We start from the raw sequence: 56,102 nt of genomic DNA, 5'->3' as shown, positions 1-56,102 counted from the left end.
GTGGTGAGTTTCCTGCGCAGCGCGGGCGAGTGGGTGGAGGAGGGCGATGCGTTGTTTGAAGTGGTTGATCCGCTGCAGGACCGCGTGAGCACTGTGCGTGCAGGGACCAGTGGCGTGTTGTTCGCGATTGATCGCGGGCGTTACACCGAACCGGGAATCTGGCAGGCGAAAGTGGCGGGGCGGGTGCCGTTTCGTACGGGAAAACTGACTAACGACTGACGGATTTTCGTCGCATCTAAAGGCCTCATCGCGAGCAGGCTCATTCCTACAGGGGAACGCATTCCAAATGTAGGAGTGAGCCTGCTCGCGAAGGGGCCATCAACAACAACCAATTCATAGCCCTTCATTGGATTTGATGGCCTCATCGCTGGCAAGCCAGCTCCCACAGTGGTTGAGGGTGTTTACAACTATTGGATTTACACAAATTTATTGTGAGCTGACAGCCAGCTCCCACAGTGGTTGAGGGTGTTTACAACTATTGGATTTACACAAAATTTGTTGTGAGCTGACAGCCAGCTCCCACAGTGATTGGAGGTGTTCACACATATTGGATTCACACAAATCCTGTGGGAGCTGGCTTGCCAGCGATGGCGGTTTGGACAACGCCACAGAATTTGGATCCTTGACCCGGGATGTTAGGCTCCCCCCCGAACCCGACACTCTGTGAAAGGAAGGCTCTATGTTGAAGGTCTTTGCCCTGTTGACCCTCCTGGCGTCCAGCGCCGTCCATGCTCAAACCACCCTGCAATCCGATCTGCCACTCAAGTACATCGAACAGGTCCACGCCGACGCCGATCCGCGTCCGCTGGTGATTTTCCTGCATGGTTACGGCAGCAATGAGGCCGATCTGATCGGCATGAAATTCCAGTTGCCGGCGCAATACAACTACCTGTCGGTGCAGGCACCGTTGGCATTGGGCGAAGGGCGTTTCCAATGGTTTCGCAAGAAAGGCGAAGGTGCCTACAACGGCGAAACCGATGATCTGAAGGCCAGCGGCCAAAAGCTACGGGACTTTGTCGTGCAAGCGGCGAAGAAGTATCGCGCCGCACCGGACAAGGTGTACCTGATCGGCTTCAGCCAAGGCGCGATGATGACCTACGAGGTGGGGCTGCGGCCGCCCGTGGTCGTGGGCGGTATCGCGGCGTTGAGCGGGCGTTTATTGCCAGTGTTGAAAGCGGAACTGAAGACCGCGCAACCACCGCTGCCACTGAGCATCTTCATCGGTCACGGCACCGCCGATGATCGTGTGCCGTACCACGACGGCACAGCGGCCAACGAACTGTTGCAGAAACTCGCCTATAAACCGCAGTTTCACGCCTATCCCGGCGTCGGCCACAGCATCAGTGCGGCCGAACTGCGCGACTTGAACGCTTGGTTGCAGCAGCTCAATCCTTGAGGATGGTTTTCACCAGTGCGTCGTGACCTTTCTTGTCACTGACCCGGGAAATCACCTGGACCAGCGCCATACGCGTACCGGAGCCGGCCATCAACGTCGTGTTGAGCGTCTGCCCGCCGCCCTGAGTGGCGGTGCTGTCGACCTGACGCAGACCCAGGCCGGTGCCTTTCTGGGTCAGGCTTTTTTCGCTGAGCTTGTTGAAGTCCGGCAGCGCCTTGCGCTGGGCATCAATGAAATCAGCGACGGTGCCGTCGAGGAACTCACTGTCGTTGTCCTTGACGTTGTTGCCATCGGGAATCTGGTTTTCGGCGGCAATCACCACGGTTTTGGTCGCCTGGTTGGTGTACATCGTGCCCTTGGCGCCCGTCGAACTGGCCGGCAGCGGATCGGCAACGAAGCCTTTTGGCAGCGTGAAGGTGAATTTGCCATTGAGCATCGAGACCTTCTCGGTGGCGGCTTTTTCCTTGGCCTTGGCGGCTTGAGCGTTGATGGCGCCGAGGCCGGCGACTGCCGCCAGCAACAGGACGACGGCTTTTTTGCTCAACAATGTCATTCGAATCTCCGGGAAGTGGTCGTGCCAGGCGGGCGATCATCCCACGCAGCGCCTTGGCACTCCAGCCCGGCTCGTCCGGACTTATTGATAGAAGCGTTTCAGGCGTCAGACGTTCGCGTCGATCTCACCGGCGCCGGTTTGGCCAGCAACTTGCGCGTCACGCCAAGCATGGCCACCGATACGGCCACGCCAATGGCAAAGCCACTCAGACCCAGGCTCGGCAAGGTCAGCGCCGAGACCAGGCAAAATGCCGAAAACGAGTACATACCGGTCGCCGTCGCCCGTAACAATGCCGCAGTAAACGCTGGGCCGCGCGTCTGCTGGGAAAACACCGCCATGACACTGCCCAGCACCGGAAACACTGCCAACAGCCCGCTCCAGCGTTCGCCGACGGTGCTGGCCAGCATCGTCACCACAAGGGTCAACGCGGCGCCGGCGATCATCCGCCAGATCAGTTTGTCCGACTTCGGCGCCGGGCCGTTGAGCATCGGTTGCACCGTAGGAAACAGGTACGGCGATGCCAACAACGCAACCGCCGCCGCTGCCACTGAAAACGGTAGTGACGCCGGGATCAGCGACAACACCCAAGCAATCACGGCCCACACCGACAGCGACACCGTCAGCGCTAACGGCCAGTTCGCCCGTTGGGCGACCTGCGCGTAGGTGATGCAGAAGGCAATCATCGCGAACATCGCCGACAACGCAGCCACCGCTGAATGCGCGGCAAACTGCGGCCCTTGTTCAATGGCGAGGAAAAACAGAATCGGCCCGACCACCACCGGCAAGCCCGACAGCCACCCGGCCACGCTCGGCCCCCAACGCTTGCCGGCCAGCGAAATCAGCAGCAGAAAACCGGGAATCAGCAGCAGTTTGAGGATCAGCACGCAGGTGTCTCCGTCGGGTGAGAGTGGGCCACGTTAGCATTGGCGCTGATGGATTGCTGCATTGTTATACAGAAACTGTATACAAAGTTGCGTTGGCGATTCGTGGCTATGCTCTGATTATCAGGGTTTTGCCGGAGTCGATGCCGCGATGAACAGAACACCAAAGGTGTTGCGTGGATGCTGCGGCATCGGTTTGTGGGCTTTGCTGCTGACCCCGACCTGGGCCAATTGGCAGGACGCGGTGCCGGGCGCGCAGATTATTGGCACCGGCGACTTCAGCGTATGGGGTTTTGATGTGTACAACGCTCGCTTGTGGAGCGCCGCGCGACCGTTGGCGCCGGACCAACCGTTTGCTCTGGAACTGATCTACCGCCGCACCATCTCTCGCGACGACCTGGTGAAAGCCAGCGTCGATGAAATCAAACGTCTGGCTGGCAGCAACATCAGCGCCGCGCAACTTGCAGGCTGGCAGATGCAGATGCAGCAGTCGTTTGTCGATGTACAGGCCGGCACGCGCATTACCGGGGTTTATCTGCCGGGGCAGGGCGCGCGGTTTTTTGTCGGGCAGCAGTTGCAACATGAGATTGATGATCCGCAGTTTGCCCGGGCATTTTTTGATATCTGGCTGGATCCGCGAACGCGCAGCCCCGAGCTGCGTCAGCAGTTGCTGGGGATGACTCGGTAAATCGGTAGGAGCTGCCGAAGGCTGCGATCTTTTGCTCTTCATGGCGCAGCCCGAAACGTCTAAGCTGCGTCTTTCGACTTGTTTCTGGATGTGTGCGTGAAATTCAGTTTGCCCAAAATCGCCACCGCGCCGTTTTGCCCGCCGGAAGTGGCCGGCAGCGTCACGGTTGATCCCAATGCCGCGTTTTTCAAGCGGGTGCTGCGCTTCGCCGGCCCCGGTTTGCTGGTGTCGATCGGCTATATGGATCCGGGCAACTGGGCGACGGCCATCGAAGCCGGATCGCGCTTTGGCTACAGCCTGCTGTTCGTGGTGTTGCTGGCGAGTCTGGCGGGCATGGTCGTGCAGTGCCTGTGTTCGCGGCTGGGTATCGCCACCGGGCGCGATCTGGCGCAATTGTCCCGCGAGCGCTACAGCACGCCGACGGCGCGCCTGCAATGGGTGTTGGCGGAGATCTCGATCATCGCCACCGACCTCGCCGAAGTCCTCGGCTGCGCGCTGGCGTTTCATTTGCTGCTCGGTTGTTCGCTGACCTTCGGCATTGCCCTGACCGCGTTCGATACGCTGTTGGTCCTGGCCTTGCAGAACCGTGGATTCCGCCGACTGGAAGCGATCATGCTGGTGCTGGTCGCCACCATTGGTGTGTGTTTCTTCGTCGAGTTGGTGCTGATCAAACCGTACTGGCCGGACGTCGCCCAAGGTTTCAAACCGTCACTCGCGGCCATCAGCGATGCAGCGCCGTTGTATCTGGCGATCGGCATTCTCGGCGCCACGGTGATGCCGCATAACCTCTATCTGCATACCTCCATCGTGCAGACGCGGATGATCGGCAAGGATCTGGCGAGCAAACAGGACGCGGTAAAACTGGCACGCATCGACACGATTGGCTCGCTGGCGCTGGCGCTGCTGGTCAACGCGGCGATCCTGATTCTCGCCGCGGCGGCGTTTCACCAGTCCGGGCACACCGACGTGGTGGACATTCAGGATGCCTATCACTTGCTCGATCCGTTGGTTGGCGGCGCGCTCGCCAGTGTGTTGTTTGGCGTGGCGCTGCTCGCGTCCGGCCAGAGTTCGACCTTCACCGGCACCATTGCCGGGCAGGTGATCATGGAGGGCTATCTGAACCTGCGGATTCCCTGCTGGCAACGGCGTCTGATCACCCGAGGCCTGGCGTTGATCCCGGCGTTTATCGGTGTGTGGCTGATGGGCGATAACGCGGTGGGCAAGTTGCTGGTGATGAGCCAGGTGGTGTTGAGCCTGCAACTGCCGTTTGCCTTGTACCCCTTGATCCGCATGACCAATGACAAGCAGCTCATGGGGCCGTTTGTGAACCGCTGGCCGACCCGGGTGCTGGCGTGGGGGTTATTTGTGCTGATCAGCGGGGCCAATAGCTGGTTGATTCTGCAATTGGCGGTCTGACCGTCAATTGTGTGGTGACTGACCTTACGTCTTCGTGAGCAAGCCCACTCCCACTTCTGGAATGCAATGCCCAGCTTGCTCGCGCAGACGTCCGTTCAGGCGCCGACAGAACCGAACAATGGAATACGCCCATTGAGCGAAGGCCGGTAATGCCAGCTCAGGCGATCCAGTTCCACGCCATGATCGAGAATCTGCCTGAGCGTCGCACTGGCAATGCCCATCGCCAACGTTTGCCCCGGACACTGATGCCGACCGCTGCCAAAACTGAAACTGCGGCGGTTTGCTCGATCCGGCAGAAACAGGTCAGGGTTTTCGTTCAGCGCCGGATCGCGATTGGCCGAGGCCAACAGCACCAGAATCACAGCGCCAGCCTCCATGCGCACGCCATCGATTTCGCAGGATGCCGCGACAAAGCGCCGGGTGTTCTGTACTGAAGGGTCGAAGCGCTGGACTTCGCTCAGCAGGGCTTCGACGGGGTAAGTGCATAGCTGAGGATTGCGCCGCAACGCCACCAGCGCATTGCCGATCAGTCCGGCGGTGGCTTCAAACGTCTGCGAGCAGAGGCCGATCAGGTTGGCGATCAGGGTTTCTTCATCGCCATTGAAACGCTGCCGGATTCGCGCAAGCAAAGCGCTGTTCCCTTCAGATTCGGCCAGCAACTCGATGAAGTAACCCCGCAGCTGTTCCGCCGCGCGGTGGGCCGCCGCCAGTTGCAGGTCATTGCTCAACGGCGACAGACAGGCGGCGAAGTCGGCAGTCAGGTCACTGATTGCCCGACCCTGCGCCGGGCTGAAGCCGAGTAATGCCGCGACCACGCACACCGGGCCACGGAACATGGCTTTGTAGAGCCCGTCGGCGTCTGTGCTGATCAGGCGTGCGCTCACTCTTGCGCGGACCTCGTCGTGATCGATCCACTCCAAAGCAGGCTCGAAGGCCGAACGCGGGCAGCGCTGGCGTTCGCCGTCGTTCATCCGCATTAACTGGCCGAAGACATTGCCGGCCATGCCCTCGACGATCGCTTTGGGCACGGGTTCCAGCGCCGGACGCACCCGGCACTCGGCATGCGCCAGTACGGCGCAAACCGCGCGAGCGCTGCTGGCGACCCACAATTTCAGGCCAGGATGAAACGTCAGCCCACCTTCGGCGCGCAGTGAGGCGTAGTAGGGATAGGGATCGGCATGAGTCGCAGCGATGATCGGGTCCATGGTTCGCAGCCTTGTCGTGGGGAAAAGTGTTGCTACTATCTCCACTCCTTAACGGCGATGATTCGTCCGGGAGCGAACCATGCATGCAGAACATCAAGACATCGGCGTCTCGCAGGTGGCCGCCGCCATCGCCGAGCCGGCGCGCACGAAAATCCTCTGCTCGTTGATGGACGGCCACGCCCGCACTGCCACCGAGTTGGCGGCCATCGCTGAAGTTGGCGCGTCCACCGCCAGCGCACACTTGGCCAAACTCAAGGAGCTGGCGCTGGTGCGTCTGCATGTCCAGGGTCGCCACCGTTATTACAGCTTGGCCGACAAACGTGTCGCCCAAGCGCTGGAAGCGTTGATGGTGATCGGCCAGAACGCCACGCCGGCCTTCAAGCCGCACACGCCGGATCGCCTGCAATTTGCTCGCACCTGTTACGACCACATGGCCGGGACGCTGGCGGTGCTGCTGCATGACCGCTTTATTGACGCGGGGTGGCTGGTGGCAACCGATGAGCAGGCGTACCGCTTGAGCGCCAGTGGCATAGGGTTATTTGCCGGGTTGGGTATTGAGGTCGGCGACCTGTCGACGATGCGTCGCAAATTCGCCTGCCCATGTCTGGACTGGAGCATGCGCCGGCCGCATCTCGGGGGTTCGCTGGGGGCTGCGGTGTTGCAGATGGCGTTGAAGCGCAAATGGCTGACACAGGATCTGGACAGTCGGGCGTTGGCGCTGACGGCGGTGGGGCGCAGGGAAATCCGCACGCGATTCGGTGTCGAGTTGCCGGTCGAGGCGAAGATCAAAAGATCGCAACCTGCGGCAGCTGCTGCAGGGACTGCATATACCTGAATCGTGTAGGTGCTGCTGAAGGCTGTGATCTTTTGATCTGGTCTTGCACCTTGAACTCACTCATCAGACTCGATACTGTACGCATAACCAGTATTGAGTCGTAGCCATGCAAATCATCGACAAGCTCAGCATCCTCGCCGACGCCGCCAAGTACGACGCCTCCTGCGCGAGCAGCGGTGCGCCCAAGCGCAGTTCCGAAGGCAAGAGCGGCCTGGGCTCGACCGATGGCATGGGCATTTGCCACAGCTACACGCCGGACGGGCGCTGTGTCTCGCTGTTGAAAATTCTGCTGACCAATTTCTGTCTCTACGACTGCCAATACTGCGTCAATCGCCGTTCCAGCGATGTACCGCGTGCTCGCTTCACGCCCGAAGAAGTCGTGGCGCTGACCATGGATTTCTACCGGCGCAACTGCGTCAGCGGGCTGTTTCTCAGTTCCGGCATCATCCGCTCGGCGGACTACACCATGGAGCAGCTTGTCCGCGTGGCAAAGCTGCTGCGTGAAGAGCACGAATTTCGCGGGTACATTCATCTCAAGACCATTCCCGATGCCGACCCAGCGCTGATCGCCGAGGCCGGGCGCTACGCTGATCGGTTGAGCGTCAATATCGAATTGCCCACCGATGCCAGCCTGCAAACCCTGGCGCCGGAGAAAAACATCGGCTCGATCAAGCAGGCGATGCAAACCATCTACACCGGTGAGCAAACCGTGCTCAACGAACCTCGCGCGCCAAAATTTGCTCCGGCGGGGCAAAGCACGCAGTTGATTGTCGGCGCCGATGACACGGACGACAGCACAATTCTTCACGGCGCTCAGGCCCTATACGGCAACTTCCGGCTGCGCCGGGTTTATTACTCGGCGTTCAGTCCGATCCCCGACAGCCCGAAAAGCGTGCCGCTGGCCGCGCCGCCATTGATGCGCGAGCATCGCTTGTATCAGGCCGATTTTCTCTTGCGCAGCTATGGCTACAGCGCCGGGGAGTTGCTCGACGGGCCGGGTAATCTGGCGTTGGACATCGATCCGAAACTGGCGTGGGCGTTGCAGAACCGCGAGGTGTTCCCACTGGACCTGAACCGTGCCGAGCCTGCGTTGATCGCACGCATTCCCGGCATTGGCCTGCGCACCACCGAGCGGCTGGTGGAGTTGCGTCGCCAGCGGCGGATCCGCTACGAGGATGTGGCGCGAATGCGCTGTGTGCTGGCCAAGGCCAAGCCGTTCATGATCACCAGCGATTACCACCCGCAGCAGGGCGAGGTCACCAGTCACTTGCTCTATCAGCAATTGCGCGACCGGCCAATGCCGCAGCAGATGGGGTTGTGGGGATGATCAATCTCGATTGCGATGATCTGTTCGACACCTGGCGCCAGCAGGCGCGCTGGCTGCTCAGTCATGAAATCGATCCGAGCGTGGTGAGTTGGGCCTCGGAAGGCGTGGCCGATCTGTTTGCCAGTGATGATCACGTGCCTGAGGGCCAGGGGCCATTTCAGGCACGGATTCCGCGTACGCTGCTCGACACACTGGAACAGGCCGCGCAATACCGGGGCGATCAACGCTGGAGCCTGCTGTATGAAGTGCTATGGCGAGTCAGCCACGGTGATCGTACGGCAATGATGGCCGGTGACAAACTTGGTAGCGAGTTGCAGAGACGGATCAAGCAAGTGAGCCGTGAAGCCCATCATTTGCATGCGTTCGTGCGTTTCATCGAACGCCCGAAAGATTTACCAGGCCCACAATATGTCGCCTGGCACGAACCTGCTCACGACATTCTGCACAGCGCCAGTGCGCATTTCGTTGCACGTATGGGACGGCACCGCTGGCTGATTGCGACACCACGCGATGGCGTTTACTACGATGGCGAACAACTGATTCATCAGCGCCAATGCCCGGTTGAATGGCAGCAAATGGCGCAGAACGTCGACGATCCCCACGGCGAATTGTGGTTGACCTATTACAGCCACATCTTCAACCCGGCGCGGTTGAACCCGAAGGTCATGCAGGGGCATCTGCCGGTGCGGTTCTGGAAGAACCTGCCGGAGGGCGAGTTGATTCCCGGATTGATCACCCAGGCGCGGATGGGCAAGCAACAGAACGGGCAGGCCAGCGGAATCGCCTCGCGAGCGGGCAAGCGCATCGCATTGAAATAGCCTGGATGCAGTCGTCAGCTCAGCGAGTTGCCGAAGCCATCAGCAGACCAAAACCGGCAAAGGTCACGCCCGAGACTTTCGCCGCGAGCCACGATCCTTTCGGGCTCGACAGCCAACCTTTGGCGGCATTGGCAAGCAGGGCGTAGCTGCCATGCACCACAATCACCAGTACCGCGTAAGAAGTCACCAGTTTGAAGAATTGCGGGTAAAAGGCCTGTTCCGTGTCGATGAACTGCGGGAACACCGCCAGAAAGAAGAAGATGGCTTTGGGATTGAGAAACTGCAAAGACGCTGCTTCCAGAAAGCGGTAGCCCGCACGAGAAGGGCGAACCGCTTGCAGGGTACGGAAACGGTCCGAACGCCAGCTCTTGAAACCGAGGTACAACAGGTAAGCAGCCCCAGCGTATTTCAGCACACTGAAGGCCGTCGCCGAGGCGCTGAGGATCAGGCCGAGGCTGGTGGCACTGAGAGCAGCAACCACAAAAGCTCCCGAGGCGATCCCCAGAATCCCCGGCACTGCGCCGGTCCAGCCCAGGCGCACGGCATTGGAAAGCGTCAGGATCACACCCGGACCGGGGCTTAGGATGGTCAGGGTGGCGAACAGGACAAAGAGTCCGTAGCTGTGCATGGTGGTGCTCCGTCGAATCGCATGTCTGCGTGCAGGCAGATTGGCGTGACGACAAAATGCTGACAAACGCTTTAAATGCAGCCTACATGTAACTAAATTAGACGCATGAAAAATCCACTTCCCCCGCTAAACGCGGTTCGTGCCTTCGCTGTGGCCGCGCGTCACCAGAGCTTCAGTCTGGCGGCCGAAGAACTGCATGTCAGTCACAGTGCGGTCAGCCGCCACGTCAAACTGCTGGAAGAACACTTGGGTGTTCTGCTGTTTGAACGGCGTGTCAGGCAGTCGCTGCTGACGCCGGCCGGTCAGCTTTTTTATCAGCAAGTCAGCGCTGGTCTGGCGCAGATTGCTGACGCCGCTGCCGAATTGAAACAGCAGGCGGCGCGACCGACGATCAAGATCAATGTCCGGCCGTCCTTCGCGCTGTTATGGCTGACGCCTCGGTTGGCGGACTTCGCGGCGCAGCATCCGCATATCGACGCCCAGGTCGTCACGCAGACGCAATCGCCGGATCCGGCCCGCGATGATTTCGACATTGTCATCCGTCGTGGCCGCGACGACTGGGCGCCGGCGCTCGAGGCGCACGCATTGTTCGAGGATGAGTTGGTTCTGGTCGCGGCGCCTGGATTGATTGAGCGACTGCCGCTGGCGAACCTCGCAGGCCTCAGCGCACATACCTTGTTGACCGTCAGGGCGCGTCGCGAGGACTGGCACCACTGGGCCATGCACTTCGGGCAAAGTCAAAGCACCACGCAGGTGATCCGGCAATTCGATTACATGCACCGGGTGCTGGAGGCGGCGGTGGCGGGCGAGGGGCTGGCGCTGTGTCCGACCACATTGCTTGGCACGCATTTGTCGAGCGGTCGGTTGATCTGCCCGTTGCCGGACTTGCGCATGCCACTGCCGCGCTATTACTACGGTGTGGCGCCGCAAGCGTCTGCGTACAGCACCGTGTTCATCGAGTGGTTGCACAAACAGCGGCCATGAAAAAGCCCCCAGCGATCACTCGATGGGGGCTTTATGCATCAGCAGTCGTCAGATCAAACCTTGACGATCCAGCCCGCTGGCGCTTCGATGTCGCCGGTCTGCACGCCAGTCAGCTCTTTGTAGAGCTTCTGGGTAACAGGGCCGACTTCAGTTTCGCTGTGGAAAACGTGCAGGTGATCGTTGTAGCTGATACCGCCGATCGGGGTGATGACCGCAGCGGTACCGCAGGCGCCGGCTTCCTTGAAGTCCGACAGTTTGTCGATCAGCACGTCGCCTTCAACCACTTCCAGGCCCAGACGTGATTTCGCCAGTTCAATCAGCGACAGACGGGTGATACCCGGCAGTACCGACGGCGATTTCGGGGTGACGAACTTGTTGTCGTGGGTGATCCCGAAGAAGTTGGCCGAACCCACTTCCTCGATTTTGGTGTGGGTCATCGGATCGAGATAGATCGCGTCGGCGAAGTTGGCTTTTTTCGCTTTCGAGCCCGGCATCAGGCTGGCGGCGTAGTTGCCACCGACCTTGGCTGCGCCGGTGCCTTGTGGGGCCGCGCGGTCGTAGCTGGAAATCTGGAAGTTGTGCGGAGTCAGGCCACCCTTGAAGTAGGCGCCGACCGGAATGCAGAAGATCGAGAAGATGAACTCGGGAGCGGTGCGCACGCCGATGTTGTCACCCACGCCGATCACGAACGGACGCAGGTACAGCGCGCCGCCGGTGCCGTAGGGCGGAATGAAACGCTCGTTGGCACGAACCACGGCTTTACAGGCTTCGATGAACTGCTCGGTGTCGACCGTCGGCATCAGCAGACGCGCGCAGCTGCGCTGCATGCGCAGGGCGTTCTGGTCTGGGCGGAACAGGTTGATCGAGCCGTCCTTGCAACGATAGGCCTTCATGCCTTCGAAGCATTGCTGGCCATAGTGAAGGGCAGTCGAGCCTTCGCTGATGTGCAGCACGTTATCTTCGGTCAGGGTGCCTTTGTCCCACTCGCCATCGCGAAAGTACGACAGATAGCGTTTGTCGGTCTTGATGTAGTCAAAACCCAGCTTGTCCCAATTGATGCTTTCGTTACCCATGACACCCTCTATCACTGAACAACCGTCGAAACGGTTCAAGGCTTCTGACGTTTTTTGGATGGGCACAACAATACTTCATTCTTGCGCGGTTTCGCAGCCCGGACGATGGAGGGATTGGCAAAAATATTAGCTTGCTTACTAAATCCCCATCATTCCTGCATGCCCCAGCTCTTTTGTGGCGAGGGAGCTTGCTTCCGCTCCAGTGCGCAGCACTGGCAAAACCGGACACTGCGGTGCATCAGATGCACGGTGGTGGCGGGGTTTGGGGCCGCTTCGCAGCCCCGCGGGAGCAAGCTCCCTCGCCACAGGTTTTTGTGTCACAGGTGCAGCGCATGCCCCAAAGCACGCAGCGCCGCTTCCTGCACCGCCTCACCCAAAGTCGGGTGCGCATGAATGGTGCCGCCGATGTCTTCCAGTCGCGCACCCATTTCCAGGCTTTGCGCAAACGCCGTGGACAATTCCGAAACCCCAACGCCCACCGCTTGCCAGCCGACAACCAGATGATTGTCGCGACGAGCGACCACCCGCACGAAACCGCTTTTCGATTCCAGGGTCATCGCCCGACCGTTGGCGGCGAAGGGGAAACTGGAAACGATGCAGTCCACTCCGGCAGCCTTGGCCTCGTCCGGAGTCTTGCCGACCACCACCAGTTCCGGATCGGTGAAGCACACGGCGGCAATGGCGGTCGGATTGAATTCGCGGGTTTTGCCGCTGATCAACTCGGCAACCATTTCGCCTTGAGCCATTGCACGGTGAGCCAGCATCGGCTCGCCGGAGAGGTCGCCGATGGCGTAGACGTTGCGCATACTGGTCTGGCAGCGGCTGTCGATCTTGATTGCCGAGCCGTTCATCTCAAGATTCAGCGTTTCGAGGTTCCAGCCTTGAGTATTCGGTTTGCGCCCGACGGCCACCAGCACCTGATCGGTTTCCAGATTCAAAGTGTCGCCATTCGGATCGCGCACTTGCAACGTGCCGTCGAAGCCTAAAACGCTGTGCTTGAGATACAGCTTCACGCCCAGTTGCTTCAGCGCGTCATTCACCGGTTGTGTCAGTTCCGCGTCATAGGCCGGCAGGATGCGATCCTGGGCCTCGACCACACTGACCTCGGCACCCAGCTTGCGATAGGCAATGCCCAACTCCAGACCGATATAACCACCGCCGACCACCACCAGGCGTTTGGGTACCGACTTCGGTGCCAGTGCTTCGGTGGAGGAGATGATCGGCCCGCCAATCGGCAGGATCGGCAGGTTGACGCTGGTGGACCCGGTGGCCAGCACCAGATGCTCGCACTGGATGCGGGTGTCGCCGACTTCGACGGTTTTGCCATCGATAATTTTGGCCCAGCCATTGATGACCTGGACTTTGTTCTTTTTCAGCAGTGCGGCGACGCCAGTAGTCAGGCGATCAACAATGCCGTCCTTCCACTCGACACTTTTATTGATATCGAGGGTAGGGGCGGAAACACTGATACCCAGCGCCGAATGCTGGTTGTGGTGTTGAGTCTGGTGAAACTGCTCGGCCACATGAATCAGCGCTTTCGACGGAATGCAGCCGATGTTCAGGCAAGTGCCACCCAGCGATTGGCCTTCGACCAGAATCGTCGGAATGCCCAGTTGTCCGGCGCGAATAGCTGTGACGTAACCGCCGGGGCCGCCGCCGATAATCAGCAGCGTGGTGTTCAAGGATTGCATGGGTGCCTTACTCCACAAACAAAGTGGCGGGTTGTTCGAGCAAACCGCGAATGGCCTGAATGAACAGCGCCGCGTCCATGCCGTCGACCACCCTGTGATCGAAGGAGCTGGAGAGGTTCATCATCTTGCGAATCACCACCTGGCCTTTGACGACCATCGGGCGTTCGACGATTTTGTTCACGCCGACGATCGCCACTTCCGGCAGGTTCAACACCGGCGTGCTGACAATGCCGCCCAGTGCACCGAGGCTGGTAAGGGTGATGGTCGAGCCCGACAGTTCATCACGGCTGGCCTTGCCATTGCGTGCTGCATTGGCCAGACGCGAGATCTCCGCCGCGTTGTCCCACAGACTGCGCGCCTCGGCGTGACGCACTACCGGCACCATCAGGCCGACATCGCTTTGTGTAGCGACGCCAACATGCACCGCGCCGAGACGGGTGATGACCTGGGCTTCATCGTCGTAGCGAGCGTTCATTTGCGGGAAGTCACGCAGGGCAACGACCAATGCACGTACGAGGAACGGCAACAAGGTCAACTTGCCACGGCTGACGCCGTGTTTTTCGTTGAGGTGCGCGCGCAGTTCTTCGATCGCGGTGACGTCGATTTCTTCGACGTAGCTGAAGTGTGCTGCACGCTGGGTGGCGTCCTGCATGCGTTGGGCGATCTTGCGGCGCATGCCGATCACTTGGATCTGTTCTTCATCGTTGCGCTGGGCGTAAGCGGCAGATGCAGGTGCCGATGCATTCGACTGACCTTGCGCCAGATAGGCGTCGAGGTCTTCGTGCAGCACGCGACCGGCCGGGCCGGAACCACGGACCAGACGCAATTGGATACCCAGATCCAGCGCATGTTTGCGCACTGCCGGCGAGGCCAATGGGCGTTCGTCCGCTTCGCGAGCCACCATCGGACCTTGGCAAACAGCAGCCGGACGCGGTGCGGCGGCTGGAGCAGGTTTGTTCTCGACGACGGTTTCGACTTTCGGTGCAACAGGTTCTTTCGCCGCAACTGGAGCCGGTTTGTCGGACTCCTTCAGATTGCCCGCGCCTTCCACTTCAATACTGATCAGTACACTGCCGACCGCCATCACTTCGCCCGGCTGACCGCCGAGTGCAATGACTTTACCGTGCACGGGCGACGGAATATCGACCATCGCCTTGTCGGTCATCACGTCCGCCAATACCTGATCTTCCACGACCAGATCGCCAACCTTGACGTGCCACTGCGACAGTTCCACTTCTGCGATGCCTTCGCCGATGTCCGGCATCTTGATAACGTGCGTGCCCATTCAGACCTCCATGACCCGTTTCAACGCCGCGCCCACTCGGGACGGCCCAGGGAAATACGCCCACTCTTGCGCGTGCGGGTAGGGGGTGTCCCAACCGGTGACGCGTTCGATCGGCGCTTCCAGGTGATGGAAGCAATGCTCTTGCACCAGCGACACCAGTTCGGCGCCGAAACCGCAGGTGCGGGTGGCTTCGTGAACCACCACGCAACGGCCGGTTTTCTTCACCGATTTGACGATGGTTTCCAGATCCAGCGGCCACAGGCTGCGCAGGTCGATGACTTCGGCATCGACGCCGGACTCTTCGGCGGCAACTTGCGAGACGTACACGGTGGTGCCGTAAGTCAGCACGGTCACGTCTTTACCCGGACGAGTGATCGCCGCGACGTCCAGCGGCACGGTGTAGTAACCATCCGGAACCTGAGCTTGCGGGTGTTTCGACCACGGGGTTACCGGGCGATCGTGGTGGCCGTCGAACGGGCCGTTGTACAGGCGTTTTGGCTCAAGAAAGATCACCGGGTCATCGTTTTCGATGGAGGCGATCAGCAGGCCTTTGGCATCGTACGGGTTGGAGGGCATGACGGTGCGCAGGCCACAGACCTGAGTGAACATCGCCTCGATGCTCTGGCTGTGGGTCTGGCCACCGTAGATGCCGCCACCGCAGGGCATGCGCAGGGTCATCGGAGCGGTGAATTCGCCGGCCGAGCGATAACGCAGGCGGGCGGCTTCGGAAATGATCTGGTCGGAAGCAGGGTAGACGTAGTCGGCGAACTGGATTTCCGCTACCGGGCGCAGACCATAAGCGCCCATGCCGACGGCAACGCCGACGATGCCGCTCTCGGAGATCGGTGCGTCGAACACCCGCGAAGTGCCGTACTTGGTTTGCAGCCCTTCGGTGCAACGGAACACGCCGCCGAAGTAACCGACGTCCTGACCGAACACCACCACATTGTCGTCACGCTCAAGCATCACATCCATGGCCGAGCGCAGGGCCTGGATCATGGTCATGGTGGTCGTGGTCATGGCGGTTTCCAACTGAATATTGTTGTTGTGATCGTTCATGTCAGATCCCCAACTGCTGACGCTGGCGCTTCAAGTGCTCCGGCATCTCTTTGTAGACGTCTTCGAACATGGTCGCGGCGCTTGGAATCTGGCCGCCGGCGAGGGTGCCGTACTGTTCGGCCTGTTTCTGTGCAGCAATCACTTCGGCTTCGAGTTCGGCGCTGACGGCACTGTGCTCTTCTTCCGACCAGTGGCCGACCTTGATCAGGTGCTGCTTCAGGCGGGCGATCGGGTCGCCCAGAGGGAAGTGACTCCAGTCATCGGCGGGACGGTATTTGGATGGGTCGTCGGAGGTCGAATGCGGGCCGGCGCGGTAGGTGACCCATTCGATCATGGTCGGGCCGAGGTTGCGGCGGGCGCGTTCGGCAGCCCAGGCAGATGCCGCGTAAACAGCATAGAAGTCGTTGCCATCAACCCGCAGCGAGGCGATGCCGCAACCGACGCCGCGTCCGGCAAATGTGGTGGCTTCACCACCGGCAATCGCCTGGAACGTCGAAATCGCCCACTGGTTGTTGACCACGTTGAGGATGACCGGCGCACGGTAGACGTGAGCGAAGGTGAGGGCGGTGTGGAAGTCCGATTCGGCGGTGGCGCCGTCACCGATCCACGCCGAGGCGATTTTGGTGTCGCCCTTGATCGCCGAGGCCATGCCCCAACCGACGGCCTGGATGAACTGGGTCGCAAGGTTGCCGGAGATGGTGAAGAAACCGGCGTCCTTGACCGAGTACATGATCGGCAACTGGCGGCCCTTGAGCGGATCGCGCTCGTTGGACAGCAGTTGGCAGATCAGGTCGACCAGGGGCACATCGCGGGCCATCAGGATGCTTTGCTGACGGTAGGTCGGGAAGCACATGTCGTCGATGTTCAAGGCCAATGCCTGGGCGCTGCCGATGGCTTCTTCGCCAAGGCTCTGCATGTAGAACGACATTTTTTTCTGACGCTGGGCGACCACCATGCGGTTGTCGTAGATCCGCGTCTTGAGCATGGCGCGCATGCCTTTGCGGAGGATCTCGACCGGTACGTTTTCGGCCCATGGGCCGAGGGCATTGCCCTGATCGTCGAGCACACGGATCAGGCCACGGGCGAGGTCGGCAGTGTCGGCAGGTTCTACGTCGATGGGAGGTTTGCGCACCGTGCCGGCATCGGTCAGATGCAGGTAGGAGAAGTCGGTTTTGCAGCCTGGACGGCCCGATGGTTCGGGAACGTGCAGACGCAGCGGTTCATACGCTTGGGTCATGGCTTCTACGCTCGATCTTGTGAATTTCTTGTAGTGAGCTGGCAATCATTCTTGGGTGAAAGAAATCTTGTCCTACAACAATCATAGGCCCGGGCAAGAAGAATATTTCTCTCTGTTTCGTTGCGCTGAAGATCATTTGCAGATAGAAATTCTGCATAAACATAAAAAACAGGTGGTTTTGTCTCATGCGCAAACTGGACCGTACCGATATCGGCATTCTCAACAGCCTGCAGGAGAACGCTCGCATCACCAACGCCGACCTCGCCCGCTCGGTCAATCTGTCGCCGACACCGTGCTTCAATCGGGTCAAGGCCATGGAAGAATTAGGGTTGATTCGCGAACAGGTGACACTGCTGGATGCCGATCTGCTGGGCCTGCACGTGAACGTGTTCATTCACGTCAGTCTGGAGAAACAGGTCGAGGAAGCGTTGCAGCATTTCGAGGAAGCCATTTCCGATCGTCCCGAGGTGATGGAGTGCTATCTGATGGCCGGCGACCCGGACTATCTGATCCGGGTGCTGGTGCCGACCATTCAGTCTTTGGAGCGGTTCATGATGGACTTCCTGACCAAGGTGCCGGGCGTGGCGAATATCCGGTCAAGCTTTGCGCTGAAGCAGGTGCGCTACAAGACCGCGTTGCCGCTGCCGGTCAACGGTCTGATTCTGGGCGCCTGATTGCGGCGGCGTCATTGAAGTCATACCGATATTCAAGTGCCGCCGTGTCGATGACTTGTCCAGCCTTCCACATTCTTTGCCAAGGTGCAGGCTCGATGTCCGGATGAAAGATCAGGGTGGCATCGAGCATGTCCCGGGGGGCGTCATCGGCAAACGAGATCGCGGGTTCGGCCGGGTGCTGACGCTTCCACATTTCCCACAGGTAATCGAGGTGACAGTGGTGCAGAAAGAATATCGGGTCGTTCGGCGAGGCGGCGCTGGCCATGTTGCCGCCGACCCACGAATGCACTCTATTGTGCATCTGCTCCATCTGGTTTTCCCAACCTTCGGGTTCGGACCAGTAGGGTGTTCGGTTCATGGCCGACTCGATCTCTGGCGCGGTAGGCAGTGGCGAACCGGCTGCACCAAAGTTGCGCCTCAGCATCGGAATCCCTTCGTCACCATCCCAGATCCTGACGCCGAAGATGCCACTTTCGAAAGCAAATGGCCCGAGGGTTACACGCTGGTCTAACTGGGGATCGCCATCTCTGCCCATGAAGTCATCCATGAAGGGATTGTCTGCGCCGCTCATGCTCCAGTTCCAGTAAGGCAGGGTAATGCCGGGGTCATTGGCCACGACTTGCAGTTCCCACTCGAATTGGCGAATCAGGATCCGGTGCCAGGGAAAAAACAGGGGGCTGCGATGGGGATTGGGGGAAATCGGATTGCCCAGCCCCATGGAATTCTTGTGAATCTGTACAAAGTCATCATAGCGATACTGCTGGCCAGGTCGCAGGATGCTGGGGGTTTGATTCTTCAAAATCAGGATGGCGCTGATGAACGCGTCTTTCTGTGCCGCTGACATGTCACGGTGATTACGACGAATATCCATATTGCGAAAACTCCATTGAATGTTTGCCCAATGAAGTCTGGCTGCTGACAGGATTTTATCCAGTTCACCTCTATCGCCAGAGAGCGTAGGAAATATTTATTTTTCAGCGAGTTGAGCGACTTTTCCTATAAGGAGTTCAGAGGGATCTTCAGGTAGACCACGCCATTGTCCTCGGCCGCCGGAAAATTCCCCGCCCGCACATTCACCTGAATCGCCGGCAGCAACAGCGTCGGCATGCCCAGCCCGGCATCACGCTTGGTGCGCATCTCGACGAACGCCGCCTCATCAATCCCGTCATGCACATGGATGTTGCTCTTGCGCTGCTCACCGACAGTGGTCTGGCACTGCGATTGCCGACCTTCGGGCGGGTAGTCGTGACAGACATAGAGTTTCACGCCGGCAGGGAACGCCAACAGCTTGTGGATCGAGTTGAACAACTGATGCGCATTGCCACCGGGGAAGTCGCAGCGGGCGGTGCCGACGTCGGGCATGAACAGCGTGTCGCCGACCAGAATCTGCTCGCCGTCGATCAGGTAGGCCATGTCCGCTGGCGTGTGACCGGGCACGTGCAGGGCGGTAGCCTTGAGGTTGCCGATCAGGAACGACTCGTTGGGCGCGAACAGATGATCGAATTGCGAGCCGTCAACGCAGAAATCCGGCTCCAGATTGAACAGTGCCTTGAACACGTTCTGCACTTTGCTGATGGATTCGCCAATGGCGATCTTGCCGCCCAGTTCCCGGCGCAGGTACGGCGCGGCAGACAGGTGATCGGCGTGGGCGTGGGTCTCCAGCAGCCATTGCACCTGCAGGTTATGCGCGCGGACGAAGGTGATGATTTTGTCCGCCTGTGCGGTGCAGGTGCGGCCGGCGGCACCGTCATAATCGAGCACCGGATCGACGATTGCGCACTGCCCGCCATCGGCTTCGTAGACCACATAGGTGTAGGTCGAGGAGGCGGGGTCGAGGAAAGCTTGAATCAGCGCGGGCATGGACACGAACCTGTGCAAGAGGATGAAAAGTCAGTCATGGGTTGCAACACTTTATGTAAAAACATAATGTTCGCAGCTTAAGTGACGTTGAAGGCTTCCTGCAAATGCAATCCAGTCTGACCGAATGTGAAGTCGCCCAATTGCGCGCCTCGGCCTCCAAGGCCTGTGCGTTGCTCAAGGCGTTGGCCAATGAGGACCGTCTGCTGATCCTGTGCCAGTTGACCCAGGGCGAACGCAACGTCGGCGAGCTGGAAAAAATGACCGGCGTGCGCCAGCCGACGCTGTCTCAGCAACTGGGCATTCTGCGTGACGAAGGGTTGGTCGCGACCCGCCGTGAAGGCAAGTACATTTTTTACGGCCTCGCCAGCCCTGAAGTCATTCAGGTGATGAAAACCCTGTCCGGGCTCTACTGTGGAGCCGTAATGAAAAGCCTCGGCCACTCATAAATGTCAGCCAACAGCACATAAAATCTGTGGGAGCTGGCTTGCCAGCGATGAGGCCTTGTCAGCCGACATTGATGGCGACTGAAACTCCGCCATCGCTGGCAAGCCAACTCCCACAGGTTTTGTGTATGACTGATACTCCTTGCGTGCAGCAATAAGGAACAAGCAATGAACGATCAACACTGGGGCCCATCCATCAGTGCAGATATCGTGGTCATCGGCGGTGGTACGGCCGGCATCGGTTTCGTCGCCAGCCTGCTCAAGCGCGATCCGCAGTTGAACATCACCGTGATCGAGCCAAGTGCCCAGCATTACTACCAACCGGCGTGGACGCTGGTGGGCGGTGGCGCTTTCGACGTGAAAGACACCGTCCGACCAATGTCCAGGGTGATGCCGCGTCAGGCCACCTGGATTCAGGCGGCGGTGACGGCGATCGACCCCGAGCAGCGCCAACTCACCCTGAGCGACGAGCGCACGGTCAGCTATCAGAACCTGATCGTCTGCCCCGGCCTGCGTCTGGGCTGGGAAAAAATCGAAGGCTTGCAGCAAAGTCTTGGCCAGCACGGCGTGACATCCAACTACAGCTATCAGCACGCGCAATACACTTGGGATCAGGTGCAGAAACTGCGCGGTGGCAAGGCACTGTTCACGCAGCCGGCGATGCCGATCAAATGCGCCGGTGCGCCGCAAAAAGCGCTTTATCTGTCGTGCGATTACTGGCGCAAGCATGCCGTGCTGAACAAGATCGAAGTCGAATTCAATCTGGCCGGCGCCGCGCTGTTCGGCGTGGCGACGTTCGTGCCGCCACTGATGAAGTACATCGAAAAGTACAACGCGCAATTGGCTTTCAATTCAAACCTGGTCAAGGTCGACGGCCCGGCGAAAACGGCCTGGTTCGAGCGCAAGGACGTGGACGGCAACGTTGTCCGTGAGGCGAAAACCTTCGATCTGCTGCACGTCGTGCCGCCGCAGGTCGCGCCGGATTTCATCGCGCAAAGTCTGCTGGCAGACCCCGCTGGCTGGTGCGAAGTGAATCCGCACAGCCTGCAGCATCCGCGTTATCCCGAAGTGTTCGCGCTTGGCGACATCTGCGGCACGAGCAATGCGAAAACCGCTGCAGCGGTGCGCAAGCAAGTCGTGGTCGTGGCGGAAAACCTGCTAGCCCTGCGCAAACAACAACCGCTGCCACTGAAGTACGACGGCTATGGCTCCTGCCCGCTGACGGTGGAGAAGGGCAAAGTGATCCTCGCCGAGTTCGGTTATGCCGGGAAGTTGTTGCCGACCTTTGCGCTGGACCCCACCGTGCCGCGCCGCTCGGCATGGTTTCTCAAGGCGACGCTGCTGCCGTGGTTCTACTGGAACGGCATGCTCAAGGGGCGCGAGTGGCTGACGCGTCTGTCCAAAGTCGACTGAGAAATCACTATGTTGCTGGCAAGTCTGTTTGGCGTAGTGATGGGGCTGGTCCTCGGTCTGACCGGGGCGGGCGGCGGCATTCTCGCGGTGCCAGCGCTGGTGCTCGGGCTCGGCTGGACGATGACCCAGGCCGCGCCCGTGGCGTTGTTCGCGGTGGGCAGTGCGGCGGCGGTGGGAGCCATCGATGGTTTGCGTCATGGTCTGGTGCGGTATCGCGCGGCGTTGTTGATTGCGGCGCTCGGCGCGGTGTTTTCGCCGCTGGGGATCTACTTCGCGCACCAGTTGCCGGAGAAAATCCTGATGATTCTGTTCAGCCTGCTGATGGTCATGGTGGCCTGGCGCATGCTGCGCCGCGAGCGTCAGGAAGCAGGTCCGAGCGACCACGGCCACGGCAGTTGGGGGCAGAAAAACTGCATGCTCGATGAAGAAACCGGACGCTTCGACTGGACCGCCAAATGTACGGCGACCCTCGCAGCGCTGGGCGCGGTCACCGGGGTGGTTTCCGGATTGCTCGGTGTCGGTGGCGGCTTTCTGATCGTGCCGGCGTTCAAGCAACTGACCGACGTGCAGATGCGCGGCATCGTCGCCACATCGTTGATGGTGATCAGTCTGATCTCGGCGATTGGTGTGATCGGCGCGTTCCATGCCGGGGTACGCATCGACAGCCTCGGCGCGGCGTTCATCGTCGCCAGCATTATCGGCATGATCATCGGTCGCAGGCTCTGCGCACGGGTGCCGGCGCGGGCGTTGCAGGTGGGATTTGCCAGTGTCTGTCTGGTGGTCGCGGCTTACATGTTGCTGCGTGCCTGAGTCTTGATCTGTGGTGAGGGAGCAAACTCCCTCACCAATGGTGCTGCGTCCGATTACTGGTTGTAAGCCGCTTCACTGTTATCGATCAGCGGATTTTTCTCGGTCAGCACGATCTGCGCAATCCGATCCTTACGCATGAAACTCACCTTCGGGTGCGACTGGGCGTAACGGATGAACCGCTCCATCGCCTCGACCATCGCCGGCGTACCGCCGATGCGGTCGTGAAGACTCACCGACATCATCCGACGCTTTTTTGCACCTTCGGCATAGAGCCGGTCGAATTCCAGCACCAGTTGCTGATAGAACTGGTCGGCGGAAAAATGCCGGCCCTCGACCAAGACGATATCGTTGTTGCGCAGGGTGTATGGCACCACGGCGAACTTACGCCCGCGCACCATCGTCACGAAGGGCTCGTCGCGGCTGACGTCATCGATGTGATAAGTGAAGTTGAGATCCTGCAGCACCTTCAGCGTATTGGGGCTGCGCCGCAGCCAATTGGCGTTGTAGCCGACCGAACGCTGGCCGGTGAGTTTTTCCACCGCCGCCACTCCGTCGCCGATGAATTGTTTTTCCTGCGCGTAACTCATGTTGTAGGAGTCGGCCCAGCGCACACCGTGCGCTGCGAGTTCATGGCCGCGTTCGGCAATCGCCTTGGCCAGCTCCGGGTGTTTGAGCGCGGCTTCGCCGACCACGTGGGAGGTGACTTTGATCCCGGTGCGATCCCACAGATCGAGCATGCGCCACAAACCTTCCTTGTAACCGTAATCGAACCAGGTCTGCGCCGGCAGATCCGGGTAGCCTTTGGGTAAAGGGCTGCCGGAGAACGGACTTTCTGCACCGTCGGGTTGGCCACCGGTCTCGAACTGCATTGATACCGAGATCACCAGTTGTGAACCATCCGGCCATGGCCGTTCCTGGGCAAAGGCGAGGGCGGGCAGCAATAGCGCGGCGGCCAGCAGGTTTTTCAACAGGCGCGGGGAGCGTTGTCGGTGTGAAGTGGTCATATCGGTCACCTTGAGGTTTGAGAAGTGGCTCAAGGGTGGCACCCGCTACGCTGGGGAAAAATCCGCTGCGGACGAGATGACTTTTAAACAAATTTTACGAATCGGGCTTCACACAATTCCGGTGTAGGAGTGAGCCTGCTCGCGATAGCGATTTAACAATCCACAATCATAGTGACTGATATACCGCTATCGCGAGCAGGCTCACTCCTACAAGGGATATGGGTTTGCAGGACGATTTGCGGCAAACTTCAGCAACTTCCAGCACAAGGCCTCTGAATGGATCGATACGCCCCGCGCAACTGGCAGCCTCACGAGAAGCCCAGTCTGCCCGGTTCCCCATCGACACCGCTGCACTCCAACCCCAAGCGCCTGGCCTATGCGTTGGTCGGGTTGCTGGTGGCGTTGACTGGTGGTTTGGGCAATTCGCTGGTGGTCGCCAACCTGGTTTACCTGCAAGGTGCACTCGGCGCGACCACGGCGGAAATGGCCTGGTTGCCGGCGGCGTACGTGATGACCAACGTGTCGATGAACCTGCTGCTGGTGAAGTTTCGTCAGCAGTTCGGTTTGCGCGCGTTTACCGAGGTGTTTCTGGTGCTGTATGCGCTGGTGACCTTTGGTCATTTGTTCGTCAACGACCTGAATTCGGCAGTGGCGGTGCGCGCCGCCCACGGCATGGTCGGCGCCGCGCTGAGTTCCTTGGGCCTGTATTACATGGTGCAGGCATTCCCGGCAAAGTGGCGGATGAAGGCGCTGGTGCTGGGGCTCGGCACCTCGCAATTGGCGTTGCCGCTGGCGCGCCTGTTCTCCGAAGACTTGCTGCAGATTGCCGAATGGCGTGGCTTGTACCTGTTCGAATTGGGCATGGCGTTGCTATCGCTGGGCTGCGTGTTGATGCTCAAGTTGCCGCCGGGCGACCGCTTCAAGACTTTCGAAAAACTCGACTTCCTGACTTTCGCCATTCTTGCCAGCGGCGTGGCGTTGCTCTGTGCGGTACTGTCGCTGGGGCGGATTGACTGGTGGCTCGAAGCCGACTGGATCGGCGTCGCGCTCGCTGCCTCGATTGCGTTGATCCTCACGGGGCTGGCCATCGAGCACAATCGCAGCAACCCGATGCTGATGACCCGCTGGCTGGGCAGCGGGGTGATGATCCGGCTGGCGCTGGCGGTGATTCTGATCCGCATGGTGACGTCGGAGCAATCCACCGGCGCCGTCGGCTTCATGCAGTACCTGAACATGAGCAATCAGCAGTTACACAGCCTGTACGTGGTGATGCTGATCGGCAGCGTCGCCGGGCTGCTCACCAGTGCGCTGACCATTGACCCGAAACACTTGCTCATGCCGCTGATCATCTCGCTGGCGCTGATGGCGACGGGCTCGGTGATGGACAGCTATTCGAACAACCTGACGCGTCCCGAGAATCTATATTTCAGTCAGTTCCTGCTGGCGTTCGGCAGTACGTTTTTCCTCGGTCCGACCATGGTCCTCGGCACGCGTAACGTGTTGACCAATCCGCGCAATCTGGTGAGCTTTTCCGTGCTGTTCGGGATCTGCAATAACCTCGGCGGGCTGATCGGTGCGGCGTTGCTCGGCACCTTTCAGATCGTCCGGGAGAAGTTTCACTCCAGTCACATCGTCGAACACCTGGTGATGTCAGATCCATTAGTCGCCGCACGGGTGGCGAGCGGCGGATCGGCTTACGGCTCGCTGCTGGCCGATCCGAGCCTGCGCAATCTTGCCGGTATTCGCAGTCTGGCCAACGCCGCGACTCGCGAAGCCAACGTACTGGCCTATAACGATGTGTTCATGCTCATCGCGGTGATCGCGGTGCTGACCATGATCTGGATTTCCATTCGTGCGCTGTGGCTGATGAGCACCACCAAAAGCGTCGCTCCAGCGCCTTCCGTACCAACCAGCGGTGCCACTTCTTCATGACCGAACCGACCACCACAACCACCAATGCCATTGCCGCCACGCCTGAAGGTGTGGCGCCGCCGTCATCGCCGAACACCGAGCCGCGCTCGTTGCGGGTGCGGATCATCTCTTCGCTGGGCTTTGCCGCGATTGCCATCGTCGGCGTGTTGATCGTGCTGTATGCCTGGCAATTGCCACCGTTCAGCAGCGCTGTCGAGACCACCGAAAACGCGCTGATTCGCGGGCAGGTGACGATCATCGGCCCGCAGCTCGCCGGTTATGTCTATGAAGTGCCGGTGCAGGATTTCCAATATGTGAAGGCCGGCGATTTGCTGGTGCGTCTGGACGACCGCATCTACCAGCAACGCCTCGACCAGTCGCTGGCACAACTGGCCGTGCAGAAAGCCGCATTGGCTAACGTCGTGCAGCAACGCAACAGTGCCGAAGCGACGATCAAGCTGCGTCAGGCGGTGGTTGCTGACAGCGAAGCGCAGTTACGCAAGAGCGAAGCGGATTTGCGCCGCAACAGGGAGCTGGTGAGTGACGGCTCGGTGTCCAAGCGCGAGATGGACGTGGCCCTCGCGGCAAATGCACAGGGCATTGCGGCGGTGGCGCAGGCCAAGGCCAATCTGGAAATAGCCCGTCAGGATCTGCAAACGGTGATCGTCAATCGCGGCTCGCAAGAGGCGGCGGTGGCCAGTGCGGAAGCGGCGGTGCAACTGGCGCGCATCGACTTGTCGAACACGCGCATCGTCGCCCCGCGCGACGGCCAGCTCGGGCAGATCGGCGTGCGCCTCGGTGCCTACGTCAACTCCGGTGCGCAGTTGATGGCGTTGGTGCCGAACCAGAAGTGGGTGATCGCCAACATGAAGGAAACGCAGATGGACAATGTGCGGGTCGGGCAACCGGTACGGTTCACCGTCGATGCGTTGAACCACAAGAAATTCACCGGGCATGTGCAGCATATTTCGCCGGGCACCGGTTCTGAATTTGCCTTGCTGCAGGCTGACAACGCCACCGGCAACTTCGTCAAGATCGCCCAGCGCGTGCCGGTGCGCATCACCATTGATGAGGGGCAACAGGAAGAGGAACGGTTGCGGCCGGGGATGTCGGTGGTGGTGAGTATCGACACCGCTGCGGGCGATACCCAGCCGCACTGATCAACTCATAACCCTGTGGGAGCTGGCTTGCCAGCGATGATGTCGGCACATCCGAAATATCTGTTCCTGACACACCGTCATCGCTGGCAAGCCAGCTCCCACAGGGGAAGTGCGTTCAGGTTGAGATCATTGGGGGCAGGGTGCCGAGCAGTGAGACGGCGGCGACTGCGCCGATGCCGAGCAACCATTCCAGCATCACGCTGCGCTCGAGTGCGTCCATTCGCTGTTCGCAATCAGCAATGCGCAAGCGATTGAACAGCGCCAACCCCAACATCCCCAGCACGATCATTGCCTTGATCAGCAGAATCAGCGCGAAGCCTGTGAACAGCGGCGTCGGCCACCACTGACCGGTCAGCACGCGCACGTTGATCAATCCGCTGATCAGCAGCCCCGCCACCAGCGCATAACCGACACCGCTGAAACGCTGCAGAATCTGCTTCAGCGGCTCACTCGGCTGGCGCAGGATCAGCACCAGCACCAACAATCCGCCAAGCCACGCTGCCACGCAGGTCAGATGAATGATCTGGTTGAGAATCAGCAGTTGCCCGCTCAAGCCATCCAGCATTGCGCCGTGCCCGACCGGGGCTAGAGTCGCCAACAGTAAGCCGCTCAAGCCCAGCCGCAGCGGCATGCTTGAGCGCCACGGCGTGAACAGCAATGCCAGCAGCACAGCGTTGATCAGCAAATGCCAACGCCACACCTGACCAAAAAAGGTCTTGCCCAACACCAGCGCAAGCGTGTCGGGATCGAACGCGGCCGCTGTTGAACCGGCCATGCTCGCCGTGATCAGCAGCGCCCAGATCACGCCGCTGACCAGCGCAATCGCCGCCAGCCAACGCGCCAGCCGCGCCTGGTGCCGATCCACCACCAGCGCTTCACCCTTGAGCAACAAGGGCCTGAACAGCCAGGCCCCGAACAGCATCAACACCACGGTGAAATGCACAAAGCGACACAGCACCAGCGCTTCACTCATGAATTACTGGCCAACCTTGAACTGATAGGCGCCTTCGCTTTTGTGTGTGTCGACCGACACGGCGTGCCATTCGACTTTGTACTCACCCGCCGTCAGCGGTGCGGCCGGGGTGACGATCAGGGTTTTCTTGTCGCCTTCGGTGGTCAGTGCTTTGACCGCGACGGGGGCACCGTCCTTGGTCACCGTGACTTTGGTGAAGCTGGCCTCAACGCCTTCGGAAAAAGTCAGGCGCAGATCAGCCGGGGCGGCGACGGTGCTGTCGGCGGCCGGGGTCTGGCTTTTCAGGTGGGCGTGGGCGAATACCGACGAGGCGGCGAACAGCGAGGCGAGCAGGGCAGTGGTGGTCAGGATGTTCTTGAACAGCATCGCGGGTACCTCTGAGGCAGGATCGAAGAAGCCGTCAGTTTAGCCATCCGGCCACGTCTGTACGAAGTTTTGTTTTCAGCGGTCGCCCGCGCACCAGAGCGGATGCTAGTCTTGGGCAACGCTGTTGTCAGGGAGCCCTTATGGGCAATCACAAGATCGAGATCCGCCGCAGTAACGTCGAAAAAATCCTCCTGGCGGCGGAAAAAGTCTTCGCCGAAAAAGGCTTCGGCAGCACCGCCATGGCCGACATCGCTGCTGAGGTGCAGCTGCCGCGTTCCAACCTGCATTACTACTTTTCAACCAAAAGCGAACTGTACAGCGCCGTGCTGTTCGACCTGCTGGAAGTGTGGAAACAGGATGCGTTGTGCTTCGAGATGTTCGACGACCCGCGTGTGGTGCTCAGCAGCTACATCCGCGCCAAGATGAACCACTCACGCAGTCGGCCATACGGTTCGAAAGTCTGGGCCAACGAAATCATCCACGGTGCGCCGACGTTGGGCGAGGCGCTGGATGTCAGCCTATATGACTGGGCGAAAATGAAGGAAGCGAAGATCCGCCAGTGGGTAGAAGACAAGCGGATTCTGCCGGTGGAACCGTCGAGCCTGCTGTACATGATCTGGGCTTCGACCCAGCATTACGCCGACTTCGATCATCAGGTGAACATACTCAATGATCACCAGCCGCTATCGGACATGCAGTTCGAGCGGGCGGTGCAGACGGTGACCAGCGTGATCCTGCGCGGGATCGGGCTGGAGCCCTGAAGTGCAGGATCAAAAGCAAACCCTCACCCCAGCCCTCTCCCAGAGGGAGAGGGGGCCGACCGAGGTGTCCTGCGAGTTACACCGACCTGAAAGACCGGGTCGATTATGGATTCACAACAACACTTTCAGGTCGGCGGAGTTTGCCAGCATCCCCCAATCAGTCCCCTCTCCCTGTGGGAGAGGGTTAGGGTGAGGGGCTTTCAGGATCAGCCCCAGATTCAGACAGCAACGTGATACGGATTCCTCGGATCATGATTCCAGTCGAGAAACGGCTTGCCCGTTTCCATCGGCACCATCTCGATACAGTCCTGCACCGGGCAGGTGATCTGGCACAGATTGCAGCCCACGCACTCCTCATCGATCACTTCATATTTATGCGTCCCGTCCGCCTGCCGCAAACTGCCGATCGCCTGGTGTGAAGTGTCCTCGCAAGCAATGTGGCAGCGCCCGCAACCAATGCACGCCTCCTGGTCAATCTTCGCAATCACCTGATAGTTGATATCGAGATACTTCCAGTCGGTGGTATTGCCCACCGCGCGCCCGGAAAACTCGACGATGTTGGCGTAGCCCTGACTGTCCATCCACCGTGACAAGCCGTCCTTCATCTCCTCGACAATCCGAAACCCATGCAGCATCGCCGCCGTGCATACCTGTACCGCGCCGCTGCCCAGCGCCATGAATTCCGCCGCATCGCGCCAACTGCCGATGCCGCCAATCCCGCAGATCGGCAAACCCTGGGTCTGTGGGTCACGGGCAATCTCGGCGACCATGTTCAACGCAATCGGTTTGACCGCCGAACCGCAATAGCCGCCGTGGGTGCTCTTGCTGCCGACGGTGGGCAGGGCGACCATGTGTTCGAGGTCGACGCTGGTGATCGAGTTGATCGTATTGATCAGCGACACCGCATCGGCGCCACCACGATGCGCAGCACGGGCGGCGACGCGGATGTCGGTGATGTTCGGCGTCAGTTTGACAATCACCGGCAGCGAGCAGTAAGTCTTGCACCAACGCGTGACCTGCTCGACGTACTCCGGCACCTGGCCGACCGCCGCGCCCATGCCACGCTCGGGCATGCCGTGGGGGCAGCCGAAATTCAGTTCGATGCCGTCGGCACCTGTGGCTTCCACCAGTGGCAGGATGTGTTTCCACGACTCCTCGACGCACGGCACCATCAGCGAGACGATCAGCGCGCGGTCCGGCCAGTCTTTCTTGACCTGGGTGATCTCGCGCAGGTTGATCTCCAGCGAGCGGTCGGTGATCAGCTCGATGTTGTTGATGCCCAGCACTTCGCGGTTGTTGCCGTAATGCGCCGAGTAACGCGACGAGACGTTGACCGCTGCCGGGTCCTCACCGAGGGTTTTCCAGACCACACCACCCCAGCCAGCCTCGAAGGCGCGGACCACGTTGTAGGCCTTGTCGGTCGGCGGAGCGGACGCCAGCCAGAACGGATTAGGGGCTTTGATGCCGGCGAAGACTATCGAGAGATCGGCCATTTACGCAGCCTCCACGTTGAGCATCAGTTGAGCGTTGATCGCTTCGGCGGCACGTTTGCCGTGTTGCACCGCTTGTACGGTGAGGTCCTGATCGAGGCTGGTGCAGTCGCCACCGGCATACACACCGGGGATGCTGGTGCGCAGGTTTTCATCGACCTGGATACGCTCGCCCTGACGCTGGAGTTCGCGGGCCAGCGGGTCGGCGAGGGCGCTGCCGTCGAAGGCCTGGCCGATAGCCTTGAAGATTGCGTCGGCGGCCAGCTCGAAGGTTTCTCCGGTGGTTTGCAGACGGCCGTCGACCAGATCGGTGCGGGCGAAACGCATGCCACGCACGTGGCCCTGCTCGTCGAGCAGCACTTCTTCCGGTTGCGCCCAGGTCAGCAGGCGCACCTGATTGGCCTTGGCGATGTCCTGTTCGTGGCCGGTCGCGCCCATGTCGGCGGCGCCACGGCGATACACCAGATTGACATCGCGAGCACCGAGGCGGGCCATTTGCACGGCCATGTCGATGGCGGTGTTGCCCGCGCCGAGGACGATGCAGCGCTCGGCCAGCGGCAGTTGCGTGAGGTCATCAGCCTGGCGCAGTTCGCGGATGTAATCGGTGGCGGCGAGCAGGCCGGGAGCGTCCTCGTGGGCCAGGCCGAGCTGTTTGCTGGCGTTAAGGCCGAGGCCGAGGAACACCGCGTCGAACTGGTGATGCAGCTCGCTGAGGGTCAGGTTGTCGCCGAGTTTCTGCCCGTGACGGATCTCGATGCCGCCAATCTGCAGGAGGAAATCCAGCTCTTTCTGCGCGTAGTCATCGACCAGTTTGTACTTGGCGATCCCGTATTCGTTGAGGCCGCCAGCCTTCTCACGCGCTTCGAAAATCACCACGTCATGCCCGTGCATGGCGCTGCGATGCGCGCAGGAGAGACCCGCCGGCCCGGCACCGACCACGGCGATGCGCTTACCGGTGCTGGCGGCACGCTGGAATGGGTGCTCGGTGAAATGCGCGTTGTCCACGGCGTAACGTTGCAGCAGGCCGATCAATACCGGCGCGCATTCGTGGGCGTTGTTGCGCACGCAGGCCTGCTGGCAGAGGATTTCGGTCGGGCAGACCCGTGCGCAACTGCCGCCAAGGATGTTCGCCGAAAGGATTTTCTGCGCGGCACCGGGCACGTTGTCCTGATGGATATTGCGGATGAACGACGGAATGTCGATCTCGCTCGGGCACGCATTGACGCACGGCGCGTCGTAGCAATACAGGCAGCGTGAGGCCTCCAGATGCGCCTGGCGATCGTTGAGCGGCGGCGCCAGATCGCTGAAATGGCTGGCGAGGGCGGCCGCGCCTTCGTGCGGGTGCGGGAGATGGTTCAGGGTCTCGATCACGGTTTTGTGCCTCACGGTTATTTGAGGTTTTCTGCCTCTGATGGGCAGTGGGTTTTGCGTCGTTCGGGATGGCCTCATCGCTGGCAAGCCAGCTCCCACAGGCTTCTATGGCGTTCACAAAAACATTGTGGGAGCTGGCTTGCCAGCGATAGGCCGAAGGCCGCTTTCAGCGTTTCACGGCAACTGGCTTATGTTGCTCGGCCCGCTTGCTCAGCAAATCAAACACCGCCGGATACGCCGGCCGTTCGATGTACCGCCCGGCCCCCCGTTCGGCGCGCAGGTCGCCATCGGCCCAGACCACTTTGCCCTGGCTGACGGTGTGGCTCGGCACGCCGCGCACGGTCTTGCCTTCGAAGATGTTGAAGTCCACTTGCTGATGGTGGGTTTTGGCTGAGATGGTGCGCGTGCCTTGCGGGTCCCACAGCACCAGGTCGGCATCGGCGCCGACGCGGATCGCACCTTTTCGTGGATAGAGGTTGAAGATTTTTGCGGTGTTGGTGGAGGTGAGGGCGACGAAGTCCTGCATCGACAAACGTCCGCTGTTCACGCCTTCATCCCAAAGCACCGCCATGCGATCTTCTATGCCGGCGGTGCCATTGGGGATCTTGCTGAAATCGTCGCGTCCGACGGCTTTTTGTTCGGCACAGAAACAGCAATGGTCGGTGGCGGTGGTGTGCAGATTGCCGCTCTGCAAGCCATGCCACAGCGCTTCCTGATGCCCGCGCGGACGGAACGGCGGGCTCATCACGTAACCGGCGGCGGTCTGCCAGTCTGGGTGTTGGTAGACACTGTCATCGAGTAGCAGATGCCCGGCGAGCACCTCGCCGTAAACCGGTTGGCCTTTGCTGCGCGCATAGGTGATTTCGTCGAGGGCTTCCTTGGTCGAGACATGCACCAGATACAAGGGCGTGCCGATGGTTTCGGCAATGCGAATCGCCCGGCTCGCGGCTTCACCTTCGACCTGCGACGGACGCGACAGTGGGTGCGCTTCCGGCCCGGTGATGCCTTGGGCCATCAACTTGCGTTGCAGGTGATACACCAGCTCGCCGTTTTCCGCGTGCACGGTTGGCACCGCGCCGAGTTCCAGGCAGCGCTCGAAACTCGCCACCAAGGTGTCGTCGGCGGCCATGATCGCGTTCTTGTAGGCCATGAAATGCTTGAAGCTGTTGATCCCGTGATGGCTGACCAGTTCGGCCATTTCCTCGCGGACCTGTTCGCTCCACCAGGTGATCGCGACGTGGAAGCCATAGTCCGACGCCGACTTCTCGGCCCAGCCGCGCCACTGATGAAACGCTTCCATCAACGATTGCTGCGGATTGGGAATAACGAAGTCGATGATCGACGTGGTGCCGCCGGCCAGACCCGCTGCCGTGCCGCTGTAGAAGTCCTCACTGGCGACGGTGCCCATGAACGGTAGTTGCATGTGCGTGTGCGGGTCTATGCCGCCGGGCATCAGGTATTGGCCGCTGCCGTCGAGTACTTCGGCGCCGGCGGGAATATCAAGATTTTCACCAATGGCTTTGATCACGCCGTCAGCGCAATAGACGTCGGCGCGATAACTTTCATCATGGGTAATAACGGTGGCGCCACGGATCAACAGAGACATTCCGAGTTCCTCGCAGGCATGACCGACTTGTGTCGGTTCTAAATGTTTTATTGATGTACAGCGGTGAAGGGCGTATTCCTGTCAGTGCTGTCAGGAATAGAAGCTAGTCGCAGTTTTACAATAGATCAAGATTATTTTTTATAAGCTTATGACTGTTTTAAGTTGCTGAAAAATAAGAGTAAAAATTCATAATCACCAAAATGGTGAGGCTGCTCACCATTTTGACGCACTTGACAGGTTGGAAATATGAGCAAGATTTCCTATGTGAAATCAGCCGCTTGAAGTTGAGCTGCGGTTGCTCGTTCACAATGAAAATAAATGCAGTGCACCAGATTGAGTCCTGTCTGTTCGGACAACTTGCCAAGTGTTTAGCCTGAGCACCCAGACAAGTTTGCGCGAACTCATCCGGTGAATAATTAAAACTGATGAATATCAGAAAGTTGCAAAGCGTTTGAAACATCGCCCGATGCGTAAGCGGGGCACCCGGCACGTTTATTGATGCCGCCGCTGACACCGTGGCCGGTGCATGAAAGTTGTCAGTTCCTCCGGCCATCGTCCGGCTTGCACCTATGTGTGTAGCCGCCTGATGAGCAAAAAAATAATCAGAAGAACAGTGGAGCGGCCATGCAACAGAACAGATCGCAAGTGACCGAGCGCGACGGCTTGTTCGAACTCGAAGCCGGCAGCGACGTCCTCGACAGTCCCCGTTACAACCACGACATGGCACCGACCAAGGTGCGCGAACGAACCTGGAACAAATGGCACATCACCGCGCTGTGGGTCGGCATGTCGATCTGCGTGCCGACCTATACCCTCGGCGGTGTGCTCACTGCGTACTTCGGCCTGACTGTTGGCGAAGCGCTGTTGGCCATTCTGTTCGCCAATATCATCGTGTTGATACCGCTCACGCTCAACGCGTTTCCCGGCACCAAGTACGGCATCCCGTTTCCGGTGTTGCTGCGCTCCTCGTTCGGGATTCTCGGTTCCAACGTGCCGTGCCTGATTCGCGCGCTGGTAGCGTGCGGCTGGTTCGGTATTCAGACGATGTTCGGCGGCTTGGCCATTCACCTGTTTCTCGGCTCGATTTTCGACGGCTGGAAATCCCTCGGCGGGACCGGGGAGGTGATCGGCTTCATGATTTTCTGGGCGCTGAACCTGTGGGTGGTGATTCGCGGTGCCGAGTCGATCAAGTGGCTGGAAACCTTATCGGCGCCGCTACTGGTGGCGGTCGGGATCGGCTTGCTGGTGTGGGCGATGCCCAATGTGTCGATGACCGAGCTGCTGGCAATCCCGCCGAAACGTCCGGAAGGCGCGAGTGTGGTCAGTTACTTTGCTGCCGGGCTGACGGCGATGGTTGGCTTCTGGGCCACGTTGTCGCTGAACATTCCCGACTTCAGTCGTTACGCCAAGAGCCAGAAGGACCAGATCCTCGGGCAGATATTCGGCTTGCCGCTGACCATGTTTCTGTTCGCCTCCCTCGGCGTGATCATGACCGCAGCGTCAGTGAAACTGGTCGGTGTCACGGTGTCTGATCCGGTCAGCCTGATCGGCCATATCCAGAGCCCGGTGTGGGTTGCGGTGGCGATGGCGTTGATCATCATCGCCACGCTGTCGACCAATACCGCCGCCAACATTGTCTCGCCGACCAACGACTTCCAGAACATTGCGCCCAAGGTCATCAATCGCACCAAAGCGGTGTTGCTCACCGGTTTTGTCGGGCTGTTGCTGATGGGGCATGAGTTGCTGAAAAAACTTGGGCTGATCGTTTCCGATGTCAGCCTGGAGACCGTGTATTCCAACTGGCTGCTGGGCTATTCGAGCCTGCTCGGGCCGATCGCCGGGATCATGGTGGTGGACTATTTCCTGATCAAGAAACAGCAATTGGACCTGGCCGGGTTGTATCGCGACGACGTGTATCCGGCGTGGAACTGGGCTGGATTTCTCGCGTTCGGCGTGCCGGTGGTGTTGACCTTGTTGTCGCTGGGCAGCGATGCGTTCAGCTGGTTTTACAGCTACGGCTGGTTTACCGGTTCGGCGCTGGGCGGGGTGATTTATTACGGGTTGTGCGTGATGCGGGCGCAGCCTTCGGTCGTGAAATCAGCGGTGTAGTTGAGGGCCTCATCGCTGGCAAGCCAGCTCCCACAGTGGACCGCATTCCAAATTCAAATATGGAGCGCATTCCCCTGTAAGAGCTGGCTTGCCAGCGATGGCTGTCTCACAAGCACCACAGCAACATCCTTAAGAAAAGCAGCCTGAGGAGATCCCATGAACGCAGCCGTAGACGTTCTGCAATCCACCCATCAGCACATCAACCGCGACCGCCTCTGGGCCTCGCTTATGGAACTGGCCAAACTCGGCGCCACGGTCAAGGGCGGGGTCTGTCGCCTGGCCCTGACTGACCTCGATCGCCAGGCCCGCGACCTGTTCGTGCAATGGTGCGAGGACGCCGGATGCAGCGTCACGGTCGATGAAGTCGGCAACATCTTCGCCCGCCGCCCGGGCCGCAATCCGAACCTGGCGCCGGTGATGACCGGTAGCCACATCGACACCCAACCCACCGGCGGCAAGTTCGACGGTTGCTTCGGCGTGCTCGCCGGCGTCGAAGTCCTGCGCACCCTCAACGACCTCGGCGTGGAAACCGAAGCGCCACTGGAGGTGGTGGTCTGGACCAACGAAGAAGGTTCGCGCTTCGCTCCGTGCATGATGGGCTCCGGCGTGTTCGCCGAGAAATTCACCCTTGAAGAAACCCTCGCCAAAGTCGATGCCGAAGGTGTCACCGTCGGCGAAGCGCTCAACGCCATCGGCTATGCCGGCCCGCGCAAAGTCAGCGGCCACAAGGTCGGCGCCTATTTCGAGGCACACATCGAACAAGGCCCGATCCTCGAAGACGAACAGAAAACCATCGGCGTGGTCCTCGGTGCGCTGGGGCAGAAGTGGTTCGACCTGAAGCTGCGCGGTGTCGAGGCGCATGCTGGCCCGACGCCGATGCACCTGCGTAAGGATGCGCTGGTCGGCGCCTCGGTGATCGTCGGCGCCGTCAACCGCGCCGCCCTCGGCCATCAACCCCATGCCTGCGGCACCGTGGGTTGCCTGCAAGCCTATCCCGGCTCGCGCAACGTCATCCCCGGCGAGGTGCGCATGACCCTCGATTTCCGCCATCTGGAACCGGCACGCCTGGACTCGATGATCGCTGAGGTGAAGCAAGTCATCGACGCCACGTGCGAAGAACATGGCCTCACTTATGAGCTGACCCCGACAGCCGATTTTCCTCCGCTGTACTTTGAAAAGGGCTGCGTGGAAGCAGTACGTGGCGCTGCCAAAGGTCTGGGCCTGTCGCACATGGACATCGTCAGCGGCGCCGGGCACGACGCGATTTTCCTCGCCGAACTCGGCCCGGCGGGGATGATCTTCGTACCGTGTGAGGGCGGCATCAGCCATAACGAAATCGAGAACGCGGCACCGGATGATCTGGCGGCAGGGTGTGCGGTGCTATTGCGAGCGATGCTGGCGGCTTCGGCGATGGTCGCCGCCGGTAAAGCCGCAGCCTAAAACCCAAAGATCGCAGCCCTGTAGGAACTGTCGAGTGAAACGAGGCTGCGATCTTTTTCCCGTCACCCAACCGTCACAAATCTGTGCGATGTTGCCGGCCCATGAAAATCATCACCTCCGGCGCGTCCTATCTGGACATCGACGCCTACGCCTGCTGCATCGCCTACGCAGAACTGCTCAATCTGCAAGGCATCCCCGCCCGTGCCGTCAGCAGCACACGACCCAACGCCAGCGTGTCGAAAACCGTGCTGGCCTGGGGCTACGGTCTGCATGAACATGCCCCGGCAGCCAACGACCAATTCGTACTGGTCGACGTATCCGACTATCACCATTTCGACCCATTGGTCGTGCTCGATCAGGTGGTGGAAGTCATCGACCATCATCCGGGTTACGAGCATTACTGGGCGCAAAAACTGGGATCGGCCGCTGATATCCGCCCGATCGGTGCTGCCGCCACTCAGGTTTTCCAGCGCTGGCAGTCGGCGGGTCTATTGCCGCAGATCAGCAAGCAAAGCGCCGCGTTATTGGCCACGGCGATTCTGGATAACACGCTGAATTTCACCGGGCAGATGACCACGGCAGCCGATATCGAGGCCTACTCCGAACTCGCGCCTCTGGGAAAACTGCACGTGAGCTGGCCACAAACGTATTTCCTTGAGTGCCAGGCCAGCATCGAAGCAGACCTCGCTGCCGCGTTGGCAGCCGATTTGAAACGCATGCAGCCCGAGAGCCATCTGCCGCAGGTGTTCGCGCAAATGACGCTGTGGGATGCCGACGCGCTCCTGCACCGCCACCATCCGTCGATCAACGCCTGGATGGCAGGGCAGGGCGGTGACTGGCTGCTGAACGTCATTGGCATCCGAGAAGGGAAAAGCTGTTTGCTGGCGCAACCTGAGGTCAGTCAGCAAAAGCTGAGTCGATTATTGGCACTCGACTGGCAGGCAGGAATTGCTGTTTTAGCGCCGTCAATGTTGCGCAAGGAGTTGCTGAAACTGGGCCTCGGCGCTGCCGATCAAGGCGCACCAAACAGCATCGTCCAATAAACCCCTTCGTCACTTCGCACCTCACTGGCGAAGCCGGCGCCCACTTGCGTAAACATCGGGTTCATCAGGTTGGCGCAGTGGCCAGGGCTGGCCAGCCATCCGGCCATCGCCTTGCCCGGTGAGCTCTGCCCGGCAGCGATGTTTTCGCCGATTTGCCGACCTCGATAACCTGCAGCGCGGGCGCGATCGGCGGGCAGGTCACCGTCTGGTTCGCGGTGGGCGAAATAGTTGCCGTAGGCCATGGCCTTGCTGTGCCCTTGGGCAGCGGCGCCGAGGGCGGCATTCCAGCTCAAGGGTCGCGCAGCGGCGAAGCGCTGGCGTCCACACATTCGCGGGCGAGCGCGTGCAGCATTGACTTCGGCCAGCAGGGCTTTGCCGACGCTGCGGTTATCGCCGACACGGCTGTCGAGTACCGGTCGTGCCAACACCACTTGCCATTCGCTGCGTGCACGGCTGATGCCGATGTCGGCGTATTGAGTGTCGAGCAATGCACCGCAGTAGTCGCTTTGCAGCCTGTCGAACGCTTCTTCGGCATCTTGCGCGCCGACGATGCGGATACTGCGCACCGCCACAGCCGAGTAGCCGGACGACTTCAGCGCTTCGCGCAAGCCGCTGCCGTAGCGGTAGCTGACTGGTAAGGCGAGGTTTGACTTCAACGCCAACGGAGCCAGCCGTTGCGCGGGGCGCCGATCACAACGTTGCGGGTGGGCACGGTAGTCGTTGATGGCCGCCACCAGTTGCCGCTCCGCGCCGGCATGGGCGGTTTCGGCGAACAGGGGCGCAAGGATCAGCAGGCATAACGAAGCGAAGCGAGACGAACGAACGGCGTAGCGCATGGGACGGGCAGCTCTGGAGAGGGACAGCGCTTGAATGGGTTGGCCGCAGAACACGGCGCGGATAGGACTGGGCTTTTTGCACTTGGTTCAGCAGGCGGGTGATTACTTTGCTTTGGATTCGATGTTGCTTTTTACGGGCCTCATCGCTGGCAAGCCAGCTCCCACAGGTCAGATGTCGTTCACAGCATTTTTGTACACCGCAGAAACTTGTGGGAGCTGGCTTGCCAGCGATGAGGACCGTTCTGCCCACACAAGGCTCAGCGATTCAACACATCGCTCATCCACTGCAAATACTCCGCACGCTCTGAAATCGAGTTATGCCCCGAATCAGGCACGACCTTGAGCACCGCCACGCCTTTGGGAAAGTTGCCCAGTAACCGCTGCGTACTGTCCCGGGGGATTACCTCGTCATCACTCGCCGCCAGCAACAACGTCGGCACGCGAAGATGCGCTGCGTACTTGCCCGAATCGAAGCGATCCTTGAGCAACCACTTCACCGGCACCCACGGATATTGCCGCGCGGCGATTTCTTCAAGGCTGTTGTACGGCGTCACCAGAATCAGCTGCTGCACCGGTCGCTGACTGGCCAGACGCACGGCGACCCCCGAGCCCAGGCTGCGCCCGATTACGGCGACCTGCGGATGGCTGGCATACACCTGATCGAACAGCGCCAGCGCATCCTCGGCAATCGCCTCTTCGGACGGTGAGCCGCCGCTGCCACCGAAGCCGCGATAATTCAGCAGGTACAGCGCGTGATCGGGAAATGCCTCGGTAAATTCCGGCAGGTTGCGCGACACGTCCTCCGCATTTCCACCGAAATAGATCAGCGCCCGCGGTCCGACACGCTCGCGGGTGATCACCGAAACCTGCGCGTCCGGCATCGACAGGGTCAGTTGTGAGTCGGCACTGTTGCCGGCGTTGGGCTGGGGAAACCAGATCAGCGAGCGCTGAAAAAAGAACAGCGCCGCGCACAGCACCAGGTACACGGCGATGATCAAAACGACGAGTGACATCAGGGTTCGGGACATTCGGCTACTTTTAACGGGGTGTGAGGGTTCGCTGTCGCAGTGTAGTCCAGCGGTTTGATCCGGCCGTTCTCGCACACAACGTGCAACAGATCCACGCAGCAGGGGAACCAGCATGAGCCACACTGAGGGTTACTCCCGTCGCCGATTGCTCACGCTGGCTGCCGGGGTTTCGGCGGTCTTCACCTTTGATCGGGCGTTGGCCACTGCCACATCGTCCGCCGCGCCCGGAGGCCAAGCCATGCAGACCCGCGTCATCCCATCCAGCTCCGAGCCGCTGCCCATGGTCGGGCTGGGCACCTATCGCGGTTTCGACGTCGGCCCCGGCGATCCGGCCTACAAGCAACTGCCGGCGGTGCTCGACGAACTGTTCGCCAAGGGCGGCACGGTTGTCGACAGCTCGCCCATGTACGGCCGCGCTGAAGCGACCACGGGCGAACTGTTGTCGATCCATCAGCCGCGTTCGCCAGCGTTTCTGGCGACCAAGGTGTGGACGCGGGGACGTGAGGAGGGTATTGCGCAGATGGAGCAGTCGTTCAGTCTGCTGCGCACCGAATGCATCGATCTGATGCAGATCCACAATCTGCTGGACTGGCAAACTCATCTGCCAACCCTGCGTGAATGGAAAGCGCAGGGGCGCATTCGCTACATCGGCATCACCCACTACACGCCTTCGGCCTATGACGAAGTCGAAGCGGTGTTGCAGGCCGAGCCGCTGGATTTTCTGCAAATCAACTACGCCCTCGACGACCGGGGCGTGGAAAAGCGCATTCTGCCGCTGTGCCGCGAGCGCGGCGTGGCAGTGATCTGCAATCGGCCATTTGGCGGCGGTGGCTTGCTCGCCCGGCTCAAGGGCAAACCGCTGCCGGCGTGGGTGTCGGACGTGCAGGTCAACAGTTGGCCGCAACTGGCGCTGAAGTTTCTGCTGGCGCACCCGGCGGTGACTTGCGTGATTCCCGGCACCGGCAATCCACGCTACATGGCTGATAACGTCAGGGCGGGATTCGGGCCGATGCTCACCGATGCGCAGCGCCATCAGTTGATTGCGCTGGTGGGGTAGGCCGAATCACTCGCGATAGCGCAGCGCCTCCAGCAACAAGGCAAACGCCGGTGCCGCCTGGCGTCGGCTCGGGTAGTAAAGGTGATAACCGGCGAAGGTCGGGCACCAGTCTTCGAGCACTTGCAGCAAGCGGCCATCGGCCAGGTACGGCGCGACGATGTTTTCCGGGATATAGCTCAGGCCGAAACCGTCCAGGGCCGCATCAAGCAGCGGGTAGACGCCGTTCAGCGTGACTTGTCCGGAAACCCGCACCTTGAGGCTCTCGCCATCTTTTTCGAATTCCCAGGTATAGAGCCCGCCGTTAGTGGGCAGGCGCAAATTGTTGCAGGCGTGTTCGGTGAGCGCGCGTGGCGTTTGCGGCACTGAGCGGCTGGCGAAATACGCGGGCGACCCGACCACCGCCATGCGCATGTCCGGGCCGATGCGCGTCGCGATCATGCCTTGCGCCACGTCCTCGCCCAGGCGCACGCCCGCGTCGAAACCTTGCCCGGCGATGTCGACGAAACCGTAATCGCAGCAGACTTCGACGGCGATATCCGGGTAGCGCGGCAAAAACTTCTTGAGCACCGGGCGCAGCAGCCAGTCCAGCGAATGGTCGGTGGCGTTGATACGGATCTTGCCGGCCGGGGTTTCGCGCAGATTACTCAGAGCAGCGAGTTCTACTTCGATCTCTTCAAAGCGCGGGCCAACAGTTTGCAAAAGGTGTTCACCAGCCTCGGTAGGGGAGACGCTACGGGTGGTGCGGGTCAGCAGGCGCAGGCCCAATCGCGCTTCGAGGGCACGGATGGTATGACTGAGCGCCGATTGCGAGACGCCGAGTTTGGCCGCAGCCTTGGTGAAACTGCGCTCACGTGCCACGGCGAGAAAGGCGAGCAGGTCAGTGGCGTTTTCACGAAGCATTGATGAGTGTCCTGCATAAGTTTTTTCGAATTCTAGTCGATTATCTAAAGAGTACAGCCCGATAAAGTGAACGCATGTCCCGTGTTGGCAGTGCCGCAGGGGTTTGTCGAAATTCTGGAGGGCTTGTCATGAACCCGATTACTGCATCTGCTTTGACTCTTTCGTTGTTGGCTGCGGATGTTCAGGCCAATGAACATCCACGGGTGACGGTAACGCCCAATGGATCACAACCATCGGCTAAAGGGCCGGCTGACTGGTTTGCCGGCGCCGTGCGGATTGATGCGCCATTCAAAGGCAGCGATGACGCGCGAGTCAGCGGCGCCACGGTGACATTCGAGCCCGGAGCAAGGACGGCGTGGCATACCCATCCGTTGGGTCAGACGCTGATCGTTACTGCTGGTTCAGGTTTTGTGCAGGAGTGGGGGCAACCTGTTCGGCAGATTCGTCCTGGCGACACGGTGTGGATCGCGCCCGGTGCCAAGCATTGGCATGGCGCGGCACCAACCACGGCGATGACGCACATCGCTATTGCCGAAGTGCTGGATGGCAATGTGGTGGAGTGGATGGAGCAGGTGAGCGAAACGCAGTATCCGCGCACCGAGTGAGCCCATTTCCCTCACCCCAGCCCTCCCGAAACGTCGGACCGCCCGGTGGGAGAGGGAGCCGACGGAGGTGTCTTGCGCTATACATCGACCTGAAAGAGCAGCGTCGATTATGGATTCGGCAATGCTCTTTCAGGTCGGCGTAGTTCTGAAGCATCCCCCAATCGGTCCCCTCTCCCTTTGGGAGAGGGTTAGGGTGAGGGGCTTTTCAGCGCTTCAGATCATTTCCGGCAACGACGAGAGAATCTTGTCCAGGGTAATCGGATACTCCCGCACCCGTGCCCCGGTCGCGTTGTAGATCGCATTCGCCACCGCCGCACTCACCCCGCAAATCCCCAACTCACCGACACCCTTGGCCTTCATCGGCGAAGAAATCGGATCGGTCTCATCAAGAAAAATCACCTCCTGATGCGGAATGTCGGCGTGCACCGGAACTTCATATCCCGCCAGATCGTGGTTGACGAAAAAGCCAAGCTTCTTGTCGACCGCCAATTCCTCCATCAACGCCGCGCCCACGCCCATGGTCATCGCCCCGATCACCTGACTGCGCGCGGCTTTCGGGTTAAGAATCCGTCCGGCAGAACACACGGCGAGCATGCGCCGCACGCGAACTTCGCCAGTCGCCGCATCCACCGCGACTTCAACAAAGTGCGCACCAAACGTCGACTGCTGATACTGCTTGGCAAGGTCGGCGAACTCAATGCTGTCCTCTGCTTCAACAACGCCGTTCTGCGCCGCATTGCGCAGCGGCAAGGTTTTGCCGCCGGCTCGCACCTGACCGTCAGTAAACTCGACTTCGCCATTCATGCCCAGTTTTGCCGCGACCGCTTCACGCAGTTTTACGCACGCGGCATAGACCCCGGCCGTCGAGCAGTTGGCGCCGAACTGGCCACCGGAGCCCGCTGACACGGGGAAGTTCGAATCGCCCAACCGCACCACGACATCGTCGATACCCACGCCCATCATCTCGGCAGCGGTCTGCGCGATGATCGTGTAACTGCCGGTGCCGATGTCGGTCATGTCGGTTTCCACCGTGACCTTGCCGTCGCGCTCCAGTCGGACCCGTGCGCCGGACTCCACCAGCAGGTTATTACGGATTGCTGCACCGACGCCCATGCCGATCAGCCAGCGACCCTCGCGGCGACTGCCGGGCTTGGCGTTGCGCTGATCCCAGCCGAATTTATCGGCACCGGTTTGCAGGCATTCGATCAAACGCCGCTGGGAGAATGGCCGCTCGGTTTTCACCGGGTCGACCTGAGTGTCATTGAGGATGCGGAACTGGATCGGATCGAGTTTGAGCTGCTCGGCCATTTCATCCATGGCGATTTCCAGCGCCATCAACCCCGGTGTTTCACCCGGCGCACGCATGGCGTTGCCTTCGGGCAGATCGAGCGGCGCCAGACGCATGCTGACCAAACGATTTTGTGCGGCGTAGAGCAACTGACTCGGTTGCGCCGCGACCTCGACTTTGCCGTCCTCAAGGTTGCCCGACCAGCCTTCGTGAGCGATGGCGGTGAGTTTGCCGTCCGCCGTCGCCCCCATACGGATGCGCTGGATAGTCGCTGGACGGTGGGTGGTGTTGTTGGCGATCTGTGGGCGGGCGAGGGCGACTTTCACCGGTCTGCTCGCCATGCGCGCGCCGAGGGCGGCGAGGATCGCGTCGGCGCGAATGAACAACTTGCCGCCAAAACCGCCGCCAATGTACGGCGAGATCAAGCGGACTTTTTCCTCGGGCAAGCCAAGGGTAGTGGCGATGTCACCGACGCTCCAGGCGATCATCTGGTTGGACGTCCACAAGGTCAGCTGATCGCCTTTCCACGCGGCCAATGTTGCGTGCGGCTCCATCATCGCGTGGGACTGATCCGGGGTGGTGTAGGTCTGGTCGAACTGCACCGGCGCGGCGGTAAAAGCGGCGGCAAAATCGCCGTGTTTTACGTCTGGCAGTTCGTCTTTCGGTTCAACGCCTTGATCGCGCACGCTGGCCAGATCGAACTCGCCTTTGGCCGCTACGTAATCGATTTTTACCAACTGCGCAGCAGCGCGCGCCTGCTCGAAAGTCTCGGCGACCACCAGCGCGACAGCCTGGTGATAATGCTGCACCTCAGGGTCGGCCAGCAGGTGCGCCGAGTTGTATTTGCCCTTGCCGAGTTTGCCGGCGTTGGCGGCGGTAACGATCGCCAGAACACCGGGCGCGGCTTTGGCTGCTTCCAGATCGATGTTGGTAATGCGGCCCTTGGCGATGGCCGAGCCGACCATGAAACCGTAGGCCTGATTGGCCACCGCTTCATGTTGTTCGTAGGCGTACGGCGCCTGGCCGCAGGTTTTCAGTTTGCCTTCGATGCGGTCGGTGGGTTTGCCGATGACCTTCAATTGATCAATCGGGTTGGTGGTGGCGGGCGTGTCGAATTTCATGCTTCATCCCTCGCTTGCGCCAACACCGAGCCGAGCGTGCGCTCGACCAGGGTCAGTTTGAATTGGTTGTCGTCGGTTGGCGTGGCGCCTTCGAGCAATCGTTCGCTGACGGCTTTCGCACCCTTGGGCAGCAGCGCTTCAGCCGCTTCGACGCGCCACGGTTTCGGCGCAATTCCGCCGACGGCGATGCGGCCGCTGCCGTCCTTTTGCAGGATCAGACCGACCGACACCAGCGCAAACGCGTAGGACGAACGATCACGTACCTTGTGATAAACGTGGGTGCCGCCGAGCGGAGCGGGCAGGGTCACCGAGGTGATGAATTCGCCGGGTGTGAGGCTGGTTTCAATGTTCGGCGTGTTGCCGGGCAACTGATGGAAATCCGCCATGGCAATGCGGCGCGTGCTGCCGTCCGGTTTGACCGTTTCAATCTGCGCATCGAGGGCGCGCATCGCAATCGCCATGTCGCTCGGGTGCGTGGCGATGCACGCCGCGCTGACACCGATGATTCCCAACTGCCGACTGACCCCGCCAATCGCCGCACAGCCACTGCCTGGGTTGCGCTTGTTGCAGGCCTGATTAGTGTCGTAGAAATACGGGCAGCGCGTGCGTTGCAGCAGGTTGCCGGCGGTGGTCGCCATGTTGCGCAACTGCCCCGAAGCGCCGGCGAGCAAAGCGCGCGACAGCAGCGCGTAGTCCTTGCGTACGCGGGCGTCGGCAGCCAGATCAGTGTTGCGCACCAGCGCACCGATGCGCAGACCGCCCTCGGGCGTGGCTTCGATCTGGTCCAACCCGAGGTGATTGACGTCGATAAGGTGCAGCGGGGTTTCGATGTCGAGCTTCATCAGATCGAGCAGATTGGTGCCGCCGGCGATGAATTTCGCGCCTTCGATCTGCGCCGCTTGTGCCGCGGCGGCGGGGGAGTCGGCGCGGCTGTAATTGAACGGTCTCATACCGGCACCTCCGCGACTTCGCTGATCGCCTCGATGATGTTCGAGTAGGCGCCGCAGCGGCAGATGTTGCCGCTCATGCGTTCCTGGAATTCTGAAGCGATCAGTTGTGGTTGCTCGGTCAGGCTGGGACTGACATGGCTGGGAATACCGTCGCGGATTTCCTTGATGACCGCCACCGCCGAGCAAATCTGCCCCGGCGTGCAATAGCCGCACTGATAGCCGTCGTGTTTGATGAACGCGGCTTGCATCGGGTGCAGGTTGTCCGGCATGCCGAGGCCTTCGATGGTGGTGATCTCTGAGCCTTCGTGCATGACCGCCAGGGTCAGGCAGGAATTGATCCGTCGATCATCGGCGATCACCGTGCACGCGCCGCACTGGCCGTGGTCGCAGCCTTTTTTGCTGCCGGTCAGGTGCAGGTGTTCACGCAGGGCGTCGAGCAGGGTGGTGCGGTTGTCGACCTCAAGGGCGCGGGGCTTGCCATTGATTTGAATCGTCACTTTGTTCATGGCCGGTTGCTCCAGATTGGCGGCGTAGGCCTTGAGGCTGATAAAGGGTGGCATCGCAAACGCGGTCGCGGTCACGGCGCCGAGGATCAAAAATTTGCGTCGGGAAATCGGCATGGTTCGATTCCTTTTCTCTCAATCAGGCGGCAGGGTTGCGAATGGCCCATGGGGGCACGCCGGCATGCTTGCCAGTCTCGTTCTAGGAATGACCGCCGGGGAGAGGAAAAGGTTTTTGCGGATTTACGCTATAGAGTTATGCGCACAGCTCATCAATGGTCTGGCCGACACAGATTCAATGTAGGTCTTCGCCTGCTCGCGATGGCGGGGTGTCAGCCAATATAGGTGTTGAATGACAGGGCCTCATCGCTGGCAAGCCAGCTCCCACAGGGACTTATGCCGTAAACACAATTTGATTCACAACATAGAAACCTGTGGGAGCTGGATTGCCAGCGATGAGGCCAGATCATCCAGCCTCAATGCCCGCCAACCACCATATGGGTAAACGGCGCCACATACGCCTGCAACGTCACCAACCCGCCAACCAGAATCGCCAGCACAATCGAGTGAAAGAACACATAGCGCAAAATCTCGCCTTCATGCCCGTACCAACGCGTCGCCGTGGAGGCCACCACTATCGATTGCGCATCGACCATCTTGCCCATTACCCCGCCCGAACTGTTCGCCGCCGCCATCAGGATCGGACTGATCCCGAGCTGCTCCGACGTCACCCGTTGCAGCCCGCCAAACAGCACGTTCGAAGCGGTATCCGAGCCCGTCAACGCCACGCCCAGCCACCCGAGCAAGGTGCCGAACATCGGATAGAAAATCCCCGTCGCCGCAAACGCCAGGCCCATGGTTGCGTCGAGTCCCGAGTAACGCGTGAGGAACCCCAGCGCCAGCATCGCCGCAATGGTGATCAACGAAAACCGCACCACCCAGAGCGTGCGCAGGTATTGCCTGATCAGTTGCGGGATCGAATAGCCCATCAGCAGACCGCCGACGATCGCCGCGAGCAAAATCCCGCTGCCGGTGGCGGTGAACCAGGTGAATTTGTACACCGCTTCCTCGGCTTTCGGCGCGGGTACCACTGGCGGGACTTTCTCGATTTGCAGGTGCAGCGTGTTGAAGGTCACGGCCGGAGCGAAAATCGGGTTGGCCTCGTTGACCGGTTTGCCTTGCGGATCAAGTTTCGCCGAATGCGTGACCGGATCGATTGCCGGGCGCACGTCGAACATGTTCTTGAAGCCCTGGGTGCCCCAGGCAAACACAAACACGGTGAGGATGATCCACGGCATCCACGCGCGCATCACCGCCGGGCGCGCCTGATCGCTGAACGCGGCGCTGGCGGTGACTTTTTCTTCCTCGACTTTCGAGTTGTCGACTCGCCCTGACAGCGCCGCCGAGGTATGAATCGTCGCCGGTTTCCACACCTTCAAGAACAGCGTCAGGCACGCCATGGAAATCAGCGCGGCGATCACGTCCACCAGCATTGGTCCGTGGAAGTTCGACACGAGGAATTGCGGCACGGCGAAGCTGACCCCGGCCACCAGAATCGCCGGCCAGATCTCCAGCATCTTGCGCCACCCGGCGAACGCCCAGATCAACCAGAACGGCACCAGCACGGAAAAGAACGGCAGTTGCCGACCGACCATCATCGACAGTTCCATCTCATCCAGTCCGGTGACTTTGGCCAGGGTGATGATCGGCGTACCGAGCGCGCCGAAGGCCACTGGCGCGGTGTTGGCGATCAAGGCCAGACCGGACGCGGCCAACGGTGAAAAACCGAGGCCGATCAAAATCGCCCCGGTCACCGCTACCGGCGTGCCGAAGCCCGCCGCGCCTTCGAAAAATGCCCCGAAGCAAAAGGCGATCAACAGCAACTGCAAGCGTCGATCGTCGGTGATCCGTGCCAGTGAATCCTGCAACACCTTGAACGAACCGTTCTCGGTGGTCAGGCGATGCAGGAAGATGATGTTGAGCACGATCCAGCCAATCGGCAACAAGCCGTTGGCTGCGCCGAACAGCGCCGCAGAACCGGCCATGCTCGCCGGCATGCCGAAGGCGAAGATCGAAATCAGCAGCGCCGAAGCGAGGGCGAGCAGGGCGGCCAGATGCGCCTTGACGTGGAAGAAGGCCAGCGCCGCGAGCATCACCACCACCGGTACGGCGGCCATGAGCGTGGAGATCACCGGGTTGCCGAACGGATCATAGATTTGCTGCCAGACCATGGTGCACCTCTGCTTTTTATTCTTGAGGGCGCAGGTCCGTTGCGTGGGTATCGTCAAGAAGCAGTATAGGTGGCATTACGCCGCTGTTCGGCCAGGGCGATTGAGGCGATAAACGGTCGTTGCTGGCCACTGAATCAAAGTGTTTTTGCCCGGTCGTATGGGCGGCTGCGCGCACTGCGTCCTGAAGGAGCAGGCAGCGTTAGCCGTTCCGTCGTCAAGACCTTGGTTTTAGGGAAGTGTTGAATGAAGCGCGCTACAACGATGTTGCTGACCGTGACCGCCGCCGTAATGCTCGGTGGCTGTGTGGCGGATTTTGATGATGACCACCGCCACGGCCGGCATTACGACCGCGATCATGGGCGCAATTACGACCATGACCGACGCTGGGATGACCGCGATGACGACCGCCGCGACGGGCGTCGCTACTACCGTGATCGCGATGATGACTGACTGAGTTCTGCGCGTCGGGCATGAAAAGAGTTACGCAGACATGAGGGGATGGACTCGATGATGGCGATTCAGTAGCATCGCCGTCTTTTTGCCTTTCTCACCCAAGGATGATCATGTCTGTCTCTCCTCTGTTGCGTTGCTCGCCCGCTGTAATCTGCGCAGCGCTGTCGGGGCTCTTGCTTTCGGGATGCTCTGTGACGGGCACTTATCAGGATGCTACCGACAGCAATGCCGCCAAGTTGCGTTTTGTCGCCAATACCGATAACGCAACGATGGACTACTACGATGCAGAGCATTGCGATGGTCTGACGACGGGCCTGCTCAACAATCTGTTCATCCCCGACAGCAACCGCCGGGCCGGCATGATGGTCGCCCCACCGGAAAAGGCCAGGGGCTATCTGGAAATCAAACTGCCGCCCGAAAAAGACATGTACCTGAGTGTCAACACCCAAGTGGGTTATGCCGTTTGCGGATACGGTTTCAACTTCAAACCTGAGCGTGGTTCAGAGTACGAATTGACCCTCAGCGTCAAGGGCCGGCAATGTTCGACATTGTTGCAGCAGGTGCAGCGTATTGACGGCAAGGACCTGCGCACGCCCATTCCAATGAAACGAGAGGGACTGGAGGCATGTGCCGGGCGTGGGATCTTTCCGAAAACACTGGTGCAGTTGCCGGATACGCCGGAGCGCACCGCCATGATCGATCGCATCGTCGAGGCGAGTCTTTTCGTGGCGATCAAATCTGATCTGAAAACGCCGACGTCGACGAGCTTTTCCCCGGACAAAATCGATTCGATGGTCAGCGAGCGAAAGGGCAAAATCCGCTTCGAATTGCCGGATGAGTACTGGACGCTCTATCGCCAGAATCTGTTCGAGTTCACCCATGAAAGCGATGCCATTGCCAGCGAGGCGATGGCACGTACCAGCGATGAGTACCGCAAGCGTTTGCGCAGTATCGACGACCAGCAGTTGAAGGCATGGTCCGCCGTTGACGGTACTTCCGGTAAGCGCGGCAACGTGGCGCCGACGGAGATGGAGACGGCCATGATCCAGTTTTACTATCAGTCGGCCAAAGAGGAGATGGCCGAAGCCAGCAGACGCCATCTCGACCGCATGGCTAGATTGGAAGCGCAATACGACGTGTGCTCGCGTTACCGCGATTGCTGGACACGCTGAGCAGCGTTATTGCGTTGTAAAAAAGCCCACTGCGCCGAAACGGCCAGTGGGCTTTTTTGTGCGTGTTGCAATTAAAAGTGAGCGCTCGCCCGGACGCTGGTATGCGCAGGCACTGAGGCCTCGAGATCCAGCAAATGGGTGGCGAGAATGTCGCTCAGAAAGCGGAACTGATCGTTGATGCCGACCACTTCATTGCTGAAATGATTGGTCGCGGCGGGCATCAGCAGATCTTCGAAATCTTCGTTGAACACCAGCGTCTGCGCCTTGCGGTTGACGACGTGTTGTTCGTAGTAGTTGCTGCCGAACACCGGGAAACTCACGGAGAGTGCGATGGTGTGAATCATGATGTGAACTCCTCGTTGTGTCTCGGATGGGGCAATCGTGCCTTCGCCGGACGGCGGGCGGAAGGCAATCGTCGCGATGGTGAATATCGACGGCATTGATGGTTGGGAATTCGGTGGTGGGTTTGCTGGCCCCATCGCCGGCAAGCCAGCTCCCACGGGAATCGCGGGTGCTCACAAAATCCAAGTTCGCTGGAGATCACTGTGGGAGCTGGCTTGCCAGCGATAGGGCCAGCACCTCCACCATCAGGCTCTACTGATGCACCTATACTCAAATCTGCCTATCTCCTGATTTGAAGGAAACCGCCACCGTGACCCTGCGTGCGCTGGCCCTTGCCGCACTGTTTCTGCTGGCCGGCTGCGCCTCTTCGGTGCGGGCCCCTGCACCCGCGCCGGCAGTGGTTGTGTCACCCGCAACCTGGCAGCAAGTCGACCGCGAGATCGTCAGTGCTTCGCAACAGGCCACCGAGCAGGTCAAGCTGTTCGCCCGTGGCTCGATGGAACATTGGCGCACTCGCGTCTATCAGCAAACTGAAGAAAATTTCATCCCGTGGTTCAGCAGCTACTGGACCCAGGAATGGCTGTCGATGAAGGTCAGTTGGTACACGATCAGTGCCGGCGGCGAGCAGGACGCATCGGCCAAGCGTCTGGCGACGTATCTGCTTGAGCAATATCAGGAAAGGGTGCTGGCACCGGTGGCGGTGGAGGTTGATCCGGACGCGATTCTGGGGCAGGCCACGGCGTTCTATGCGCAACTGATGGCACAACAGATGCCGCTCATCGCCCAGCGTCACGGCGTGCCGGCCGCTCAGCTCAACGGGCGTTTGCAGAAGATTCCGGCGATCGCACTTGGCCCGCCACCTGCGCGCGATGCCTCGTTGTACAAGGTCATCAGTACCGAACCGTTGAACACGTTGCCGGCCTACGCGGCGCTGATCGACAAGATTCACACTGACGGCGGCGCCAAGGGCATTGCCTCGACCGACGCCGGCATGGCGCCGGTGGCCAAACGCGCCAGCCAGCGCATGGAAGCGGAAATGGCCCCGCGTGGCGCCGCCAGCGCCGTCGCAGCAGCGGCCGGCAAACTGGCTGGGGCGATGATCTCGGTGGGAGTGATGGGGATCCGGGCGATCCTCCAGGCCAACGACCGGCCTGACAGCGAGGCGCTGATCCGCAGCAGCCTGGGCAACACCTTTGATAAGGCCTGGCTGAAACTGGTGCAGAACCCGACCACCGGTGTCATGGCCGGCACGTTGCACATGGCCGGGCAGGTCGAGCGCAATCTGGGTGGGGGCGAGGAGCCGTCGGTCGGGTTGGGCGTGAATCGTGTCGAATGGCAGCCGCCGCAATCGACCATTCAACAGAACGAACCCACCGTACAAGGAGAATAGTCATGGCTTACATCGATATTTTTGTTGCCCCGGTCCCGACTGCCAATCGTGAACAGTACAAAAAGCATGCCGAAATCGCCGCGGTACTCTTTAAGGAATACGGCGCTCTGAGCGTGGCCGAATGCTGGGGTGACGACGTGCCGGACGGCAAGCTCACGTCGTTCCCGATGGCAGTGAAACTCAAGGAGGGTGAAACCGTGGCGTCTGGCTGGCTGATCTGGCCAGACAAAGCCACCCGCGACGCCGGCATGGCGAAAATGATGGAAGACCCGCGCATGAAACCCGACGTCAACCCGATGCCGTTTGACGGGCAGCGCATGATTTATGGCGGCTTCCAGTACCTCATCGAGCCCTGAAGCCTGAAACTTTCGGGAACTCGAATAACTCTGTGAGAGCTGGTTTGCCAGCGATCGGGCCAGCCTGTTCAGCATCAGTGTTGACGGGGCTATCGCCATCGCTGGCAAGCCAGCTCCCACAGGGATTTGCGCTGGATGGACGATCGCGGCATCCCGCAGGTTTTGTATCTCATTCTGCTGACGGGGTGATCCGGCAGCTTTTGCGGTGGCGGATCTGTTCGTCCGTCGGCCGCTCACGGATGAATTCGAAACGTGGCTCGCCCTCGCTGTAATGCACCAGCCAGCCCCATTCCAGTTCCTGTTCATCCTGCCCGGGATTCGGTGGCCGGGCCCACCACGGCTCTTTGCTGAGGATCTCGCGCATGGCGACCTCCGGTTGATGGCAATCCTTGAACTATAGACCTGCGTTGCGAGTCGTCAGATCAGGCTGTGTAGAATCTGCCGTTCAACCAGTGAAGGAGCAGGCCATGACCGACGAAGCGCACAGGGATGAGCCGTTCAAGCGGCTGTTTTTTGCACTGGACTGCCCACCGGCGCAGCGCAAGGCGATAGCTCAGTGGCGTGCGGAGTTGGGTTTGCGGGCCGGCAAAGCTGTACCGGCGGATAATTTTCACCTGACCCTGTTGTTCCTCGGCGCCGTGTCGCTGGCGCAGATCGGCGAGGTCTGCGAAGCCGCTGGCAAAGTGCGCACGCCGGGGCAGGCGTTGCGCATTTCATTGGATCGCTTGCAGGTCTGGCACCGCGCCGGGGTGTTGTCACTGGCGCCCGAGCAAGCGCCGCCGGAGTTGCTGCGCCTGGTCTACGGCCTGGAACAGGCCATGCTGCCATTCGGCTTTGAAGAGACAGCCCGGGAGTTTCGCCCGCACCTGACGCTGGCTCGGGATTACCGTGCGCCAGAGCCGGAATACACTACGCCGCCGGAATTCTTCCTGCGTGCCGAACGCTTTGCCTTGTACGAATCGCACAAGGGCCGTTACCGCGTTCTGCAGGATTGGCCGCTGATCTGAAGAGACAAAAAAAGGCGCCCAAGGGCGCCTGAAATTCACCTGAGCCGAGGGAGCCAGGTGAGGCCGTTCATTGCAGGGTGCAGCGGTGGTAAGGCGCTGCTTGAACGGGAAAGCACTGAATTATTTAAGCTAAGAAAATCCTGGGCCTGGCACTGTCTGAATGTGATCTCAAAACCCTGTGGGAGCTGGCTTGCCAGCGATGGGGTCAGAACATCCGAATCACCTTTGCCTGACCCACCGTCATCGCTGGCAAGCCAGCTCCCACATGTTCATCAGTGTTGTTGGAACTCCAACTCCGTAGGGTTACTTGCCGAGTTTCACTCGGGTCCAGCCACGGGTCATGATCCGCTGGGTGGCGATCGGCTGATCCGGCACCGCATACAAAGTCGCCATCACCGCTTGCGACGGGTACGAGCCCGGGTCGTTGCGGATCGCTTCGTCCACCAGCGGTGTAGCGGCCGAGTTGGCATTGCTGTAGCCGTTGCTGTTGGTGATCTCGGCAATGATGTCCGGGCGCATCAGGAAGTCCATGAACAGGTACGCGTTGTCGACGTTCGCCGCATCGCGCGGGATCGCGACCATGTCATAGAAGCTGCCGGCACCTTCCTTCGGGATGCTGTAGTCGATCACCACGTTGTTCCCCGATTCCACGGCGCGAGCCTTGGCCTGCAGCACGTCACCGGAATAACCGACGGCCACGCAGATGTTGCCGTTGGCCAGATCCGAGATGTACTTCGAAGAATGGAAGTACGCCACGTACGGGCGGATTTTCATGAACAGCGCTTCGGCTTCGAGGATGTGCGCCTTGTCCTTGTCGTTCACCGGGTAGCCCAGATAGTGCAGGGCGGCCGGGATCATCTCGGTCGGCGAATCGAGGAAACTGATGCCGCAGGCTTTGAGCTTTTCAGCGTTTTCCGGCTTGAACAGCAAGTCCCAGGAATTGGTCGGGGCATTGGCGCCGAGTACTTCCTTGACCTTGGCCGGGTTGAAACCGATGCCGATCGAGCCCCACATGTACGGGAACGCATGGGCGTTGTCCGGATCACTGGCGGCAGCGTTTTTCAGCAGCACCGGGTTGAGATTCTTCCAGTTCGGCAGCTTCGATTTGTCCAGCGTCTGATAGACGCCGGCCTTGATCTGCTTGGCCAGGAAACTGTTGGACGGCACGACCAGGTCGTAGCCGGATTTGCCCGCCAGCAAACGCGCCTCAAGGGTTTCGTTGCTGTCGAAGACGTCGTAGGTCACGCGGATGCCGGTCTCGTCTTCGAACTTCTTGACGGTGTCCGGCGCGATGTAATCGGACCAGTTGTAAACACGCAGCACCTTGTCGTTGGCCTGGGCGCCCATGACGATTGCGCCCATTAAGGACAGTGTCAGCAGAGTCCTGCCAAACATTTTCATCGGTGAAACTCCATTCTTCTTATTCAAAAACACAACACAAAAATCTTGGTATACACAGAACCATTGTGGCGAGGGAGCTTGCTCCCGCTGGGCTGCGCAGCGGCCCCAAAGATCTTGTGAGCGCTGCGCACTCAAGCGGGAGCAAGCTCCCTCGCCACAAAAGCGGTAACTCTCTATGCGGTGGCGGCGCGCTGCGGCTGCCATGACTCATTCGCCGTCTGATCCATCGCTTCCTGAATCGCCTTCTTGCGGCTGGCCTCTGCCTTGCGGCCGAAGTACCAGACCAGGAAAGTCACCAGCGACACCGCCAGCAGAATCAAGCTCGCCACCGCGTTGATCTCAGGCTTCACGCCCAGACGCACCGCAGAGAACACTTCCATCGGCAGGGTGGTGGAGCCCGGGCCGGACACGAAGCTCGCCAACACCAGGTCATCCAGCGACAAGGCAAACGACATCATCCCGCCCGCGGCCAGCGACGGCGCGATCATCGGAATCGTGATGAGGAAGAACACCTTGAACGGCTTCGCGCCCAGATCCATCGCTGCTTCTTCGATCGACAGGTCCAGTTCACGCAGGCGGGCGGAGACTACCACCGCCACATAGGCTGCACAAAACGTGGTGTGGGCGATCCAGATGGTGACGATGCCACGTTCCTGCGGCCAGCCGATCAGTTGCGCCATCGCCACGAACAGCAGCAACAGAGACAGACCGGTGATCACTTCCGGCATCACCAACGGCGCTGTGACCAGGCCACCAAACAGCGTGCGGCCCTTGAAGCGGGTGACGCGCGTCAGCACGAAGGCGGCGAGGGTGCCCAGCGCAACAGCGGCAATCGCGGTGTAACAGGCGATTTCCAGCGAACGCACCACCGAGCCCATCAGTTGCGTGTTGTCGAGCAGGCCGACGTACCACTTCACCGACCAGCCGCCCCACACCGTCACCAGTTTCGAGGCGTTGAACGAGTAGATCACCAGAATCAGCATCGGCAGATAGATGAACATCAGGCCGAAGATCAGCATGAACTTGGAAAAACCGAAGCGTTTCATCCCCGTGCCTCCATCTCTTTGGCCTGGCTGCGGTTGAACAGCAGAATCGGCACAATCAGGATCAACAGCATCACCACCGCCAGGGCAGACGCCACCGGCCAGTCGCGGTTATTGAAGAACTCTTGCCACAGCACGCGACCGATCATCAGGGTCTCCGGGCCGCCCAACAGTTCCGGAATCACGAACTCACCTACCACCGGAATGAACACCAGCATTGCGCCTGCAATAATCCCGTTCTTGGCCAGCGGCACGGTGATTTTCCAGAAGTTGTTGAAGTTGCTCGAACCCAGATCCGACGCGGCTTCCAGCAGGCTGCCATCGTGTTTGACGAGGTTGGCGTACAGCGGCAACACCATGAACGGCAGATAGGCATAAACCACGCCGATATACACGGCGGTGTTGGTGTTGAGGATCTCGATCGGGTGATCGGTCAGCCCCGTCCACATCAGAAATGCGTTAAGCAGACCGTTGTTGCTGAGGATGCCCATCCACGCGTAAACGCGGATCAGGATTGCGGTCCAGGTCGGCATCATGATCAACAGCAGCAGGACGTTTTGCGTTTCCTTGCCGGTTTTGGTGATCGCGTAGGCCATCGGGAAACCGATCAGCAGGCACATCATCGTGCTCAGTGCCGCGACCTTCAGCGAACCGAGGTACGCCGACAGGTACAACTCGTCTTCGCCGAGCATGCTGTAGTTGCCGATGTTCAGCAGCAGCTGGAATTTCTGTTCGGCGTAGGTGTAGATCTCCGAGTACGGCGGGATCGACAGTGCGGCTTCCGAAAAGCTGATCTTCATCACCAGAAAGAACGGCAGCATGAAGAACAGGAACAGCCAGATGAACGGAATGCCGATCACCAGTTTTCGTCCGCTGGGCACCAGGCGCAGGAATTGCTGATTGAAGGTTCTC

General features: G+C 60.2%; 55 protein-coding genes (2 of these 55 running past the window's edge). 25 read left to right on the top strand and 30 right to left on the bottom strand.

From position 1 onward, the window contains the following. Positions 1–219, top strand: partial view of a succinylglutamate desuccinylase/aspartoacylase family protein gene (locus KI231_RS18035; RefSeq protein ID WP_212809346.1) — the end only. It extends 894 nt beyond the left edge of the window; the window shows 219 of its 1,113 coding nt (coding positions 895–1,113); its start codon lies beyond the left edge, outside the window; its stop codon occupies positions 217–219. A 460-nt stretch (positions 220–679) separates the two neighbouring features. Next, complete coding sequence (locus KI231_RS18030; protein WP_212809344.1) at positions 680–1,396, top strand: alpha/beta hydrolase; 717 nt, start codon at positions 680–682, stop codon at positions 1,394–1,396. Here KI231_RS18030 and KI231_RS18025 read toward each other — a convergent pair. Next, entirely contained in the window at positions 1,386–1,949 is a 564-nt protein-coding gene (locus KI231_RS18025; RefSeq protein WP_212809342.1) for a DcrB/PsbP domain-containing protein, read from the bottom strand. The two genes, KI231_RS18030 and KI231_RS18025, sit on opposite strands and share 11 nt — an antisense overlap. A gap of 98 nt (positions 1,950–2,047) precedes the next feature. Then, positions 2,048–2,833, bottom strand: a complete 786-nt coding sequence (locus tag KI231_RS18020; RefSeq protein ID WP_212809340.1) for a hypothetical protein — start codon at positions 2,831–2,833, stop codon at positions 2,048–2,050. A gap of 148 nt (positions 2,834–2,981) precedes the next feature. Here KI231_RS18020 and KI231_RS18015 point away from each other — a divergent pair, with 148 nt between their 5' ends. Then, the gene (locus KI231_RS18015; protein WP_103305872.1) at positions 2,982–3,518 is read left to right on the top strand and encodes a chalcone isomerase family protein; all 537 of its coding nucleotides are present in this window, start codon (positions 2,982–2,984) and stop codon (positions 3,516–3,518) included. 147 nt (positions 3,519–3,665) lie between these two features. After that, entirely contained in the window at positions 3,666–4,934 is a 1,269-nt protein-coding gene (locus tag KI231_RS18010) for an Nramp family divalent metal transporter (RefSeq protein WP_502937323.1), read from the top strand. A 95-nt stretch (positions 4,935–5,029) separates the two neighbouring features. Here KI231_RS18010 and KI231_RS18005 read toward each other — a convergent pair whose 3' ends face one another. Beyond that, positions 5,030–6,139 (bottom strand): cytochrome P450, encoded by a 1,110-nt coding sequence (locus tag KI231_RS18005; RefSeq protein ID WP_212809336.1) that lies wholly within the window; start codon positions 6,137–6,139, stop codon positions 5,030–5,032. Positions 6,140–6,218: 79 nt separating this feature from the next. Between KI231_RS18005 and KI231_RS18000 the strand changes: the two genes are divergently transcribed. The 3 genes from KI231_RS18000 to KI231_RS17990 all read left to right on the top strand — a co-directional run bounded on the left by KI231_RS18000 (position 6,219) and on the right by KI231_RS17990 (position 9,119). Then, positions 6,219–6,974 carry an ArsR/SmtB family transcription factor gene (locus KI231_RS18000; protein WP_212809334.1) on the top strand — a complete coding sequence of 252 codons (756 nt, stop codon included), beginning with the start codon at positions 6,219–6,221 and terminating at the stop codon, positions 6,972–6,974. A gap of 106 nt (positions 6,975–7,080) precedes the next feature. Further along, positions 7,081–8,301, top strand: a complete 1,221-nt coding sequence (locus KI231_RS17995) for a putative DNA modification/repair radical SAM protein (protein ID WP_103305876.1) — start codon at positions 7,081–7,083, stop codon at positions 8,299–8,301. Further along, complete coding sequence (locus tag KI231_RS17990; RefSeq protein WP_212809332.1) at positions 8,298–9,119, top strand: TIGR03915 family putative DNA repair protein; 822 nt, start codon at positions 8,298–8,300, stop codon at positions 9,117–9,119. The genes KI231_RS17995 and KI231_RS17990 overlap by 4 nt, the downstream gene beginning before the upstream one ends. Before the next feature lie 19 nt (positions 9,120–9,138). On the opposite strand, the gene KI231_RS17985 is transcribed toward KI231_RS17990, so the two are convergent. Further along, positions 9,139–9,747: a LysE family translocator gene (locus tag KI231_RS17985; RefSeq protein ID WP_212809330.1), complete on the bottom strand. Its 609-nt coding sequence runs from the start codon at positions 9,745–9,747 to the stop codon at positions 9,139–9,141. 105 nt (positions 9,748–9,852) lie between these two features. Between KI231_RS17985 and KI231_RS17980 the strand changes: the two genes are divergently transcribed. After that, entirely contained in the window at positions 9,853–10,731 is an 879-nt protein-coding gene (locus tag KI231_RS17980; RefSeq protein WP_212809328.1) for a LysR substrate-binding domain-containing protein, read from the top strand. A 53-nt stretch (positions 10,732–10,784) separates the two neighbouring features. Here the strand turns inward: KI231_RS17980 and KI231_RS17975 are convergent, their stop codons facing one another. The 5 genes from KI231_RS17975 to KI231_RS17955 all read right to left on the bottom strand — a co-directional run bounded on the left by KI231_RS17975 (position 10,785) and on the right by KI231_RS17955 (position 17,076). After that, complete coding sequence (locus tag KI231_RS17975) at positions 10,785–11,804, bottom strand: branched-chain amino acid aminotransferase (RefSeq protein ID WP_212809326.1); 1,020 nt, start codon at positions 11,802–11,804, stop codon at positions 10,785–10,787. 317 nt (positions 11,805–12,121) lie between these two features. Further along, positions 12,122–13,495, bottom strand: coding sequence for a dihydrolipoyl dehydrogenase (gene lpdA, locus KI231_RS17970; RefSeq protein ID WP_212809324.1), 1,374 nt, complete (start codon positions 13,493–13,495; stop codon positions 12,122–12,124). Between the two features lie 7 nt (positions 13,496–13,502). Continuing rightward, positions 13,503–14,780: a dihydrolipoamide acetyltransferase family protein gene (locus KI231_RS17965; RefSeq protein ID WP_212809322.1), complete on the bottom strand. Its 1,278-nt coding sequence runs from the start codon at positions 14,778–14,780 to the stop codon at positions 13,503–13,505. Next, positions 14,781–15,839: an alpha-ketoacid dehydrogenase subunit beta gene (locus KI231_RS17960; protein WP_003224000.1), complete on the bottom strand. Its 1,059-nt coding sequence runs from the start codon at positions 15,837–15,839 to the stop codon at positions 14,781–14,783. A 1-nt stretch (position 15,840) separates the two neighbouring features. Further along, entirely contained in the window at positions 15,841–17,076 is a 1,236-nt protein-coding gene (locus tag KI231_RS17955; RefSeq protein WP_103305882.1) for a 3-methyl-2-oxobutanoate dehydrogenase (2-methylpropanoyl-transferring) subunit alpha, read from the bottom strand. Positions 17,077–17,261: 185 nt separating this feature from the next. Between KI231_RS17955 and bkdR the strand changes: the two genes are divergently transcribed. Then, positions 17,262–17,750, top strand: a complete 489-nt coding sequence (bkdR, locus tag KI231_RS17950) for a Bkd operon transcriptional regulator BkdR (RefSeq protein WP_103305884.1) — start codon at positions 17,262–17,264, stop codon at positions 17,748–17,750. On the opposite strand, the gene KI231_RS17945 is transcribed toward bkdR, so the two are convergent. Beyond that, entirely contained in the window at positions 17,725–18,621 is an 897-nt protein-coding gene (locus KI231_RS17945; protein ID WP_212809320.1) for a tyrosinase family protein, read from the bottom strand. The two genes, bkdR and KI231_RS17945, sit on opposite strands and share 26 nt — an antisense overlap. Positions 18,622–18,746: 125 nt before the next feature. Then, entirely contained in the window at positions 18,747–19,610 is an 864-nt protein-coding gene (locus tag KI231_RS17940) for an MBL fold metallo-hydrolase (protein WP_212809319.1), read from the bottom strand. 104 nt (positions 19,611–19,714) lie between these two features. Between KI231_RS17940 and KI231_RS17935 the strand changes: the two genes are divergently transcribed. The 3 genes from KI231_RS17935 to KI231_RS17925 all read left to right on the top strand — a co-directional run bounded on the left by KI231_RS17935 (position 19,715) and on the right by KI231_RS17925 (position 22,276). Beyond that, complete coding sequence (locus tag KI231_RS17935) at positions 19,715–20,056, top strand: ArsR/SmtB family transcription factor (protein WP_103305887.1); 342 nt, start codon at positions 19,715–19,717, stop codon at positions 20,054–20,056. Positions 20,057–20,221: 165 nt separating this feature from the next. Then, a complete protein-coding gene (locus tag KI231_RS17930) occupies positions 20,222–21,466 on the top strand; it encodes an NAD(P)/FAD-dependent oxidoreductase (RefSeq protein ID WP_212809317.1) in 1,245 nt (414 codons plus the stop codon). A 9-nt stretch (positions 21,467–21,475) separates the two neighbouring features. Then, complete coding sequence (locus KI231_RS17925; protein WP_103305889.1) at positions 21,476–22,276, top strand: sulfite exporter TauE/SafE family protein; 801 nt, start codon at positions 21,476–21,478, stop codon at positions 22,274–22,276. A gap of 53 nt (positions 22,277–22,329) precedes the next feature. On the opposite strand, the gene KI231_RS17920 is transcribed toward KI231_RS17925, so the two are convergent. Continuing rightward, positions 22,330–23,280 (bottom strand): polysaccharide deacetylase family protein, encoded by a 951-nt coding sequence (locus KI231_RS17920; protein ID WP_212809315.1) that lies wholly within the window; start codon positions 23,278–23,280, stop codon positions 22,330–22,332. Positions 23,281–23,556: 276 nt separating this feature from the next. Between KI231_RS17920 and KI231_RS17915 the strand changes: the two genes are divergently transcribed. After that, complete coding sequence (locus KI231_RS17915) at positions 23,557–25,212, top strand: MFS transporter (RefSeq protein ID WP_212809314.1); 1,656 nt, start codon at positions 23,557–23,559, stop codon at positions 25,210–25,212. Then, complete coding sequence (locus KI231_RS17910) at positions 25,209–26,351, top strand: HlyD family secretion protein (protein ID WP_103305892.1); 1,143 nt, start codon at positions 25,209–25,211, stop codon at positions 26,349–26,351. Before KI231_RS17915 ends, KI231_RS17910 begins: the two co-directional genes overlap by 4 nt. Positions 26,352–26,466: 115 nt before the next feature. Here the strand turns inward: KI231_RS17910 and copD are convergent, their stop codons facing one another. Both copD and copC read right to left on the bottom strand, forming a co-directional pair. Continuing rightward, positions 26,467–27,324: a copper homeostasis membrane protein CopD gene (copD, locus tag KI231_RS17905; protein ID WP_212809312.1), complete on the bottom strand. Its 858-nt coding sequence runs from the start codon at positions 27,322–27,324 to the stop codon at positions 26,467–26,469. 3 nt (positions 27,325–27,327) lie between these two features. After that, complete coding sequence (gene copC / locus KI231_RS17900) at positions 27,328–27,690, bottom strand: copper homeostasis periplasmic binding protein CopC (RefSeq protein ID WP_103305894.1); 363 nt, start codon at positions 27,688–27,690, stop codon at positions 27,328–27,330. Positions 27,691–27,830: 140 nt separating this feature from the next. Between copC and KI231_RS17895 the strand changes: the two genes are divergently transcribed. Then, positions 27,831–28,451 (top strand): TetR/AcrR family transcriptional regulator, encoded by a 621-nt coding sequence (locus tag KI231_RS17895; protein ID WP_095190174.1) that lies wholly within the window; start codon positions 27,831–27,833, stop codon positions 28,449–28,451. Positions 28,452–28,669: 218 nt separating this feature from the next. On the opposite strand, the gene preA is transcribed toward KI231_RS17895, so the two are convergent. From preA to hydA, 3 genes are all read right to left on the bottom strand, one after another. Continuing rightward, positions 28,670–29,944, bottom strand: coding sequence for an NAD-dependent dihydropyrimidine dehydrogenase subunit PreA (preA, locus tag KI231_RS17890; protein WP_212809310.1), 1,275 nt, complete (start codon positions 29,942–29,944; stop codon positions 28,670–28,672). Beyond that, positions 29,945–31,312, bottom strand: a complete 1,368-nt coding sequence (locus KI231_RS17885; RefSeq protein ID WP_212809309.1) for an NAD(P)-dependent oxidoreductase — start codon at positions 31,310–31,312, stop codon at positions 29,945–29,947. Between the two features lie 166 nt (positions 31,313–31,478). Beyond that, positions 31,479–32,918 (bottom strand): dihydropyrimidinase, encoded by a 1,440-nt coding sequence (hydA, locus tag KI231_RS17880; protein WP_212809308.1) that lies wholly within the window; start codon positions 32,916–32,918, stop codon positions 31,479–31,481. Between the two features lie 624 nt (positions 32,919–33,542). On the opposite strand from hydA, the gene KI231_RS17875 reads away from it, so the two are divergent. From KI231_RS17875 to KI231_RS17865, 3 genes are all read left to right on the top strand, one after another. After that, on the top strand, positions 33,543–35,027 hold the full coding sequence (locus KI231_RS17875; RefSeq protein ID WP_212809307.1) for an NCS1 family nucleobase:cation symporter-1: 1,485 nt from the start codon (positions 33,543–33,545) through the stop codon (positions 35,025–35,027). A 156-nt stretch (positions 35,028–35,183) separates the two neighbouring features. Further along, positions 35,184–36,467, top strand: a complete 1,284-nt coding sequence (locus KI231_RS17870) for a Zn-dependent hydrolase (protein ID WP_212809306.1) — start codon at positions 35,184–35,186, stop codon at positions 36,465–36,467. A gap of 101 nt (positions 36,468–36,568) precedes the next feature. After that, the gene (locus tag KI231_RS17865; RefSeq protein WP_212809305.1) at positions 36,569–37,510 is read left to right on the top strand and encodes a DHH family phosphoesterase; all 942 of its coding nucleotides are present in this window, start codon (positions 36,569–36,571) and stop codon (positions 37,508–37,510) included. Here the strand turns inward: KI231_RS17865 and KI231_RS17860 are convergent. Beyond that, positions 37,480–38,346: a CAP domain-containing protein gene (locus KI231_RS17860; protein WP_212809303.1), complete on the bottom strand. Its 867-nt coding sequence runs from the start codon at positions 38,344–38,346 to the stop codon at positions 37,480–37,482. The two genes, KI231_RS17865 and KI231_RS17860, sit on opposite strands and share 31 nt — an antisense overlap. 257 nt (positions 38,347–38,603) lie before the next feature. After that, positions 38,604–39,374 (bottom strand): alpha/beta hydrolase, encoded by a 771-nt coding sequence (locus KI231_RS17855; RefSeq protein WP_212809301.1) that lies wholly within the window; start codon positions 39,372–39,374, stop codon positions 38,604–38,606. A gap of 112 nt (positions 39,375–39,486) precedes the next feature. On the opposite strand from KI231_RS17855, the gene KI231_RS17850 reads away from it, so the two are divergent. Beyond that, on the top strand, positions 39,487–40,431 hold the full coding sequence (locus tag KI231_RS17850; protein WP_212809299.1) for an aldo/keto reductase: 945 nt from the start codon (positions 39,487–39,489) through the stop codon (positions 40,429–40,431). Positions 40,432–40,437: 6 nt separating this feature from the next. Here the strand turns inward: KI231_RS17850 and KI231_RS17845 are convergent, their stop codons facing one another. Beyond that, positions 40,438–41,331, bottom strand: a complete 894-nt coding sequence (locus KI231_RS17845; RefSeq protein WP_103305901.1) for a LysR family transcriptional regulator — start codon at positions 41,329–41,331, stop codon at positions 40,438–40,440. Between the two features lie 128 nt (positions 41,332–41,459). On the opposite strand from KI231_RS17845, the gene KI231_RS17840 reads away from it, so the two are divergent. Beyond that, complete coding sequence (locus tag KI231_RS17840; RefSeq protein ID WP_212809297.1) at positions 41,460–41,936, top strand: (R)-mandelonitrile lyase; 477 nt, start codon at positions 41,460–41,462, stop codon at positions 41,934–41,936. A gap of 213 nt (positions 41,937–42,149) precedes the next feature. Here the strand turns inward: KI231_RS17840 and paoC are convergent, their stop codons facing one another. The 4 genes from paoC to KI231_RS17820 all read right to left on the bottom strand — a co-directional run bounded on the left by paoC (position 42,150) and on the right by KI231_RS17820 (position 48,026). After that, positions 42,150–44,345 carry an aldehyde oxidoreductase molybdenum-binding subunit PaoC gene (gene paoC, locus KI231_RS17835; RefSeq protein ID WP_212809295.1) on the bottom strand — a complete coding sequence of 732 codons (2,196 nt, stop codon included), beginning with the start codon at positions 44,343–44,345 and terminating at the stop codon, positions 42,150–42,152. Next, positions 44,342–45,295: an FAD binding domain-containing protein gene (locus tag KI231_RS17830; RefSeq protein WP_212809294.1), complete on the bottom strand. Its 954-nt coding sequence runs from the start codon at positions 45,293–45,295 to the stop codon at positions 44,342–44,344. Before KI231_RS17830 ends, paoC begins: the two co-directional genes overlap by 4 nt. Further along, positions 45,292–45,915, bottom strand: a complete 624-nt coding sequence (paoA, locus tag KI231_RS17825; RefSeq protein ID WP_212809293.1) for an aldehyde dehydrogenase iron-sulfur subunit PaoA — start codon at positions 45,913–45,915, stop codon at positions 45,292–45,294. The genes KI231_RS17830 and paoA overlap by 4 nt, the downstream gene beginning before the upstream one ends. A gap of 356 nt (positions 45,916–46,271) precedes the next feature. Continuing rightward, complete coding sequence (locus tag KI231_RS17820) at positions 46,272–48,026, bottom strand: L-lactate permease (protein WP_212809292.1); 1,755 nt, start codon at positions 48,024–48,026, stop codon at positions 46,272–46,274. Between the two features lie 243 nt (positions 48,027–48,269). On the opposite strand from KI231_RS17820, the gene KI231_RS17815 reads away from it, so the two are divergent. Both KI231_RS17815 and KI231_RS17810 read left to right on the top strand, forming a co-directional pair. After that, positions 48,270–48,476 (top strand): hypothetical protein, encoded by a 207-nt coding sequence (locus tag KI231_RS17815; RefSeq protein WP_212809291.1) that lies wholly within the window; start codon positions 48,270–48,272, stop codon positions 48,474–48,476. Positions 48,477–48,670: 194 nt separating this feature from the next. After that, complete coding sequence (locus KI231_RS17810) at positions 48,671–49,651, top strand: hypothetical protein (RefSeq protein ID WP_249412049.1); 981 nt, start codon at positions 48,671–48,673, stop codon at positions 49,649–49,651. Positions 49,652–49,722: 71 nt separating this feature from the next. Here KI231_RS17810 and KI231_RS17805 read toward each other — a convergent pair whose 3' ends face one another. Continuing rightward, entirely contained in the window at positions 49,723–49,995 is a 273-nt protein-coding gene (locus tag KI231_RS17805) for a hypothetical protein (RefSeq protein WP_212809289.1), read from the bottom strand. Positions 49,996–50,303: 308 nt separating this feature from the next. Between KI231_RS17805 and KI231_RS17800 the strand changes: the two genes are divergently transcribed. Together KI231_RS17800 and KI231_RS17795 are read left to right on the top strand one after the other, a co-directional pair. Then, the gene (locus tag KI231_RS17800; RefSeq protein WP_212809288.1) at positions 50,304–51,383 is read left to right on the top strand and encodes a hypothetical protein; all 1,080 of its coding nucleotides are present in this window, start codon (positions 50,304–50,306) and stop codon (positions 51,381–51,383) included. Between the two features lie 2 nt (positions 51,384–51,385). Next, positions 51,386–51,739 carry a DUF1428 domain-containing protein gene (locus tag KI231_RS17795; protein ID WP_103305911.1) on the top strand — a complete coding sequence of 118 codons (354 nt, stop codon included), beginning with the start codon at positions 51,386–51,388 and terminating at the stop codon, positions 51,737–51,739. A 169-nt stretch (positions 51,740–51,908) separates the two neighbouring features. Here the strand turns inward: KI231_RS17795 and KI231_RS17790 are convergent, their stop codons facing one another. Then, positions 51,909–52,103, bottom strand: coding sequence for a hypothetical protein (locus KI231_RS17790; protein ID WP_103305912.1), 195 nt, complete (start codon positions 52,101–52,103; stop codon positions 51,909–51,911). Between the two features lie 103 nt (positions 52,104–52,206). Here KI231_RS17790 and thpR point away from each other — a divergent pair, with 103 nt between their 5' ends. Continuing rightward, a complete protein-coding gene (gene thpR, locus KI231_RS17785) occupies positions 52,207–52,746 on the top strand; it encodes an RNA 2',3'-cyclic phosphodiesterase (protein WP_212809287.1) in 540 nt (179 codons plus the stop codon). Positions 52,747–53,049: 303 nt separating this feature from the next. Here the strand turns inward: thpR and KI231_RS17780 are convergent, their stop codons facing one another. The 4 genes from KI231_RS17780 to potA all read right to left on the bottom strand — a co-directional run. Then, a complete protein-coding gene (locus tag KI231_RS17780) occupies positions 53,050–54,147 on the bottom strand; it encodes a polyamine ABC transporter substrate-binding protein (RefSeq protein ID WP_212809286.1) in 1,098 nt (365 codons plus the stop codon). Between the two features lie 173 nt (positions 54,148–54,320). Continuing rightward, a complete protein-coding gene (locus tag KI231_RS17775) occupies positions 54,321–55,193 on the bottom strand; it encodes an ABC transporter permease subunit (protein ID WP_103305915.1) in 873 nt (290 codons plus the stop codon). Further along, on the bottom strand, positions 55,190–56,071 hold the full coding sequence (locus KI231_RS17770; protein ID WP_502937322.1) for an ABC transporter permease subunit: 882 nt from the start codon (positions 56,069–56,071) through the stop codon (positions 55,190–55,192). Before KI231_RS17770 ends, KI231_RS17775 begins: the two co-directional genes overlap by 4 nt. A gap of 29 nt (positions 56,072–56,100) precedes the next feature. Next, a protein-coding gene (potA, locus tag KI231_RS17765; RefSeq protein ID WP_007962457.1) for a polyamine ABC transporter ATP-binding protein crosses the window boundary here: on the bottom strand, positions 56,101–56,102 show a 2-nt sliver of it. Its footprint extends 1,141 nt past the window's final position; a 2-nt sliver of its 1,143-nt coding sequence is all that appears in the window; its start codon lies off the right edge, out of view; only part of the stop codon is in view: it crosses the right edge, with 2 bases visible at positions 56,101–56,102.

Origin of the sequence: Pseudomonas sp. Seg1, from assembly GCF_018326005.1 — a bacterium.
Classification (GTDB): domain Bacteria; phylum Pseudomonadota; class Gammaproteobacteria; order Pseudomonadales; family Pseudomonadaceae; genus Aquipseudomonas.
This window is presented reverse-complemented; position numbering and strand designations above follow the sequence as displayed.

Bases quoted from the DNA above. Each gene is read 5' to 3' on its own strand.
- KI231_RS17960 (WP_003224000.1), bottom strand. From the start codon at position 15,839: ATGAACGATCACAACAACAATATTCAGTTGGAAACCGCCATGACCACG.
- copC (WP_103305894.1), bottom strand. From the start codon at position 27,690: ATGCTGTTCAAGAACATCCTGACCACCACTGCCCTGCTCGCCTCGCTG.
- KI231_RS17790 (WP_103305912.1), bottom strand. From the start codon at position 52,103: ATGCGCGAGATCCTCAGCAAAGAGCCGTGGTGGGCCCGGCCACCGAAT.
- KI231_RS17860 (WP_212809303.1), bottom strand. From the start codon at position 38,346: ATGCGCTACGCCGTTCGTTCGTCTCGCTTCGCTTCGTTATGCCTGCTG.
- KI231_RS17915 (WP_212809314.1), top strand. From the start codon at position 23,557: ATGGATCGATACGCCCCGCGCAACTGGCAGCCTCACGAGAAGCCCAGT.
- KI231_RS18030 (WP_212809344.1), top strand. From the start codon at position 680: ATGTTGAAGGTCTTTGCCCTGTTGACCCTCCTGGCGTCCAGCGCCGTC.
- KI231_RS17820 (WP_212809292.1), bottom strand. From the start codon at position 48,026: ATGGTCTGGCAGCAAATCTATGATCCGTTCGGCAACCCGGTGATCTCC.
- KI231_RS17935 (WP_103305887.1), top strand. From the start codon at position 19,715: ATGCAATCCAGTCTGACCGAATGTGAAGTCGCCCAATTGCGCGCCTCG.
- KI231_RS17845 (WP_103305901.1), bottom strand. From the start codon at position 41,331: ATGCTTCGTGAAAACGCCACTGACCTGCTCGCCTTTCTCGCCGTGGCA.
- KI231_RS17925 (WP_103305889.1), top strand. From the start codon at position 21,476: ATGTTGCTGGCAAGTCTGTTTGGCGTAGTGATGGGGCTGGTCCTCGGT.
- KI231_RS17920 (WP_212809315.1), bottom strand. From the start codon at position 23,280: ATGACCACTTCACACCGACAACGCTCCCCGCGCCTGTTGAAAAACCTG.
- KI231_RS17980 (WP_212809328.1), top strand. From the start codon at position 9,853: ATGAAAAATCCACTTCCCCCGCTAAACGCGGTTCGTGCCTTCGCTGTG.
- thpR (WP_212809287.1), top strand. From the start codon at position 52,207: ATGACCGACGAAGCGCACAGGGATGAGCCGTTCAAGCGGCTGTTTTTT.
- KI231_RS17945 (WP_212809320.1), bottom strand. From the start codon at position 18,621: ATGGATATTCGTCGTAATCACCGTGACATGTCAGCGGCACAGAAAGAC.
- KI231_RS17965 (WP_212809322.1), bottom strand. From the start codon at position 14,780: ATGGGCACGCACGTTATCAAGATGCCGGACATCGGCGAAGGCATCGCA.
- KI231_RS17840 (WP_212809297.1), top strand. From the start codon at position 41,460: ATGAACCCGATTACTGCATCTGCTTTGACTCTTTCGTTGTTGGCTGCG.
- KI231_RS17805 (WP_212809289.1), bottom strand. From the start codon at position 49,995: ATGATTCACACCATCGCACTCTCCGTGAGTTTCCCGGTGTTCGGCAGC.
- KI231_RS17895 (WP_095190174.1), top strand. From the start codon at position 27,831: ATGGGCAATCACAAGATCGAGATCCGCCGCAGTAACGTCGAAAAAATC.
- paoA (WP_212809293.1), bottom strand. From the start codon at position 45,915: ATGCCGATTTCCCGACGCAAATTTTTGATCCTCGGCGCCGTGACCGCG.
- KI231_RS17990 (WP_212809332.1), top strand. From the start codon at position 8,298: ATGATCAATCTCGATTGCGATGATCTGTTCGACACCTGGCGCCAGCAG.
- KI231_RS18000 (WP_212809334.1), top strand. From the start codon at position 6,219: ATGCATGCAGAACATCAAGACATCGGCGTCTCGCAGGTGGCCGCCGCC.
- KI231_RS17850 (WP_212809299.1), top strand. From the start codon at position 39,487: ATGAGCCACACTGAGGGTTACTCCCGTCGCCGATTGCTCACGCTGGCT.
- KI231_RS17865 (WP_212809305.1), top strand. From the start codon at position 36,569: ATGAAAATCATCACCTCCGGCGCGTCCTATCTGGACATCGACGCCTAC.
- KI231_RS17910 (WP_103305892.1), top strand. From the start codon at position 25,209: ATGACCGAACCGACCACCACAACCACCAATGCCATTGCCGCCACGCCT.
- KI231_RS17815 (WP_212809291.1), top strand. From the start codon at position 48,270: ATGAAGCGCGCTACAACGATGTTGCTGACCGTGACCGCCGCCGTAATG.
- KI231_RS17930 (WP_212809317.1), top strand. From the start codon at position 20,222: ATGAACGATCAACACTGGGGCCCATCCATCAGTGCAGATATCGTGGTC.
- KI231_RS17940 (WP_212809319.1), bottom strand. From the start codon at position 19,610: ATGCCCGCGCTGATTCAAGCTTTCCTCGACCCCGCCTCCTCGACCTAC.
- KI231_RS17955 (WP_103305882.1), bottom strand. From the start codon at position 17,076: ATGACCCAAGCGTATGAACCGCTGCGTCTGCACGTTCCCGAACCATCG.
- KI231_RS17975 (WP_212809326.1), bottom strand. From the start codon at position 11,804: ATGGGTAACGAAAGCATCAATTGGGACAAGCTGGGTTTTGACTACATC.
- hydA (WP_212809308.1), bottom strand. From the start codon at position 32,918: ATGTCTCTGTTGATCCGTGGCGCCACCGTTATTACCCATGATGAAAGT.
- KI231_RS17855 (WP_212809301.1), bottom strand. From the start codon at position 39,374: ATGTCCCGAACCCTGATGTCACTCGTCGTTTTGATCATCGCCGTGTAC.
- KI231_RS17995 (WP_103305876.1), top strand. From the start codon at position 7,081: ATGCAAATCATCGACAAGCTCAGCATCCTCGCCGACGCCGCCAAGTAC.
- KI231_RS17875 (WP_212809307.1), top strand. From the start codon at position 33,543: ATGCAACAGAACAGATCGCAAGTGACCGAGCGCGACGGCTTGTTCGAA.
- KI231_RS17985 (WP_212809330.1), bottom strand. From the start codon at position 9,747: ATGCACAGCTACGGACTCTTTGTCCTGTTCGCCACCCTGACCATCCTA.
- copD (WP_212809312.1), bottom strand. From the start codon at position 27,324: ATGAGTGAAGCGCTGGTGCTGTGTCGCTTTGTGCATTTCACCGTGGTG.
- KI231_RS17780 (WP_212809286.1), bottom strand. From the start codon at position 54,147: ATGAAAATGTTTGGCAGGACTCTGCTGACACTGTCCTTAATGGGCGCA.
- KI231_RS18015 (WP_103305872.1), top strand. From the start codon at position 2,982: ATGAACAGAACACCAAAGGTGTTGCGTGGATGCTGCGGCATCGGTTTG.
- KI231_RS17830 (WP_212809294.1), bottom strand. From the start codon at position 45,295: ATGAGACCGTTCAATTACAGCCGCGCCGACTCCCCCGCCGCCGCGGCA.
- KI231_RS18005 (WP_212809336.1), bottom strand. From the start codon at position 6,139: ATGGACCCGATCATCGCTGCGACTCATGCCGATCCCTATCCCTACTAC.
- bkdR (WP_103305884.1), top strand. From the start codon at position 17,262: ATGCGCAAACTGGACCGTACCGATATCGGCATTCTCAACAGCCTGCAG.
- paoC (WP_212809295.1), bottom strand. From the start codon at position 44,345: ATGAAATTCGACACGCCCGCCACCACCAACCCGATTGATCAATTGAAG.
- KI231_RS17775 (WP_103305915.1), bottom strand. From the start codon at position 55,193: ATGAAACGCTTCGGTTTTTCCAAGTTCATGCTGATCTTCGGCCTGATG.
- lpdA (WP_212809324.1), bottom strand. From the start codon at position 13,495: ATGCAATCCTTGAACACCACGCTGCTGATTATCGGCGGCGGCCCCGGC.
- KI231_RS17795 (WP_103305911.1), top strand. From the start codon at position 51,386: ATGGCTTACATCGATATTTTTGTTGCCCCGGTCCCGACTGCCAATCGT.
- KI231_RS18025 (WP_212809342.1), bottom strand. From the start codon at position 1,949: ATGACATTGTTGAGCAAAAAAGCCGTCGTCCTGTTGCTGGCGGCAGTC.
- KI231_RS17870 (WP_212809306.1), top strand. From the start codon at position 35,184: ATGAACGCAGCCGTAGACGTTCTGCAATCCACCCATCAGCACATCAAC.
- preA (WP_212809310.1), bottom strand. From the start codon at position 29,944: ATGGCCGATCTCTCGATAGTCTTCGCCGGCATCAAAGCCCCTAATCCG.